Annotated in this window: 29 protein-coding genes and 1 pseudogene (2 of these 30 running past the window's edge); 18 read left to right on the top strand and 12 right to left on the bottom strand. The window is 40.9% G+C overall.

The features are described from left to right. The 4 genes from B9A18_RS09080 to B9A18_RS09095 form a co-directional block, all read left to right on the top strand. A protein-coding gene (locus B9A18_RS09080) for an Ig-like domain-containing protein (protein ID WP_084288961.1) crosses the window boundary here: on the top strand, positions 1–3,815 show its final stretch. 5,929 nt of this gene lie to the left of the window's left edge; the window shows 3,815 of its 9,744 coding nt (coding positions 5,930–9,744); its start codon lies off the left edge, out of view; its stop codon occupies positions 3,813–3,815. Between the two features lie 34 nt (positions 3,816–3,849). After that, positions 3,850–4,845 (top strand): PorP/SprF family type IX secretion system membrane protein, encoded by a 996-nt coding sequence (locus B9A18_RS09085; protein WP_235005272.1) that lies wholly within the window; start codon positions 3,850–3,852, stop codon positions 4,843–4,845. 36 nt (positions 4,846–4,881) lie between these two features. Further along, entirely contained in the window at positions 4,882–6,885 is a 2,004-nt protein-coding gene (locus B9A18_RS09090) for an OmpA family protein (protein ID WP_235005273.1), read from the top strand. A 155-nt stretch (positions 6,886–7,040) separates the two neighbouring features. Further along, positions 7,041–10,640, top strand: coding sequence for a T9SS type B sorting domain-containing protein (locus B9A18_RS09095; protein WP_084288962.1), 3,600 nt, complete (start codon positions 7,041–7,043; stop codon positions 10,638–10,640). An 18-nt stretch (positions 10,641–10,658) separates the two neighbouring features. Here the strand turns inward: B9A18_RS09095 and B9A18_RS09100 are convergent, their stop codons facing one another. Further along, positions 10,659–11,669: a PorP/SprF family type IX secretion system membrane protein gene (locus B9A18_RS09100; RefSeq protein WP_084288963.1), complete on the bottom strand. Its 1,011-nt coding sequence runs from the start codon at positions 11,667–11,669 to the stop codon at positions 10,659–10,661. 91 nt (positions 11,670–11,760) lie between these two features. On the opposite strand from B9A18_RS09100, the gene B9A18_RS09105 reads away from it, so the two are divergent. Further along, positions 11,761–11,949, top strand: coding sequence for a hypothetical protein (locus tag B9A18_RS09105; protein WP_084288964.1), 189 nt, complete (start codon positions 11,761–11,763; stop codon positions 11,947–11,949). A gap of 250 nt (positions 11,950–12,199) precedes the next feature. Then, positions 12,200–12,685 (top strand): GAF domain-containing protein, encoded by a 486-nt coding sequence (locus B9A18_RS09110; RefSeq protein WP_084288965.1) that lies wholly within the window; start codon positions 12,200–12,202, stop codon positions 12,683–12,685. A gap of 35 nt (positions 12,686–12,720) precedes the next feature. On the opposite strand, the gene B9A18_RS09115 is transcribed toward B9A18_RS09110, so the two are convergent. The 4 genes from B9A18_RS09115 to B9A18_RS09130 are packed head-to-tail and all read right to left on the bottom strand — an operon-like array spanning position 12,721 to position 19,110. Further along, positions 12,721–13,575: an N-acetylglucosamine kinase gene (locus B9A18_RS09115; protein ID WP_084288966.1), complete on the bottom strand. Its 855-nt coding sequence runs from the start codon at positions 13,573–13,575 to the stop codon at positions 12,721–12,723. Between the two features lie 18 nt (positions 13,576–13,593). Next, on the bottom strand, positions 13,594–14,916 hold the full coding sequence (locus B9A18_RS09120) for a TolC family protein (RefSeq protein ID WP_084289115.1): 1,323 nt from the start codon (positions 14,914–14,916) through the stop codon (positions 13,594–13,596). A gap of 4 nt (positions 14,917–14,920) precedes the next feature. After that, positions 14,921–18,025, bottom strand: coding sequence for an efflux RND transporter permease subunit (locus B9A18_RS09125; RefSeq protein WP_084288967.1), 3,105 nt, complete (start codon positions 18,023–18,025; stop codon positions 14,921–14,923). After that, on the bottom strand, positions 18,022–19,110 hold the full coding sequence (locus B9A18_RS09130) for an efflux RND transporter periplasmic adaptor subunit (protein WP_084289116.1): 1,089 nt from the start codon (positions 19,108–19,110) through the stop codon (positions 18,022–18,024). The genes B9A18_RS09125 and B9A18_RS09130 overlap by 4 nt, the downstream gene beginning before the upstream one ends. Positions 19,111–19,426: 316 nt before the next feature. Between B9A18_RS09130 and B9A18_RS09135 the strand changes: the two genes are divergently transcribed. After that, a complete protein-coding gene (locus B9A18_RS09135) occupies positions 19,427–21,208 on the top strand; it encodes a M61 family metallopeptidase (RefSeq protein WP_235005274.1) in 1,782 nt (593 codons plus the stop codon). Positions 21,209–21,693: 485 nt separating this feature from the next. Here the strand turns inward: B9A18_RS09135 and B9A18_RS09140 are convergent, their stop codons facing one another. The 6 genes from B9A18_RS09140 to B9A18_RS09165 form a co-directional block, all read right to left on the bottom strand. Beyond that, positions 21,694–22,170 carry a hypothetical protein gene (locus B9A18_RS09140; protein ID WP_235005275.1) on the bottom strand — a complete coding sequence of 159 codons (477 nt, stop codon included), beginning with the start codon at positions 22,168–22,170 and terminating at the stop codon, positions 21,694–21,696. Between the two features lie 89 nt (positions 22,171–22,259). Beyond that, positions 22,260–23,402 (bottom strand): TlpA disulfide reductase family protein, encoded by a 1,143-nt coding sequence (locus B9A18_RS09145; protein WP_084288969.1) that lies wholly within the window; start codon positions 23,400–23,402, stop codon positions 22,260–22,262. Positions 23,403–23,441: 39 nt separating this feature from the next. Continuing rightward, entirely contained in the window at positions 23,442–25,037 is a 1,596-nt protein-coding gene (locus B9A18_RS09150) for a RagB/SusD family nutrient uptake outer membrane protein (protein ID WP_084288970.1), read from the bottom strand. 10 nt (positions 25,038–25,047) lie between these two features. Next, positions 25,048–28,554: a SusC/RagA family TonB-linked outer membrane protein gene (locus B9A18_RS09155; RefSeq protein ID WP_084288971.1), complete on the bottom strand. Its 3,507-nt coding sequence runs from the start codon at positions 28,552–28,554 to the stop codon at positions 25,048–25,050. A 187-nt stretch (positions 28,555–28,741) separates the two neighbouring features. Beyond that, positions 28,742–29,779, bottom strand: coding sequence for a FecR family protein (locus B9A18_RS09160; RefSeq protein WP_084288972.1), 1,038 nt, complete (start codon positions 29,777–29,779; stop codon positions 28,742–28,744). Positions 29,780–29,873: 94 nt separating this feature from the next. After that, positions 29,874–30,470, bottom strand: a complete 597-nt coding sequence (locus B9A18_RS09165; RefSeq protein WP_084288973.1) for an RNA polymerase sigma factor — start codon at positions 30,468–30,470, stop codon at positions 29,874–29,876. 142 nt (positions 30,471–30,612) lie between these two features. Here B9A18_RS09165 and B9A18_RS09170 point away from each other — a divergent pair, with 142 nt between their 5' ends. From B9A18_RS09170 to B9A18_RS09180, 3 genes and pseudogenes are all read left to right on the top strand, one after another. Next, positions 30,613–31,368, top strand: coding sequence for a copper homeostasis protein CutC (locus tag B9A18_RS09170; protein ID WP_084288974.1), 756 nt, complete (start codon positions 30,613–30,615; stop codon positions 31,366–31,368). Between the two features lie 229 nt (positions 31,369–31,597). Beyond that, positions 31,598–31,735, top strand: a pseudogene (locus tag B9A18_RS25645) (DUF1398 family protein); the annotation flags it as partial. A 136-nt stretch (positions 31,736–31,871) separates the two neighbouring features. Then, the gene (locus B9A18_RS09180; protein WP_084288976.1) at positions 31,872–32,525 is read left to right on the top strand and encodes a response regulator; all 654 of its coding nucleotides are present in this window, start codon (positions 31,872–31,874) and stop codon (positions 32,523–32,525) included. On the opposite strand, the gene B9A18_RS09185 is transcribed toward B9A18_RS09180, so the two are convergent. After that, positions 32,522–35,479 (bottom strand): sensor histidine kinase, encoded by a 2,958-nt coding sequence (locus B9A18_RS09185; protein ID WP_084288977.1) that lies wholly within the window; start codon positions 35,477–35,479, stop codon positions 32,522–32,524. The genes B9A18_RS09180 and B9A18_RS09185 overlap by 4 nt on opposite strands. A 335-nt stretch (positions 35,480–35,814) precedes the next feature. Between B9A18_RS09185 and B9A18_RS09190 the strand changes: the two genes are divergently transcribed. The 8 genes from B9A18_RS09190 to B9A18_RS09225 all read left to right on the top strand — a co-directional run. Then, entirely contained in the window at positions 35,815–46,887 is an 11,073-nt protein-coding gene (locus B9A18_RS09190; protein ID WP_084288978.1) for an Ig-like domain-containing protein, read from the top strand. A 65-nt stretch (positions 46,888–46,952) separates the two neighbouring features. Then, positions 46,953–47,924: a PorP/SprF family type IX secretion system membrane protein gene (locus B9A18_RS09195; RefSeq protein WP_235005276.1), complete on the top strand. Its 972-nt coding sequence runs from the start codon at positions 46,953–46,955 to the stop codon at positions 47,922–47,924. A 4-nt stretch (positions 47,925–47,928) separates the two neighbouring features. Continuing rightward, positions 47,929–49,662, top strand: coding sequence for an OmpA family protein (locus B9A18_RS09200; RefSeq protein WP_084288979.1), 1,734 nt, complete (start codon positions 47,929–47,931; stop codon positions 49,660–49,662). Positions 49,663–49,857: 195 nt separating this feature from the next. Then, positions 49,858–51,633: an AMP-dependent synthetase/ligase gene (locus B9A18_RS09205; protein WP_084288980.1), complete on the top strand. Its 1,776-nt coding sequence runs from the start codon at positions 49,858–49,860 to the stop codon at positions 51,631–51,633. A 19-nt stretch (positions 51,634–51,652) separates the two neighbouring features. Next, a complete protein-coding gene (gene ggt, locus B9A18_RS09210; protein ID WP_084289119.1) occupies positions 51,653–53,323 on the top strand; it encodes a gamma-glutamyltransferase in 1,671 nt (556 codons plus the stop codon). Between the two features lie 121 nt (positions 53,324–53,444). Beyond that, the gene (locus tag B9A18_RS09215; protein ID WP_084288981.1) at positions 53,445–54,773 is read left to right on the top strand and encodes a DUF6089 family protein; all 1,329 of its coding nucleotides are present in this window, start codon (positions 53,445–53,447) and stop codon (positions 54,771–54,773) included. 133 nt (positions 54,774–54,906) lie between these two features. Continuing rightward, positions 54,907–55,365 carry a MarR family winged helix-turn-helix transcriptional regulator gene (locus B9A18_RS09220; RefSeq protein WP_084288982.1) on the top strand — a complete coding sequence of 153 codons (459 nt, stop codon included), beginning with the start codon at positions 54,907–54,909 and terminating at the stop codon, positions 55,363–55,365. After that, positions 55,346–57,671: the 5' portion of a 3-hydroxyacyl-CoA dehydrogenase/enoyl-CoA hydratase family protein gene (locus B9A18_RS09225; RefSeq protein WP_200816340.1), read on the top strand. It continues 35 nt past the right edge of the window; 2,326 of the gene's 2,361 nt are visible here — the first part of the coding sequence; the start codon lies at positions 55,346–55,348; the stop codon falls past the right edge of the window. The genes B9A18_RS09220 and B9A18_RS09225 overlap by 20 nt, the downstream gene beginning before the upstream one ends.

Genomic DNA, 57,671 nt, shown 5'->3' on the forward strand with positions numbered 1-57,671 from the left:
CATTGAGAATTCCTGTTGGCGTTGGTTCTTTTGTTTACCAGAGAGTTATTTTTACCGGCGTATCTACCATCGGTGATAAAGTCCGTTTGAAACTGGTTTCGCCAAGTAAATTACTTACACTGGCAGTCATTCCAGGTATTGAAGTTACTACATATAATGGTGCCATCAGTAATGTTGATGTCATGGCATTAGATAACCCATTAATTCAACTGGAAATTTTACCGGGCAACGAAGAAGCTATTATCGAATTTACACCAATCAACGTGTTTGATAGGGTAGAAGTTCGTTTAAATTCAGGCCTTGCTGGCGCCCTTACGGCCATCAACTTTAATTATGCGCAGCGTATTATTGCAGCACCAGAGGTTGTCGCTGCTCCAGCTACTATCTGTGCCGGAACGCCTACTGATTTAATGGTTCTAAATCCGGTAGGTTCCATGACTTATAACTGGTACATCGACAATGCTACAACGCCAGCAGCTAGTGGCCCTACATTCCCTATAGGTGGCCTGGCTCCTGGAACGCATGAGTTCTTTGTGGCGGCTTCTCGTAATGGTTGTGAAAGCCCTGTCAGAACTAAAGTTACTGTAACAATTTTAGCAGTGCCTGATGTTCCGGTAGCACTTCCGGGAAATCCGACAACAGCTTGTGCCAATAGTCCGGCGGTTTTAGGGGTAACTCAAGTTCAAGGGGTCTCTTATACCTGGTATGATGCTTTAACTGCAGGAAATGTTTTGGCTACTAATACCAGTGTTTACACAACGCCAAGCCTTAGTCCAGGTACTTATACTTATTATGTAGGGGCTATTAATGCAAATGGTTGTCCACCATTAATATTAACCAGGACAGCAATTACCATTGTAGTACACCCATCAGCACTCCCTTCGGATATCACGGTAACAGGTGCAGAAAAAGCATTCTGCGTCGGAACAGTGGCTAGCTTAACTGCAAACAGTGCAATAGGCAATGCAGTGTTTACCTGGTATAGTGATGCAGCGCTTACAGATGCCTTATTTACCGGACCAACCTATACACCAACTGTCAATCAGAACACCACTTACTATGTGACTGTTCGTGGCGACAATAAATGCGAAAATACCAGCGGAAGTGGTAAAGCGATCGTTCTTAAGGTTAATCCGCCTGCAACGGCTGCGGATATTGCTGTAGCCGGAAGTTCTGCACCATTCTGTGCCGGATCAACAGCTAACTTAACAGCTTCAAGCACCACCGTTGTGAATCCGATATTCAATTGGTACAGTGATGCTGCATTAACGAAATTGGAACATACAGGACTTACATTCAACCCTGTAGTTACTGCAGCGATTACCTACTATGTAACTGTTAGCGGCGACAACAGGTGTGAAAATGCAGCTGCCGACGCTAAAATGGTAACTATAAGTATTAATCCAACTGCTAAGGCTGCAGACATTATCGTAACGGGAGCGGAAAAGCCATTCTGCGCCGGAAGTACAGTACAGCTAAACGCAGGTAGCGTAACAGTAATCAACCCTGTATTTACCTGGTATCGTAATGCTGCATTGACAGATCTTTTGTTTACCGGACCAATTTATAGTCAGGTAGTAACTGCAACCACCACATTTTTCGTAACGGTTCGCGGTGCAAATAAATGCGAAAATGTGAGCGCTGATGCCAGGGCAGTAACAGTTACGATTAACCCTCCGGCAACAGCAGCTGATATTACAGTTAGCGGGGCCAACAAGCCATTCTGCGAAGGCAATATTGCTCAATTACTGGCCACTACAACAACTGTAGATAATCCTGTATTTACCTGGTATAGTGACGCTACATTAATGAATGTAGTGTTCAGAGGACAAAGCTTTACACCAACTATTACTGCAAGTACTAATTATTATGTAACCGTTCGTGGTGATAACAGATGTGAAAATCTATCCAATGGTGGTAAAATTGTAGCGATTACTGTTAATCTACCTGCCAGTGCTTCAGATATTACGGTAACAGGTTTCAATAAACCTTTCTGTGTAGGCGCGACTGCGAATTTAAAAGCAAGCAGCATTACAGTAATTAACCCGGTATTTACCTGGTATAGTAATGCTGCATTGACGAATGCAGTGTTTACAGGTGAGAATTATTCACCTGTAATAAACGGTCCAACTGCTTATTATGTAACGGTTCGTGGTGATAACAGATGTGAAAGTCCAGCCGCTGCAGCACAAGTGGTAGCTATAACCATTAACAACCCGGCAACTGATGCAGATATTAATGTTGCGGGTGCAGCTCTTCCAATTTGCGAAGGTGAAACAGTAACATTAACAGCTACTAGTGCGGTAGTAAACCCAATATTTACCTGGTACAGTAACCAGGCGCTAACTAGCCCGATCACTACCGGTGCAACTTTCTCGCCTTCAATTAGCGCTACTGCTACTTATTATGTAACAGTTCGTGGTGATAACAGGTGTGAAAATCTATCCGGAACAGGTAAAGGAGTTACCATAACCGTTAATCCGCGTCCAAATGTGCCTGTAATTGCTAGCACTGGTACCACAATTTGTTCGGGAGATGCAACTTTGCTGACTATTCAAAATCCGCAATCAGGTGTCCTTTATGAATGGTTTACCGCTGTGACTGGTGGAAGCCCGGTGAATACCGGAGCTACGTTTACTACAGGCTTCCTTAATGCTACAATTGATTATTTTGTACAGGCTACCAATGCATCAAATTGTAGTAGTGCGACAGGAAGAGTTAAAGTAACTGTAAATGTTGGTGTCAGACCACAGGCTCCATTAGTTGTGTCAGCTAATGTAAATACCTGTCTTGGAAGCGGTGCAACATTGTCGGTATCTAATGCAGTAGCAGGAGTTACCTATAACTGGTATTCAGCTACCAACGCTACGGTAGCGTTGGGTTCCGGTGCGACCTTTAGTGCTCCAGCAACTACAACTACAACAACAACTTATTATGTTGAGGCGGTGTTGGGTAATTGCGCAAACACTACACGTACTGCAGTTATTGTAACTGCTGGGGCTATTCCAACTGCTCCACCATCAATTTCAGGTGCGGCCAATCCATTGTGTTCGGGTAGTACTACGGTGTTAACAGTAAACAACCCGGATGCTACACTTAAATATGCCTGGTTTACCAATTCGGCAGGAGGAACTGCATTGGCCGAAGGAAATACATTTAATGTTCCGGTATTGAATGCTACCGCCACTTACTATGTAGGTAGTATCAATGCGCAGACGAATTGTCCAAGTAGTACACGTACAGCAGTTACCGTTAATGTATTAACCAAGCTTAATGCACCGGTTGTTGTCGTTCAGTCAACTACTGCAACAAGTGTCACTTTTGCATGGAGTGCAATAACAGGAGCAACCGCTTATGAAGTTTCATTAGATGGCGGCTTAACCTGGATCTTACCGAGCGGCGGTGCTGCCGGAACAACGCACCTGATAAGTGGCTTACAGCCAAATCAGAAGGTGAACATCAGGGTTAGAGCTAAAGGCCAATTGGATTGCCAGTTGAGTGATGCTACCACCTTTAATGGCGGAAGCGAAAATCCATTAGGTAATGCAGTCTTTGTTCCAAATACGTTTACACCAAATAATGATGGTAAAAATGATGTGTTGTACGTATACGGCAATAGCATTGCTAAAATGAAGTTCGGCATATATAACCAATGGGGGCAGTTCATTTACGAATCGGTAAATGTTCAAAACGGTTGGGATGGTACACATAAAGGACAAGCGCAGCCAAACGGAGTCTATGTGTATTTACTGGATCTTGAATTTAGTGATGGAACAAAAGAAATTAAAAAAGGAACAATAACGATTTTGAGGTAAAATGTATCCGATAATAATGAAAAAAGGAACTATCATGAAAACATTAATAAAAACAATAGCAATAGGAGCATTTTTAAGTTTTGGGGCTTTAAATGGCATCGCGCAAATAGACCCTCATTTCTCTCAGTACTATGCCCATCCACTATGGTTAAACCCTGCCTTAACCGGGGTTACCGATGGAGCATATAGGGTCTCCTTAAATGCTAAGCAACAGTGGGGAACGATCTCCAACTCATTCCTAACCGGGGGCGCATCATTCGATGTGGCCCCGGTTAAAAACCTCGCCTTTGGGGCAGTTGTCATCAATCAGAATGCCGGTGATGTCAACTACAATCACTTAACCGCACTCGTTTCCGGTGCTTACCGCATCCATTTTGGAAACATCGGTTTAAACATGCTTAACTTTGGTTTGCAGGCAGGTATTTTAAACAAGAGTTTTGATGCCTCATCAGTAACATTGGGCAGTCAGTACAATCCTGTTATGGGCTATGATCCCAATTTTGGGGGCAGCGAATCCTTCTCTTCATCCAATACTTTGGTTCCCGATGTAAACTTCGGTGTAATGTATATCGATGGTAATCCAGATCTGCGTGTAAACGTTTTTGGTGGTGCAATGGCTGCACATTTAACCAGACCAGTAGATAAATTTTTAGGTAATGATGTTCGTATACCCATCAGGTACGCAGCACATGGTGGGGCACGTGTAAAAGTAACGAACACATTTGATGTTACGCCAAATGGCTTATATATGAAGCAAGGTACTGCCGAGGAGATATCTGCGGGTGCTTATGGTCAGCTCATGCTCAATCTGGATACTGATTTACTTTTCGGTGTCAATTACCGGCTGGATGATGCAGCGATTGCTTTTTTCGGATTACACCTGAAGAACATGACTTTTGGCTTGAGCTATGATTTTAATACTTCAAGCTTGAACCGCGCTACCGGAAATAAAGGAGGCCTGGAGCTGTCGGTATCATTTACGGGTAGAAGAGGAATACTTGGACCCAATTTCTTTTGTCCACGATTATAGTTAAATAACATGAATTCATTCCCCATTAATCATATAATGATGAAAACAAAGCTACTTTTTATCCTGCTTTTATTCGCTTCTGCAGCGGAGGCACAATATGTAACCGACAATAAAAGGATGGCCGACGTATATTTCCAAAATAAGGAATACTATGCTGCTGCGGAATATTATAAAAAAGCAGTATTTAACCCTAAGGATAGCGCAGGTTTTGTAGTCCCTTTTGGTTTCGAAAATAGAATAAAGGAAGGTGGAGAAAAAAGGGAGAACTATGAATATTGCGCCTATCAGTTAGCAGAATCTTTAAGGTTATACAAGAATTTTGGAGCTGCAGAGGGCTGGTACGAAGTCACCAAAGATTTTGTTAACCCCAAATATATTTTGAGTAATTTCTGGTATGGAGAAACATTGCGCTCTAATCAGAAGTTTAAAGAAGCCATCGCTGCGTTTAATAAATTCCTGAAGGAATATAACCTTAATGATGCTTATACGGTGAAGGCCCGACAGGAAATCGCTTCTTGCCGATTTGCTCTTTATGAACTGAGTTATCCAAGATTGGTTAGAGTTACTAACCTGAAAAATAGTATCAACACCAATAGTTTTGGCTCAAATTATACCCCGACAATCAAAGGCAATAATTTATACTTTAGCTCTTCAAGACCGTTGGGTAGTGATGGTAAAAAAGAGATTTTAACAGGTACGAATGCAAAAGTAGTTAAGAAGCAAACACCCTATTTAAATGCCATCTACATGACATCCGGCGACCCGCTTGATTTAAAGACAACCGTTAGCAAAACCAGTATTGAAGGGAAAGGCAAGGAAACGGCGGCACCAGCCTTTCATCCTAATGGAAAAATCGCTTACCTGACCAGCTGGACCGCTCAGGGTAACAAAAAGATATACCAGTTAAATGCAATGCCGGGAGCTTCAACAGGTTGGTCGGAGCCTATTGAATTAGGTGGACAGGTAAATGTAAAAGGCTTTAATACCATGCAGCCCTTTGTTACAAAAGACGGAAAGTTCCTGATTTTTTCATCCGACAGACCGGGAGGTTTGGGTAAGTATGACCTTTGGTATTCTCCAATCTATTCGGATGGTACTTTGGGGACTGCCGTAAATTTAGGTAACACCATCAATACGATTGAAGATGAGCAGGCGCCATATTACAATACTGCAGCAAAAAAACTTTTGTACAGCAGTAATGGGAAAATAGGTATGGGGGGCTTTGACTTTTATGAAAGTGATGGCGGGTTTGGGGATTGGTCGGAACCGAAGAATATGGGACATCCCTTCAATTCTTCAAAAGACGATCTTTATTTTACGCCAACTAAGAATGATGATTCTGAAGGTTTCATCAGTTCTGATCGAGAGTCTGCTTGCTGTCTGGAGGTCTTTCACCTTAAAAAAATGCCCTTGATTATTACGGGAATCCTGTTGGATTGTAATACTTTAAAACCTTTAAAAAATGCTGTGGTTACCCTGGCTGATTCTGTGCAGCACTTTAAAGTGAATACAGACGAAATGGGGAAATATACATTTAACGTAAATTCCAACCACTATTTTAAACTGACTGCTGATAAGGATAAATACTTTAGTAAGACGCTGTCATTTAGCTATGGTCAGATGGCACAAAGGGATACCTTGTTTAGTGCTGATCTGTGCTTATTGCCTTACGAAATAGATAAAGCAATTGTCCTTAAAGATATCTTGTATGAGTTTAATAGTGCTGATTTAACACCCGATTCAAAAGGAAAACTCGACCATTTGTACACCATTATGGTTGATAATCCAACGATTGAAATTGAGTTAATTTCGCATACAGATAGCAAAGGAGTGGATGCTTATAACCTTGATTTATCGAACAGAAGAGCTCAATCTTGTGTTGACTATCTGGTTGAAAAGGGAATTCCTGTAAAAAGGATGACTAATAAGGGGTATGGCGAAACCAAACCAATTGCTCCGAATGAGCTGGCTAAAGGGAAGGATAATCCTGAAGGAAGAGCATTAAATAGAAGAACAGAATTTAAGGTTACCAAAAAATAAATATTAATTATCTATTGAAAGCCTGCATATATTTTTGAGAATTTTTTCTTAAAAGTTATGCAGGCTTTCTGCTATCTGGCTCATTTTCCGTTAATTGTTAAAAATGTTTATGCTGTAATTACATTAAATTGTAAATTGGCTTTTCATTTTTAACTATGCGCTACTCTAAATACGCAATTTTTGTGTGCTTGCTCTTCAGTTTTTTAACTGGATTTTCTCAAACGGTTGTTGTAACCAATCTTGCTGATGCAGGTAGTGGTACATTAAGAGAAGCTTTAAACAATATACCTGCGGTAAGAACTACACCCTATATTATTAATTTTGATCTTCCTGGTACACCAACTAATGATGGGGATCGTACCATCAGGCTAAAAACAAAGCTTCCTTCGATTCCTTCAAATGTGATTATTGACGGAAGTTCTCAAAATTGGCCTAAACTAGGGATTTCGGGTGCGAAAGTGATCATTGAACCTGAAGATCCAAATGTCAACTTTAACTGTTTAACCATCGGTGATTTTAATGTTTCCAATTCACAGGTAAGTGATGTAGAAATTTATGGACTATATATTAAGGATTTCGCCCGGATTACTAACCTGCAATCTGTAAATACCAACCAGGGCTCCGGGATAGTTATTGATTCAAGAGCTAATAATATAAAAATTGGTGCGCCGGGAAAAGGAAATGTAATTGGTGGAAATATCAATGGGGTCTTAATTCAAAATAATTACTATTACAGTACGGCCACCCCATTAACTGAAATCAATATCCGCGCTAACTTTATTGGAGTTGCCTATGATGGAAGTACTGCCAAAACGAATGTTAATGGTATTTCAGCTAATTTATACGACTGCTCTTTAAGTGTTGGAGGGGATAATGCTGACGAAGGAAACGTAATTGCTGCCAATCAGATTAATGTTAATATTACCAGAAATAATTATTCTACTTCCAATCGATTTAACATCAATGTGATTGGAAATAAAATCGGAGTAAATCATAATGGTACTGCAGATTTTAGTGGCTTGCAATTATTTAATAGCGCTTCATCGATAGAAATTTCTGGACTAAAGGTAAATGCGACAAACACGAATCTATATGTTCGAAACAATATCATCTCCGGGAATCGAAATTTTGGGGTTTCTATAACCAATTCAGACTTTGTGCTGGCAGGAAATACCATTGGTACAGGGCTCTTGGGAACTGAATTGTTTGGTAATGGTAATGGAATAAAGATTGAACAGGGGGCGATCGGTAAAATTGGTGGTGATACTCCCGCTGATGCGAATAGGATAGCTTACAACAATAATGGAATTGAATCCGTTTCTTCAAGAGCGATTACCATTACCCGAAACAGTATGTATTGTAATAGGAATATCAGCATCAATAAGACGCAGAATATTTCACAGCCGTACGTTCAGATTCTTGTCATCAGACCTGATTTTCTTTCTGGGAAAGCTACAGCGAACTCTGCTGTAGAGCTTTTTTATACGAATAATTGTGAGGGAAAGTGTGAAGGTCGGACCTATTTCGCAACTGCGACTGCAGGAGCGGATGGTAGGTGGAGCTATCCGGGCCCAATAACTGGCAAGGTGACTGCCACTGCATCACTGCTGAATCTTACCACATCGCCATTTTCGATACCTGAAGTTCTTGATAATGAGGTGGTCCTTAAGAACGTGACCTGTATTGGGAATGGCTCTATTTCAGTTCCTGAGCCTAGAGAAGGCATAACTTTTAAGTGGAATAAGGTGATTTTAAGCACCGGAGGTCGCGAATTTATAAGTAACGCCCAAAAGATTGAAAATCTGGGAGTAGGTACCTATGAGTTGATTACTGATGATGGATGTAGAGAAGTTCAAAGGTTACCTTTGTTCGAAATAAAGGACCAAAAGTTAAGTAACCTTATTGTGAATTGGCCTACACCAAGCTGCGGGCAGCTAACTTTTCCCTTCTCTGCTACGGTAGATAGAGGAGAAGGTGTCATTACCTACGAATGGATTAATATGATTACCGGTCAGACTGTTTCTACCAGTAAAACTCCAACCCTACCTGAAGGAACGTACAAACTTAAATTAACTGACCAGGCCGGCTGCTCAATAGAATCAGTTGTTAAGGAAATTAAAAGACTTCCATCTCCGATTATCAATATTGCTCAACGCCAGGTAAGTCCTGCAGCTTGCGGGGAAACGAATGGAGCGATTAAAAATATTATTGTGACTGATTTTATTGGTACAGTTACCTACAAATGGTATGTTATGGAAATTAATCCTGCAACAGGAGGATTGGTTCAGGGAGCTTTGGTTGGACAGGATAAGGATCTGACAAATATGCCAGGAGGGACCTATATGTTGGAAGTGAAGGATCAGGGCAGTTGTCCTGCTGTCAGAATCAATTTTCCAGGTATAACTATTCCCATTACCAATTCTGTTATCATTAACGGCGGTACCCCAAAGGGTACAACCTGTAATAGTAATAATGGCGTTATAAATAACATCTCCATTACCCAGGGAGATACTTACAGGCTAACAACTTCCACTGGTGTACTTGTAAAAAGCGGACCATGTAGTCCAGGTGTAGCATTTAATATTACTACCGGTGTTAACGGCGGTCTGGCTCCTGGTACCTATATTTTAAATGCAAGCAATTCCATCACGGGATGTACAGCTGTTGCCGTTACTTATATCATTGGTGTAACGCCAATCACCCAGTATACTGCTCAGATTGTAAATAAAATTGATGCCTCATGTGATCGGAATAATGGATCAATTACTTTAAATTATCCTGATAATAAAAAGCCCTTAGCCGGTAGGTATTACTGGGAAAATGCTGCGGGTGATATCCTTTCCGGGACTTCAGAAAAGATCGAAAATTTAACAGATGGAACTTATACCTTGAGGATAACAGATCCTAATGGATGTATATCTGATCCTTTAGGACCTTATGAAATTAAACGCATCCCATTACTTGTAGTTGATAAAACCAGTGGATCTGTAATGGATGATGTTTGTAGCTTAGGTAGAGGTTCAATTACAGGGGTAAGAATTTCGGGTGGTTTACCATTAAGTGGCACAGGTGCCGATGCTGTGTATAAATATGCATGGAAGGACAAAGCCGGGAATATTGTAAGAACAACCCTTGATTTGATTGATATCGGGGCAGGGGAGTACTACCTGGAGGTAATGGATCAAACTTCTTGTGGTGTTGATGTTAGCCAGACCTTTACCATCTCGGCACCAGTGGTTATCCTGGGAACACCAACAGTGAATAATCTGCGCGTTTGCTATGCTACCGAAATTATGCTTCCTGTGATGGCCTATGAAGAAGGTGTTTACCAGATGTATACATCCGAAAATGATGCATTGCCATTTATGGAGACAAAGAATGGACGCTTTATTTTCAAAGTAAGCAAAACAGGGGATTACCTCGTGCGCCGAAAACTAGGTAGCTGTTACAGTGAGTTTACGCCTGTTCACGTTGAAGTAACCAACGACAACCTTGAAATTAAAAATACGATGACGCCCAATGGCGATGGGTTAAACGATTACTGGATGGTTACCGGTTTACCGGATCATGCTGATATCAATATTAAAGTTTATACCAGAAGTGGACAATTGGTTTATGAATCTGTTGGCGCATACAACAAGCCATTCGATGGACGATTCAGAGGTAAAGACCTTCCAGCTGGGGCATACTATTACAGAATAGACTTAAGAGCAGATTGTAATCCGATAGCAGGCAGTATCACCTTGTTGAGATAGAAACAGTAATTAAGATTTTTAAAACTGACGCGTAGAGCACTTCACATCATAGCGGTTATTCAATAGAATGCCGAGGACGATCTCGTGCGTTCCATTATTAACCGATCTTAAGGCAGATGTTGTTACGTCGTAAGAATAGCTAATATTGATTAATGAAGCTATATTAAAACCGGCAAGTGCAGAAAAGGAATCATTATTTCTTAAACTGCCACCAATCCAGAATTTGTCCTGATAAGCTACCTTAAGATTTGCATCAATCGTAGTCGGTGCATTTAACCAGTAAGTCAGCAAAGTAGAAGGAATAAAGGCGATGTCCTCATCTACAAAAAACTTATATCCGGCAGTTCCGTAGAATACGGTATGTTGGTACGCAGGTAAATTACTTTGCCTGTTTTCCGTTTTTGAACGATAGCCCAATACCTGTTTAGCCGAAGCACCCATAAAAAATCGTGGACTGTAAAGCCATATTCCACCACCAACATCAGGTCTGATCTTATTGTTGTAGTCGGCGGATAATAGCGGATCCGCGCTGTTATCAACAAGTACATTGGCCACATCAACACTGGTAGAAGATATCCCGGCAGAAATACCTACTGATAAATTTACATCATAACTCAAACCAAGATGGTAAGCATAGGTTGCATTTACATTGGTTTGTCTTATTCTTGCAGATTTGTCTGTCAACGCGAAAAACCCAATTCCATGATGTGGCTCAGCAGAAGTATAGGAATTAACATAACTGCGGCTTAATGGGTTGTATCCGGCACCTGAAAAAGAATTTACAGAACTTCTTACAAAATCCTCACCAATTGGAGCATGCACAGAAATGTATTGGGTAACCGGTGCCCCTTCAAGACCTTTCCATTGGTTTCGGTGGCCTAATTTCAAGTCTGTATAATTGTCTATTCCTGATATCGCGGGGTTAATTAAGTAGTTGTTGAAAATGTATTGTGTGGAGCGAGGTTGCTCCTGACTAAAGCCAAATAGGCTCGCGAATAACAACACCGAGAGGTTAAAAAATGATTTCATTTTTATCAAATAGAAATTAAGTATTCAATAATAAGATAAATTTTGTGTATAATGAACATTTTAAATTGATCTTTAACTAATAATTGTAATTATGCATCCCGAAGCTCAGATAAAACTTATTGCAGATACCCTACTGCCCGGCTTTATTCCGAAATCAACGGAAGAGAAAGAACTGACTTTTCATTTTACCATTCCCCCAAATAAAAGTTACAAAGTGTGGTACCTGAAGAATACTAAAAATGAATGGGAATTTTCGGGGTTTGAACCAGCTGAAGCGTAGTTTTATTCATCATTTTGAGTAAATTTTTACCCTCCAAATGGGGGGTGAGGATAGTAGGCCCCAATGTGGCCTGGTCTTTTTTTTGAGGGAACAATAATATGAGCGTCCTGAAATTGGCCGCCATATACCATAAACAAACATTTTGGGTCTTTCTACTAATCTTTGTCTGAAACAATAAACTTTGATCCGGGCCGTTTCATAACCGGGGTATGGTAATTGACTTACCCTTACGCATCTATAAAGGGAAAGCGTGGAGAATAAAATAAGAAGAAGCATTGCGTTGGATGGGAAATCCAACTTGTATATTATAAAAGGGTATCGGATTTTAAATACTAAGCCGGTAAGAGCTTTTGATGAACTTGCAGTACTTACGGCAACAGTTTTTAATACCTCAATAGCCTTAATCAATTTTGTTGATCAGGATCATGATCTGACCAGGAACGTTTGTTCTGTGGCTATTATAAAAGAAAATCAGCGTTTGCTGGAAGCGCTTTCAACGACGCCGATTTTAATTTCAAATGCCATGATTGCCGGTGAAATGGGAATGAAATTCTTTGCGTCAATACCCATCACTAATGAAGAAGGTTTTGATATCGGAATGATTTGTATCGCTGATGAAAAGTCTAGAGTATTTACACCACAAGACAAAGTGAAACTGGAAAGGATCGGCACATTGGTGCGAAAGGAAATGGATAAAAGGAATTGCCAAACGGATATATGTCTGGCGAAAGATTAAGCTGCTGCCTGTAAAGGGGCAACAGCTTTCCCTTCTTAAACCTTAATACCTTCTTTTCTTAATATGTAATTGTAAATTCCCTGAATAGGTTTCTGGAGTATTTGTCCCACTTTTACTTGGTTATTCAGGCATACTTCTCTCAAAATATCCTGATAATAAAAGGCAACAGAACCCACAAAATGGCAATCTAGACTTTTATAATCGCTATAATCTTTAATGTTGCTGGTAACGAATTCCTGGAAGCCTTCGCGTAGCATATTTATGATAAAAGGATGTTCCTTATGTTTTACCATGAAACGGCTGATAGAAGCTAGGTATGTATTCGGACCAGGCTTCTGATAGACATTTGTAATTACGGTTTCTTTATCTATCTGATACTCCTCTCCAAATTCAAAACTCAGGTCGCCTGGCATTTGATTGTACAGGAATGCGGTAATCAGTTTACGGCCAAACCAGGTGCCCGAACCTTCATCACCTAAAACATAACCCAAACCATGCGTACCATGATGCAGCACTTTGCCGTCATAATAGGATATGTTCGAGCCTGTACCTAAAATACAGGTAAGTCCAGGTTTATCGCCACAAGTAGCATAAGCAGAACCCATTAAGTCATGGTCTACCGCAACATAGGCATTGGTGAAAAAAGAAGAAATACCGTTAGATACAACTTCTATCTTATCCGGAGATGAGCAGCCCGCACCAAAAAAATAAACCTCTTTAACCTGACTTGCATATTGAACAATTTCCTTCTTCTTGGAAAATAGCTTAAATATGTCGTGCGCATTAAGGAAATAAGGATTTATACCCTGCGTGCTAAAGCTGATTTGTTCATTTGGGCTGTAACCCATCCAATCGGTTTTTGTCGAACCACTATCTGCTACTAAAATCATTTGCTAAAAATAGTAATCTTATTGAATATTTAAAGTACCACTGATTTCTTTTAGGCTGATTTCTGTAAGTTTTGCCTGGTATTGTGCATCAAGATAGCGGGTTATGGCGTCGATCGAGTTTTTTTGAGCCTCTCTAAGCTCTAATGGAGAGATACTGCCCAACCTGTATTTTTCTAAAGTAATGTCCAGATTCTGTCTTGCAATATCCACATTGCTCTTCTCTATTTTCAGCAGATCAAGATTGGTGCGGTAGTTTTGATAGGTCGAAATTAACTGCGCATTGATGTCCTGTTTGGTCTTTTCAAAGGAAAGTTCCGATGAGTTGATTCCTATTTTAGCATTTCGCTCATTCTGGCGCTGTAAAAATCCGTTAAAGATATTTAAGCTGGCAGTAAGGCCATAGGTAAAACCATTCGAGCGGGTCTGCGTGTTAAAGCCAGTGGGACTGGCACTCTTCTGAAACTCATAGCCGCTGTTTACAGCAACAACAGGGTAGCGTTGCCCCTTAACCTGTTTTAAATTAAGTTCTGCTATTTTTTTATTGATGAAAGCATTTTGCAGATCAGGATTCAGTTGGGTCATCTGTCCGGCTAAAGTGGTATAATCCAATGTCGCATCGATGTTAATCCGCTCATCAACTTTAAAGTCGATATTTAAATCTCTGGCCATTACCTGATTTAAAGCAGTCTTGGCCGTTTTAAGCAGGTTGATCTCCTGTAAATAAGCAGAAGTATCGGTGTTGTAATCTACTTTAGCCGCAAGTACATCCAGTTTAGAGCCCCTGCCGATGGTCAGTTTATTGTTGGCAATTCTTAACCGCATTTGCGAGATGTCCAATGCACTGTCCCTGGCCGTTACCAGTTGCTGTTCTTTCAGAACGGTATAATAGGCATTAATCACATTGCTTACTGTAGTTAATATGGTGGCCTTGGCATTTACTTCACCAAGTTTTTGAAGCTCTTTAAGCCGCTCATAATTGGTGAACATCTGTAAACCGTCGAATATGGTCCAGCCCAGTGCTGCACCATAATTCATACTGGTATTTCTTACCCCATCCAGGGTTTGCTGATTTCCATTACTCTGTGTACGGGTAATGTTCTGTCTGCTGCCACCATCACTAAAGCTGCCATCCAATCGGGGTAGCATTCCGGCATTGCCGGGGTTTACGTTGTTTTTGGCAATCTGTATATCGTTGTTTACGAGTTTAATGTCGTAGTTGTTTTTTAACGCAACACTAATGGCTGCTTCCAACCCAAGGTTCTGTTGTGCAATGGCCGGTTGAGTAGACATTGCTAAAACTGCCATAAAGCTAAATACAACAGTACCGCGTTTGTTTAGCATATAATTAAGCATTTTCATGTTCCAAAGCAGCTTTTAATGATTCTTCTAATTCTGTATTCGCTTTATGCTCTTTCGACCAGTAAGAGTAAATTGCAGGGATAACAAATAAGGTTAATATCAACGCAAATGTTGTTCCGCCCACAATTACAATACCCATACCCATGCGACTTTTTGCTGCTGCCCCCAAGGCTAAAGCAATAGGCAAGGCACCAATGGCAATGGCCAGACTCGTCATCAGGATAGGCCTTAACCTCGAAACCGAAGCTTCCCTGATGGCGTCATGCACACTTTTCCCTTTTTCTTTTAGCTGGTTGGCAAACTCTACAATCAAAATACCATTCTTCGTTACCAGACCGATCAGCATGATCGTACCAATCTGACTAAAGATATTCCAGCTTTGTCCAAATAACCATAGGGATAAAAATGCCCCTGCAACGGCCATTGGTACTGTTAAAATAATGATAATCGGATCGATGAAACTCTCAAACTGAGCAGAGAGGATTAAATAAACCAGCAATAAGGCCAGGCCAAAAGCAAAAAGGGTGTTCGATGAACTCTCTTTAAAATCTCTGGATTCCCCTCCAAGGTCGGTAGAGAACGACTCGTCTAATATTTTTTCTGAGATCCTGTCCATCGCTTCTATGCCTTCCCCGATACTTTTACCAGGAGCCAATCCAGCCGAAACTGTAGCGGCGGTAAAACGGTTGTTTCTGTATAATTGTGGCGGACTGCTTTCTTCCTTTGCCGTTACCAGATTGTCCAGCTGTATGAGCTCATTTTTGTCATTCCGAACGTATACGGAACTCAGATCTAAAGGATCCTTTCTGTCGCCCACCTCAAATTGTCCGATTACCTGGTACTGTTTTCCATTCATAAAGAAATAAGAAAAACGCTGACCGCTTAATCCCAATTGTAACGCTGTACCGATATCCGAAACAGACACGCCAAGGTTCTTAGCTTTATCCCTGTCAATGGTTAAGTCGATTTCAGGCTTGTTGAACTTCAGGTTCACATCCGATGTGGTGAATGTTGGATCTTTCGAAACCTCGTCCATGAACAATGGAATCTTCTCTCTTAGCTTTTCGAAGTTCTGTGCCTGGATGATATAGTTTACCGGTAATCCTCCGCGTCGACCCACAGAAATGGTAGGCTGTTGGGTAACGGTAACTTTTCCTTCCGAATATTTTCGGGTAATCCTGGTCAGATTTGCTGCAATTTCCGCTTGTGTTTTATCTCTGTCGCCCGGATCAGTTAATCCCATCCTTACAAACCCACTGTTGGTAGATCCGGAACCACCAAAGCCTGGTGCTGTAATCGTAATGTTTACCTTTTTTTCAGGTACAGAATCATTAATCATCTGTTGTACCTTCATCATAAAACCGTCGGTATAGGTAAACGATGATCCCTCAGGAGTGGTCAGGTTCATATTGATGGCACTACGGTCATCATATGGAGCGGTCTCTTTAGGCAATATATTCCAGAACAATACAATTAATCCAACGCAAACCGCAATGATCGGAATGGCCAACCACTTTCTGTTCAGAAACTTATTCAAATTTTCTGCATAGCCTTCATTCAGTTTCACAAAAAACGGTTCTGTCATTTCGTAGAATTTTGTTTTTTTGTGCCCTGTTTTTTTCATCAGGTAGGCATTCAACATTGGCGTTAAAGTAAGGGATACAAAGGCCGATATCAATACCGCGGCCCCGATTACCACCCCAAACTCCCTAAACAGCCGGCCCACAAAGCCCTGTAAAAATATAACAGGTAAAAACACCGCAGCGAGCGTAACAGAAATGGAAATTACCGCAAAGAAGATCTCGTTTGAGCCTTTTATGGCAGCCTCGAAAGGCGAATAACCCTCCTCAACTTTCTTAAAGATGTTTTCCGTTACCACAATTCCATCATCCACTACCAGGCCGGTTGCTAATACGATGGCTAGTAGAGATAGCACATTAATGGAGAAACCAAAAATATACATGATGAAAAATGTAAATACCAGCGATACGGGAATATCTATCAATGGTCTGATGGCAATGGCCCAATCTCTGAAAAACAAGTAAATAATCAGGATTACCAGGATCAGGGATAGGATAATGGTCTCAGCAACCTCGGTTACGGAGGCCTTGATGAACTTGGTGGTATCTAACGATATATTGAGTTTAATGTCTTGCGGAACGTCCTTTTGCAATTGTACAAAGCGTTTGTCAAACTCCTTCGATATGTCGAGATAGTTGGCTCCCGGCTGCGGAATAAGGCCCACGGCAACCATCGGTTTACCAGATTCTCTCAAGACGGTTTCCTCATTTTCAGAACCCAGTTCAACAAAACCCACATCCTTTAACCGCACTACATTGTCGGTATCATTTTTCAGGATCAGGTTATTAAACTGTTCTACGTCGGTTAGCTTTCCAAGTGTTTTAACAATCAACTCTGTGTTTGCTCCTGTAATTTTTCCGGAAGGCAGCTCCACATTTTCCTTATCCAGCGCAGTAACAATATCCTGTGAGGTTAAGCCATATGCAGCCAGTTTATCCGGAGATATTCTGATACGCATGGCATATTTTCTTTGCCCCATGATCTGGATACTACTAATTCCGGTAATGGTTTGTAGCCTATCAGCAATCACATTCTCGGCATAATCACTTAGTTCCATTACATTGCGTTTGTCGCTCTGTATGGTCATGGTAATTACTGCGTCTGAGTTCGCATCAGCCTTACTTACCACGGGGTTACCATCAATGTCTTTAGGTAATCTCCTTGCGGCTTCCGAAACCTTGTCGCGCACGTCATTAGCTGCGTCGTCAATATCTTTATTCAGGTTAAATTCTATAGTAATGTTACTGCTTCCCTGATTACTTGAAGAGGAAATGTTCCTGATCCCATCAATCCCATTAATGGATTTCTCGAGCGGTTCAGTAATTTGAGATTCAATAATGTCGGAGTTTGCTCCTGGATAAGATGTCCGAACGTTAATTACCGTCGGATCGATGTTGGGGTATTCCCTTATACCCAGGAAATTGTAACCGATCACCCCAAACAATAGGATCATCAGATTCATTACGATGGCCAGTACCGGCCGCTTTATACTGGTGGTTGAAATACTCATATCTTCGATTTGTGATTAACCACTGTAACTTTAACCGGTGCATCAGGCTTTAAAGCCATAGCTCCTGTAGTCAGTACCGTGTCGCCGACACTTAAACCTGAAGTAATTACAATGTGTTCAGCAGTACGGGTGCCTGCTTCAACTTTTACCTGCTGTGCTTTGCCATCCTTACTGATGTAAACGGTTTTCCCATTTAATACCGGGATGATGGCTTGATTAGGAATAATTAGTGCATCTTTTACCGTACTTAAAGCCAGCTTTATTTTAGCGAAAGAACCTGGTAGTAATTCATTATTGGTATTGGGTACTAAAGCTTTGATTTGTAAAGTTCTGGTTTGTGTATTGATACCCGGCTCTATTGCGAAAACTCTGCCTGTGAACTTTTTATTAAAACCATCTGTGGTAAAAGTGATTTCAGAATCATGTTTAATCTGTCCAATATATTTTTCCGGAACTGAGAAGCTGATCTTTAAAGGGTTGATGCTTGATAGGTTTGCAATAAGCGTAGTGGGGGTGATGTAACCGCCTACTGATATGGAACGCAAGCCTATTTTTCCTGAAAAGGGAGCGTATATGGCAGTTTTTGCCAATTGTGCCCGGATCAGTTGAGTTTGTGCTTTTAGCGATTGCAGGTCGGCTAGCGAAGTGTCGTATTCTTCCTGACTGATCGCCCCTTTTTCTAACAACTGTTTCGAACGATTTTCGTTGGTAGCTGAGAGGCGTTGTTTAGTTAGCGCCTCTTGTAGTTGGGCCTGTATGTCGCGGTCGTTGATTTTTACCAGCAAACTACCTTTACTAACACTAGCACCTTCTTTAAAATTAATACTGGTTACCAGTCCTGATACCTCACTCCGTAGTTCAACAGATTCATTTGCTTCTAATGTTCCTGTTACTTCCAGGTCGTTGGTGAAATCACTTGCAGTTACTACAACGCCTTCTACCTGTAATCCTTTTCCAGAGCCAGCTTTGCCCTTGCTCATGCCCGCTCCATCTTGTGCAATTTTTTTATTAGCAGCGATTCTGTAATAAATTAAATAAGCTATTCCTAAAACTATAAGGACGTAAATAATGTACTTTATTTTCATTTGTGGTTCTTGTTTTACCTGCAATGCGGGTTTGCCCGATTGCATATTCATGCTTGGTGTGTTGCTGCGCTATAGGAGCGTCTTTGAGAGGCTAACATACAAAAATATTTAAATTGACGATAGTAGGTTGTATTAAGTATGTTACAGCTAGGTTGTTTTTAAATAAAATCATGATGACGATCGCCTTTTTGCGCAGTTTTCTCTAAGTTTGGCACAATTTAGCAGACAATTGATACTGTTTGGTAAATAGCTGTTATGGTGAAGACTATAAAATCATGATAGCTTCATCACCATTTAAAGACACAAATATATCCCAATGAAAAAATCATTATTAGCATTAGTAATATTACTATCAGTAGGTATGACGGCCAAATCACAAGTGAAAATAGGGTTCGAAGTAAGTTTTATAGAACCACAAGCACACTATGCCGAAGTAGAGATGACTATTTCCGGTTTAGTGAAAGATTATATAGATGTAAAGATGCCGGTATGGGCACCAGGTTCTTACCTGGTACGTGAGTTTTCAAAAAGTGTTGAAGGATTTGGAGCTACGGCCAATGGCAAAACGCTTAAGCACGAAAAAGTAAGAAAAAATGCCTGGAGAGTTCATTCTGGAAAAGCCAATAGCGTTAAAATCAAATATAGAGTATATGCTTTTGAAGTATCTGTGCGTACTTCATTTATCGATGATACTCACGCGTTTCTGTCTAGCACAGGCATTTTCATGTATCCTGATGGAATGTTAAAGCAAGCCAGTACAGTGAAAATTAATCCTTATAAAGGCTGGACTAAAGTATCAACCGGATTGGAGCCTGTTGCAGGTAAGCAGTTCACTTATACTGCCGCTGATTTTGATATGCTGTTCGATAGCCCTATTGAAGTAGGTAACCAGGATGTATTTGAATTTACAGCCTCAGGTGTGAAACACGAAGTGGCCATGTATGGTGGTGGTAATTATGATAAAGAGAAATTAAAGGTTGATATGGCTAAAATTGTAGAGCAAGGCACTGCGATTTATGGCGAAAACCCAAATAAGCATTATACATTTATTGTACACAACTTCTCTAAGGGGAGTGGTGGCTTAGAGCATTTAAACTCTACTGTATTAGGTGCTAGTCGCAATGACTATAATACTAAAGAAGGTTATAAGGGTTTCTTAGATCTTGTTGCTCATGAGTATTATCACCTGTGGAACGTAAAAAGAATGCGCCCGATAGCTTTAGGCCCATTTGATTACGAAAACGAAAACTATACGCCTAGTCTTTGGATTGCCGAAGGCTTTACTGCTTATTACGAGAATAAACTGATGCTACGTGCAGGTTTTCTAACTGAAAAAGAATTTGTTGATCAGTTGGTTACCGCAGTGAGCAACGTATCTAACATCCCGGGTGCACAGGTACAATCTGTGACAGAAGCAAGTTATGATGCATGGATTAAGTTGTACAGACCAAATGAGAACTCTAACAATACTACCGTTTCTTATTACGCTAAAGGTGAGGTTGTAGGTATCTTAATGGATATTGCAATTGCACAGGCAACAAAGGGTGCTAAGAGTTTGGATGATGTAATGAAGGCGATGTACCTGCAAAATAAAGCGCAAAAAAGAGGTTTCACTGAAGCTGAATTTAAAGCTATGGTTGAAAAGATCAGCGGACAGGACTTCACGGATTTCTATGCAAAATATGTAAATGGTACACACTTGCCTGAATTCGCTAAATATTTTGGTTATGCAGGTATAAAAGTAACCAATGAACAAGAAGGCAAAAGCACGCCTTATTTAGGTGTAACATCTAAAAAAACAGAAGGTAGAATGTTTATCACAGCAATTATGCGCAACACCTCTGCTTGGGTTGATGGCTTAAGTGTGAATGATGAGTTGATCAGTATCGATGGTACGCCTATCGAGGCTGCTGTTGAGCGTATGCCAGCTATTACCGGTAAAAAGGTTGGTGATGTTGTGGTGATTAAAGTTGCAAGAGATGGTGTGTTGAGAGACTTTAAAGTTACGCTTAACAATTACCCGGGAATAAAGCTGGTAGGAGAGATTGACGAGAACGCGACGGAGTTGCAGAAAAAGGTGCGTCAGGCCTGGATGTAAGGTAAAAATAACCGTTCTCTTCAAGAGCTGCATTATTCGCTGAAGAAGCGAAGAACGCTGAGGCTCTTTCAGAGAAGGTAATTTTTACGGGTAAGCAAGAAGCAGAACACTTAGTTCATCGTGCAGACTGAAATAGTAAAATGCTTTATTCGAAGAACGCTGAGGCTCTTTCAGAGAAGGTAATTTTTACGGGTAAGCAAGAAGCAGAACACTTAGTTCATCGTGCAGACTGAAATAGTAAAATGCTTTATTCGAAGAACGCTGAGGCTCTTTCAGAGAAGGTAATTTTTACGGGTAAACAAGAAGCAGAACACTTAGTTCATTGCGCAGACCGAAGTAGTAAAATACTGCATGAAGAAGCAAAGAATGTTATAAACCAATAAAGGGCGGTAAGTTTTAAACTTGCCGCCCTTTATTGGTTTAATAAAAAAAACCGTTCATAAATTAATATGAGACGGTTTTCTATTTCTTTTAATGTTGTTTTTTTAGAATGCGAAACGCACACCTAAACCTATATCACCACCCCAGAAACCAGTGTCAGGAGTTAATTGTAATGCAGGAACCCAGTCAATAGATAAGTTGATAGGTGCATCTTTAAATTTGTAATCCAAACCTAAAACACCATTAGCTGATAAATAAACATCACCATCATATCCTTTTACTTTGTAAGAACCGATAGTAGCACCAGCACCGTAGTACCAGTTTAATCCTTGTGCGCCGCTGATTGGTTTGTAAACTTCATATAAACCAGTTAAGTTAGCGTAAGTAGCACCGTGATGGCTTCTGAAGTTACCGATTAATTCAAGCATAGCTCCTTTATTTAGAGCAGTTTTGAAACTCACACCATTGGCAGAACCAAAGCGACCACCGATTGCATTATTGTAATCCTGAGCATTCGCATCAGATAGATTCATGGTGAAAAGTCCGGCAACGGCAATAAGAGTAAAAATTAATTTTTTCATAATCATTAAATTGTTAATTTATGTTTTTTGTACTGGGCGATGCATCGCAATGATTGTGCCGAATTGTACTTTTTAACATAAAAAACTTCTTATTTTTCAGTGAACAGGCTTGCTAGTTTCGCATGGAGCGCTTCTCCTCTCAAATCTTTGCCGATAACTTTTCCATCAGGTCCGATAAGAAAACTTGCGGGTACTGATTTTACACCATATGTGGCGGCAGCAGTATTTTTCCAACCTTTCAAATCTGATACATGGTTCCATGTTAACCCATCTGCTGCAATAGCTTTTAACCATGGCTCTTTAGTACTGTCAAGTGAAACCCCAAGTATTTCAAAACCTTTATCATGATATTTTTTATAAGCGGCAACTACATTTGGATTCTCTTTACGACATGGGCCACACCAGCTTGCCCAGAAATCAATAAGTACATACTTCCCTTTAAAGTTGGCCAGACTTACCATTTTGCCCAACGTATCAGCCATTGAAAATACAGGTGCGGCTTTACCGATAGCCGTTTTTTCGTCAAGAGACAGTGCCGCATAGATTTGTTTTCCATAAGCAGATTGCTGGACTTCTTTACTCAATAATGGCATTAATGCTCTGGCATTATCATAATATGGGTAGTTGATAAACCTATCCAGAATTACCATTGCCGAGGCAATGGAATTGGAATTTCTCTTTACATAAGCATTGATGATGCTGTCGTTCATTAAACCAAGTGCTTTAAACTCCTCATCAAATCCTTTTCTGATTGAAGGGTTTTGCTTCATAGTCCCATCTTTTTCAGCTACGTCCATCCTTTTATAAATCTCTCCGGCCTTAGCAGTAACAGGTTTCCAGTCTACATTGTAAAAACTGAGATAAGTAGCGTATATAGGCCCCCCAGTAATTTTAGCTTTAAATAATGAATCCTTTTGGCCGGTGAAAGTCAGCTCTTTATTCTCCAATAAGAACTGGGTGCCTTTTTTCTTATCGCTAAGGTAAAGGCTGTAGAAGGCCAGGTCATCAGCTTTGCCCTTAAACTCAAATTTATAGTTTACAATTTTTGATGAATCCCTCCGAACGTTCTCTCCATCGGCTTTTTCAAGATAAACCATTCCGTTCTGAAGGTCGGTAATGGTTCCTTTAATGGTATAGCCGTTGTACTTCTGGGCCAGTGTTAAGTTTGAAGAAGTAAGTAAAAGTGTAGTAGCAAGAAGTGAGTTGCTGATATATTTTATGATTTTTTTCATTTCAGTTTTTTATGAATAATAAGTTAATCCGGGTTTTAATTACCAACCCGGGTTATTAGGTAACAATGCTGGATTCTTTTCTACTTCGGCCTGATAAATAGGAAAAAGGTATAGCCTGTCCGTAAAGGTTCTTTGGAGTACTGTTTTCTCCGTATACTGGCGCGGGTTGGTGCCGCTTTGTGTAATTGTTATTCCTTTTATAGGTGTTCCAAGTAATTGTGGTCCCATTTTCCAGCGACGAATGTCCCACAAGCGGGTGCCCTCAAATGCAAGCTCAATATTACGCTCATGCATGATTTTTTCCAGCGTAATTTCTCCCGGTAGGATATCCGGCATATTTACACTAGGCCTCTTCCGCACTTTATTAACGTAAATCCTGGCATCTTCTGTCTGACCGATTCTATAAGCCGCCTCGGCGAAATTTAACAGGATTTCAGCATAGCGGATTAGGATATAGTTCTGACCACCACCATAACTTTTCGTAGTTACCATTGGATCGAATGCTGGGTCCTGCATTTTTTTTAATGCGTAACCCGTGGCCAAAGGAGCAGAAGAAGGATTGTAGTTAGATCCTGGCAGGAAATTCAGCGTTTTGCCAAGCCAGGTAGATCCGTCGTAAAGTATACTTGCGTAAAATCTTGGATCCCGATTCTCATAAGGTTTGTTCAGATCGTAACCGGATCCCGATTCTCCAATCATTTTACCATTACTCATTTCGTACTCATTAACAATGTTTTGAGTTGGCTGGTTCAGCGCACTTGGTCCCGGAGGAACAATCCCCCATGGCAAATTGTAATGATGTACGTGGTAAGCCTGGAAATTTGATTTATACTGGTGATCTAAAATCACCTCCACATTATTATCGTTAGCTTCATAAAACATGGCTTCGTAGTTTGGATACAAACCATAGCCGGCTTTCGCAGTGATGTCGATCACATCTTTTGCCGCATTGTAAGCGGCCTGCCAGTTGTTGTTATAGCTGGCAGCATATAGTAAGACACGACTTTTTAGCGCAAGAGCCGCACCAATAGTTATCCTGCCAATGTTGGCTCCAGCATATTTATAAGCAAGGAATTGTCCCTTGTTGATATCGTCCATCTCTGCAACGATAAAATTTGCAATTTCTTCATACGAATTACGGGGAACGTTTAAATTCTCGTCAAGATCCTGTGCTTTGGTAATTAATGGTACGGCTCCAAAATAGTTGATCAGGTAGGAGTAGTTTAATGCACGTAAAAATCGGGCTTCATCTCTTGTCTGGTTTTTAAATTTAGCACTTGCGGGTACGCGGTCTATATTAGCAATCAGAATATTGCAACGTCTGATGTTGATGTATGCTGTATTATAGGCGCCTGTAATACCAAAAGGTGCGGTTGAAGCAGCAAAAGTATTCTGATATATACTCACGTTCCCGCTGGAGTATAGCTGGTCACTAAAGGCATCCCGCATACTTCCGGCGAATTCGGTCGGAATACCAGCATAAAGGTTATTGAGAAATAATCCGGTTAAAGTAGAATCTTTATATACATCTTCGTCACTGAATCTGTCCAGGGGCTGACTGTTTAAAAAGTCTTTTTTACATCCTGAAGCGAAGATAATGGCGAACAGGAATATGATTAATGAATATCTTTTCATTTTAAATAGATTAAAATTTAACAGTTAAACCAAGGTTAAATACTTTCTGTATCAGATAACTTTCTGCTCCAAAAGAAGAGGCAAATGCCTCCGGATCAACGTCTTTTAAACTTGTTATTGTAAAGAGATTTGTTCCGCTAACAAAAAAACGGGCACTCGAGATATTTAAGCGTGAAAGGGCACTTGTCGGAATGTTATATCCCAGTTCCAGGTTTTTCAACCTCAGGTAAGAACCGTCTCGCAGCCAGTAGCTTGAGATTTCCTGGTTGTTGCTATAACTTGAGAATAAACGGGGATAGGAGGCACCTGTGTTCCCAGGCGTCCATCTGTCCAGGTGTTTTTTTGATGGTACCGCATTGCCTGCAAATGCCCATTCTCCTAAGCCAGTCATGTATTTTTGTACTTTTGCAGCACCCTGCAACAAAATACTGATGTCAAATCCTTTGTAGTTAGCTCCCATAGATAAACCGTAGATAATTTGTGGATAGTCTCCTTTACCAATTATAGTTTTATCTGCCGCTGTGATTTTACCATCGCCGTTGACGTCTTTATATTTGATATCTCCGGGGGCTACTGTAGCGTATAAAGGTGTTGGCCCTGCGGCAATCTCTGCAGTGGACTGATATAATCCTTCTGCTATGTAACCTGCCGGAGAAACCAAGTTGCCTGCAGGAAGGTAAAACGGATGGCCAATTAAGCTTTGATAAGGAAGAACCCCGGCGGCTTCAGGTATATAGACTACTTTATTCTTGTTAAAAGTGACATTGGGCTTAACAAAGTAGTCTACAGCACCAAGACGGTTCTTGTAGTCTATTGCCAGTTCAAAACCGCTGTTGTCAATTATGTTAAGGTTCTCACTTGGTAAGGTTCCACCAATGGTTGCGGGAATACTAAAGGATCTTGTACCTAAGATGTTTTTAGTCCTTTTGTAAAAATAATCTGCTTCGATACCCAGTTTATTGTCAAATAAACGAGCCTCTAAACCGATATTTGAAATGTTGGCCTTTTCCCAGGTAAATGAAGCATTGGGAATCACACCAGGAACAAGTGCCTGAACCTCTGAACTACCAAAAATGTAATAACCATCTAGGCCACTTCCAAGGGTGTAGGTGTTTAGGTAATCAAATTGACCGGTTCTGTCATTACCCAACTGACCATATGAACCCCTTAGTTTTAAGAAGCTAATCACTGGAACATCTTTTAAGAAAGCTTCTTCGGAGAGTACCCATCCGGCAGAAACAGCAGGGAAGAACCCAAACCTGTCTCCTTTGGGGAATACATCCGATCCATCGTAGCGGAAGCTGAATTCAAACAGATACTTACCACTATAATTGTAAGCTGCGCGACCAACCACACTCTGGCGTGCATTTCTAAACCCAACTCCATAGTTGTCATCATTGTTGACATCACCGGCAAATAACTGATCAACCTGTGGAGACGCAAAATTGCCACGTGAGGCCAATAACCTGTTTCCCTGGTTTTCTGTTTGTGTGTATAAAGCAAGGATGTCGATATTATGTTTGTCGAAGGTTTTCTTATAGTTCAGGGAAGCCTCTGCAAGAACCGTTTGCCGCTGTATAAATTGTTCGGTTAATGAAGCTCTTGTATTGCCTGTAGCCCTCGTGGTATACGTTCCGTTGTCATTTCTTACTGAGGTAACATAAGGCTTGGTAAAGTTTTTAATATAAGTTTGATACTTGTTATATGAAAATGTTCCTTTTGCAGTTAAACCATTAATAAATGGAACGTTATAGATTAATGAACCCACACCTTCCAGGACATTCAAATCTGTATTTACATAGCCTGCATCACCTTGTCCTATTAAATATGGACTACCATTAATTAAAGAAGAAAAGCCGCTTACAATCGAAATGTAATTGTATGTGCCATTGCTAAATCTACTTGGAAGCAGAGGAGAGATCATACGATACTGGCTGACAATTGCCCCGCCTGCAACCGGATCCTTTGTTTTTTCAATACGTCCATTTAAATTCAGACTTACCTTTAAATTTTTAGATATTTCAGCATCCAGATTTGTACGTAAAGAGTACTGTTTGTAACCAGATGACTCAAAAAGCCCTTTCTGATCCAGGTAACCCGTAGAAATAAAGTATTTAGATTTCTCACCTCCTCCATTTACAGAAATATTCTGTCTTTGCTGGAAGCTGCTTGGTTTCATTAAAGCACTGTACCAGTCGGTATTTGCGTACCTGTCTGGATCGGAGCCTGTCCTGATCACTTCAAGTTGCTCATCGGTATATCCTCTATTCGCAGATGGAAGAAAGTTATTCTCGTTTTTATACATCTCGTTCAACAGCGTTGCATATTCATAACTGTTCACAAGTTCTGCCAACTGCGTAGGTTTCTGCCAGGCTCCATTAAATGTATAGTTCAGACTTGGTTTTCCTTTATCTCCTCGTCTGGTTGTAATCAGAATAACCCCGTTTGCAGCCCTTGCGCCATATACCGCAGCTGTACCGGCATCCTTTAAAATTGAAATGCTTTCAATATCTGAGGGATCCATATGTGGTAAATTCGCGTTAACAGATCTGCCATTTCCATTCGCATCTACGGCTTCTTGTGGAACGCCGTCTATTACAATCAGTGGTGATGAATTTCCTGAAGTACTTAAGCCCCGTATCAAAAGTCTGGAATCATCTCTCCCAGGTTGTCCCGATCCTTGAAATGCAATTAGTCCCGGTAAACGGCCGGCAAGTGAGTTACTAATATTTGCAGCAGGACTTTGTCTTAATTCCACTCCGCTCACTGTCGCGACGGAACCTGTAATGTTAGCTTTCTTTTGTTCAGAATAACCCAGTACAACGACTTCCTGCAAACTGCCTGGTGCAGCAACCATTGTCACTTTTAGCGATACCGAATTTCCTACGGCTATTTCCTGGGTTTTAAAACCGATATAACTAAACACCAGTACCTGGTTGCCATCTGATGGAATGGTGATGTTAAAGTGTCCGTTAACATCTGTTGCAGAACTCGAGTTCCGGTCACCTTTAACCATAATGGTTACACCCGGTAAAGGCTTCCCTTCATCATCAAGCACAACTCCTGTAATCTTAACATCTGCCTGTTCGGCCGGGATGCCATACCTTTCTATTTTAGAGATCAGGATTTTGTTATTTACTTCGCTAAACGTTAATCCAAGTGGTTCTAAAATCAGGTTTAATGTAGCTTTAACAGATCTTGTATCTAAAGGGATATTTAAGTTCTTTATGTCTTTAATATCGCTGTTCCTGTAGATGAACCTGAAACCGGTCTGTGCTTCTATCTTTTTGATGGCCGATAATACCGACTCATTTTTTAGCTCCATTGTTACTTCAACCTGGGCCGAACCCTGAGCTTTAATGTTTGAAGCAAACAGAATTTGAAAAGTTACGGTAGTTAAAATAGCTGTAATTAGGCTTAAACGCATAATCTGACGAATTATATATCGTGAGTTACTGGAGGTAGAAAAGCACAAATAGCTTTTACTACCCTCTGCTGATTTTGCAGAAAATTTCATAATTTTAAATGTTTAAATGATCCTCGAAAAATTGTTTATAACAATTTGCCTTAGTTAGCGCTAAAGCAAAAACAATCAACAGCTCCCTGTTTAGCGACAGGGAGTTTTTTTTATCAAATTCGCAGGTGGTAAATTTCTCTCATAAATTGGTTTAATTAGGGTTTAGGTATATTAAATTGATTAATTGTTATTTGCATCCCTTGCCGGAAATGATGATCTCCTGAGCCTTTTTTTGATAGGTTATATGATTAAATGAAGTAATAATCTGTAAGATTTCATCCAGACTTTCCTCCTTTAAAAACGTAGCGGTAAAGCGACAGTCTTTACTTTGCTCATTGGCAAACTTTATATTTACGTTGAAACGTTTAGCCAGTTGTACGGTTGCTTCATCCATCGTTACATCATCGAAAAAGAGATCCTTTTCCTGCCATTCTACTGTTTTACTAGCTAATACAGGCTTTAGTAATGATTTCATCTCGGTTTTATTAAAAATAATCTGCTGATCAGGAGTAATTATCCCCAATGTTTTGTGTTCATTTTTAACCATTACCTTACCTCTGGTTACAGTTACAACCACATCATTTTCTTTATCATAAGCCTTAATGTTAAAGGCTGTGCCAAGTACTGTTGTACTTATTTTTCCGGTATGTACAATAAATGGCTTTTCAGGATTATGTTTGATGTCAAAATACCCTTCTCCTTTTAGTACGACCTCTCGGGTGCTTCCTAAGAAATCTTCAGGAAATTCTAATGTACTTTTGTTATTTAGGATAACTATACTTCCATCCGGTAGTTTTATTTTTCTGTGTTCATCAACTGCAACCAGGTTTATCAAAGATTCGGTTTTGTTGTTTACGATTTCAGCTTGATTAGGGGTAATGGAATCGCTGCGGTTTGAGCCGTAATACAAAAACACTAAAACGCCAAGTAAAACTGTGGCTGCCGCCCATATGATCCATGATCTTACCGGATTTAATTTTACTGGTTGATCTGTTGCTTCGTCATAGTCGACAGCCGATAAAACCCTGCCGAATAACTGGTTTACATTGTTTTTATCAAGTTCGGGCCCGTTGACGTGGTTTTCCCACTCATCGTTCATCAGCATATCTATTTCGGTAGCTTTATTTTCGTCAGTAATTAAAGCCATTAATTCTGCATACTCTGCCTGCGTACAAGTTCTGTCTGCGTATTTCTGAAACAAATGTGTCAATCTTCCCTTACTCATTGGAGTCTATTTTTAGATTAAATTCAGGGTTTATCCTGCTTATACATTTATAATGACAATTGGGAATGAAAAAGGTAGTAGTGAGGATATAAAATTATTTCATCATATAGAAAAACATAAAGAGCAAAGCAGATAATTCGGTTCTGTCGCCCAATAAGCTGCGGATGGTTTTGGTCGCATCACGCAAATGTGCTTTTACGGTTAAGGGAGAAATGTTGAGCCGTTCTGCCACCTCTTTTTGCTTTATTCCATCAATATGGCACATCTGATAAATCAGACGTTGTTGTTTAGGCAATTTTTGGATGGCTTCATTAAGCAGTGCACGGGTTTCTTTGGCTTGGAGATTATGCTCTGTATTGTTGTCAACCTCCGTCCAGTTCTCGATCTGCGCATTATTCAATTTGAAGTCAAGTGCTATTTTTTTTAATGCGTTTAAGGTTAGATTTTTGGTAATTACTCGAAGGTAGCCTCCGAAATTGCTTATTTGAGAGATTTTCTCTCTGCCAAGCCAGAGATTAATAAAAACCTCTTGTACAATTTCTTCCGCATGGGTTTCAGATCTCAAAAATCGTATCGAATAACTGTATACTTTATGATGATACAGGTCAAATAGCGTTCGAAAAGCATGGTGATCTCCCTTGGCTACTTTAGCCAGCAGAATTTCCTCAGCACGGGCCGTTTTGCTTTCCATTATGCTAAGTTATGACTATAGTTTAGGAAATCAGCTATCGGATATCCTAAAGATGACTTAAATATTGCGGCTTTGTTGTTCTTTTGCAATGGGGATTTAAGAAATTTGAATATCCGCTTTTGTTGTATATTGCTTTTATTTTATGATTAACATGGAAGTATGTGCCAATTCATTGCGTTCTGCTCAGGCAGCTCAGGACGGTGGCGCGATTAGAGTTGAGCTTTGTGATAACTTGTTAGAAGGTGGTACCACACCTAGTTATGCACAGATTGTTTTGGCAAAGAGAATGTTGAATATTCAGGTTTATCCGATTATCAGACCCAGGGGAGGAGATTTTTTATATTCTGAACTTGAGTTTGAACTGATGAAGGAAGATATTAAGCTATGCAGAGAACTAAAATGTGATGGCGTTGTGATTGGTATCTTAAAGTCGGATGGTAGTGTTGATAAGGAACGTTGCAGGGAACTGATCGAACTTGTCGGTGACATGAAGGTTACTTTTCATCGGGCATTCGATATGAGTAATGACTTGTTTCAGGCCCTTGAAGATATTATCGAATTGGGATGTACGCGCATCCTGACTTCCGGAGGTGAATCATCTGCACTAAAAGGAGCTGCGGTGTTAAAAAGTCTAATTGAACAGGCGAATGGTAGAATCAGTATCATGCCAGGCGCTGGCGTAAATGTTCATAACATTGAAGAGCTAATTCAACTTACTGGAGCTAAAGAATTTCACGCTTCGGCAAAAAATGCAGTGTCAAGTGAAATGCAATTTCGAAATCCAAAGCTAAATATGGGAGCAGAGGCTGATGAGTTTAGTTATGACCTTACAAGTAGTGATACGGTAAAAAGACTTATTGAATTAGCAAACCCAGGTAACTTAAACCCGAAGAAGTAACCCATGGTGGACTATTGAATAGTTTTTATTTGGCTTATTATACATACTAATACGGGCAAAATACCAGGATGACGAATATGGTATTAGGCTGCTATTGGTCTGCTATTCGACTGCTATTGGACTGCTTTTAGCAGTCTGATGCCAGCTATAAAGCATTGTATGCTCAGCCTTATTTGATAATCGTCCACAGAGGTTTGTTGCATAGGGATACTAAGGTAATAAGGAACGATTTGCTGAGTATTTGAAAATGCATCAGGAAGGTAAGACCGATTACTTTACATTTTGCAGGCAAGCCGTTGAAACAGGCGTAAATAGATTGGTGGTGGATTTTATTTTGACGGAATGGATTCCTGCTATAACCAGATAAATAAATGATTTTATTTTAACTATATTTTAATTTATATATTTGAATAGTTATTTGTTCTAATTTATTATATTGTATAAGTGGGAAATATGCATTTATTATGATGATATTTCTTGTTGTCAGATAGATCCGAATTTCAATGAGCAATTTATTTACTGCTGAGCTTAAAATTTTAATAACAGATGATCATCGTGTCATTCAACAAGGCTTGACTTTTGTTATTAAGGAGTTTTTAAATAAGGCTATTGTATCGTATGCCAATTCTGTAAGCACTACAATCCTTGCACTTAAAAAAGGCAAAGTAGATTTATTAATTCTGGACATTAATATCCCCGGCGGCAGTAATTTTAAAATGATTGAGCAGATCCGGGAAATACAGCCTGATCTTAAAATAATAATTTTTTCTGCTCATGAAGAAAGTACCTATGCCTTAAGATACCTTAAAGCAGGGGTTAATGGCTATCTTGAAAAAAGCGCTTCAGAACAAGAAATAAAAGAGGCCATCAGAAGGGTTTTAATAAAAGGGAAATATTTTAGTTCTAATATTCAGGATCAATTGCTGGATACCTATTATGAGGGTGCTAATTCCAAAAGGAAACTGCATCAATTAACTAATAGGGAGATTGAAATTGCACGATTTATCATCGATGGGGAAGGGACAAGTAGCATAGGGGAGAAATTGGACTTGCAAGCCTCTACGGTAAGTACTCATAAAAAGAATATATTCGAAAAATTGCAAATCTCTAATGTCTCAGAGTTGATTGATCTATTCAGAATGAATCAACAAGCCTAATTGTTATGCTTTAAGGTAAATTTAACATTTGTTCCCTCATCCACATTACTATTAACCTCAATCTGCATATTCATTTTTGCAGCAAACTCCTTTACCATTTTTAAGCCCAGTCCATCGGTAATGTCCCGGTCTTCTTCTGCATTCAGCCAATTTGTAATATCATCAGGCATTCCACAGCCGGTATCATGCACCCAAAAGCTCACCTTTTCTCTAGTGCTTTTAGCGCCAAATGTGATATGGCCATTCGGACAGAATTTAATCGCATTGTCTAACAGGTTGTGTATAATCAGCGTCAACATTACCCGGTTCGTATACAAAATAACCTCTTCCGGAATGTTGTTGTGAATAACCGTGACATTATACTTGGCAATTTCAGAGAAGATTTGAATTTTCTCCGCAACCACAAAGTTTAAATTGATGTAATCATTTTTTGATGTTTTTTCAGTAAGGAAAAGCTTACTGTAGTTTAACAGATTTTCAGTTAAATGGTACATGGAATTGGCCGAGATATAAATGGCCCTCATGCTGTCTTTAATACCATCATTAGCAGCTTCATGTTGGTATAGTTGTTTACCCATGATCGTCATATATTTTAATGGACTTTTCAGGTCATGCGTAATTGCCCCCAGCAATTTTTTTTGGAATGTAGCTTGCTGGTTCAGTAAATACTGCGATTCTTCTAAATTAACAATGTTCTTCTCCAGCTCTTCAGTTCGTTTCTTCACCAGGTTTTCTAACCGTTCATTTTTAAGTATAATATGTTGGGTTCTTTTTTTTAAGAAATAGAAAATTGATCCCAATACAAATAATACAACAAGGGCACTGAACCACCAGGTTTGGTAAAAGTAAGGTTCAACAATTATGGTTAGCTTTTTGTATGTAAAGTGGCTGCCAAAACCGGCAGGTTTCCTAATTAGCAACTCATGTTTTCCAGGAGTGAGTTTGCTAAAAGTAATGATGGGATCACCATTTAATTTGCCCCAATTTTCTTCAGTTGTGAGCTTGTATTCCAGGTTCAGGTTGTCCGGATTTCCGAAATACGGAGAGGAAACCCAGATGTTTAGTCGATCAAAGTCTTGGCCTATACTAACCGTATCGCTGGTTTTCATGCTCACCTGATCATGAAATATTTTATCTATATAAATGGGTTTGTCAGGTAAGCAAGTAGTAAAAAGGAGCGGGTTAAACATTACCGAACCCACTAACGAAGGAAACGTAAAATGGCCATCCTTTAATATGGCACCACATGGTTGGCAACCACCATTAAATTCGTTGGTGTTAAAACCATAGTCTGTATTATAGTATTGATAGTATACCTGTGAAACCTGTCCTTTGTTATAGGCCAAAAGATCCTTAACTGCTACCTGAAAGAGCCCTTTGTTGGTACTGATCCAGAAAAAGCCTCTGGCATCTTCAAGTATACAATGGGCCGCATTCAGATAGCCGAACTGGTCCAGTGGCATCTTTTTTAAAAGACCGTTATTATAAAGATAAAAGCCATCACCATAAGTACAAATCCAAACCTCTTCTCCGCGTATAACTAAGTCTCTGATATGCATTTTGGCCATTTCAGGTATGGCAGTTAGCTTTTTTCTGATCAAATCATATTTGAAAAGTCCGTTGTATGTTCCAATCCATAAGCGCTCTTTCGTCTTTCTCAGGACACTTACTCTGTCTATCTTTAATACCAGATTTGGTGTAGCATCAGGTTTAGCTAAATCCTTGGTATAGACGCCACCAAATGTTCCAATCCAAAGTCGTTGCTGGTCGAGGGAAAGAGAATTTACCTGCTCAGGAAGATTGAAGCTTTGCAGTAACTGATCCCCTTTAGGCGAGAGTTTATGGATTGAACTACCTTTTGTCGTCCATATATTTTTCTCCTCATCAATTACTATGGCAAAATTACCACTGTAAGCCATAACCAGGGGTAGCTGAACTCCTCTTCCATCAGTTTGAACCAGATCTCCATTGGCGAATAATACCGAATGATTTGTAAACGGATAGAGCGCATATTTTACGCTACTGTTCAGCTCTTTTTTTTGCTTTTCGGCTTGAAAAAGGTGTTGCTGTAATACAAAAAGCCCATGTGTTGGGCTTCCCAGGAAAAGCTTTCTAGCAGTTACATCATAATACATGGCCCAAATCGGCTTCTCTTCGAGGTCAAAACCGTTGATGATGAGTTTCGAGTTTAGAACATTTTTGTGATAGGTAACCTGATAAATGGCTTTATTCAAATAAAAAAAGGTTTGACCTGTAACGGTATTCCAGTAGATTTTCAGGCCTGTTGGCTGAGCACCTTTTGCTTTTGTCAGATCTCCCTGGAGAGGGATTTGTTGTGTTTTCCCGTTTTCAATTAAAGTAAAATTTCCATTGCTTGCATAATGGAAAAGTTGCTCGCCGGAGACGAAAAAATTAAATTGTTCGTCGTGTTTGAACGGAGTGGCTACGATTTGTTTATTGTTATGGAAAAACAGTGTATCCTTTGTGATGTTATAATAGGAAGAGGCAGTTGTTTGGATGCTGGAATTTAAGCCTTTGGCCTGTATTAACGGGAATTCCTGAACCTGTTTTTGGGGAGTTACATTCGGGAAAATTTGCTTAAATATCACAGGCTTAGGTATCACATTGCCTTTAGTTATAGGAATAAGTTCATGATATTCCGTTTGCGCATATAGCGCCCCGGTATTTAAATCCCGCTTCATCACATACATTCGGTTTGACCGTGTATGGGTATGCTGTTTGTTGAAGAGTATGAAGTGCTCCCCGTCAAATCTAATCAAACCACCCTCAGTTGTGAGCCATAGATAGCCGGCATCATCCTTCGCTATAGATTTTATGCTGTTCTGAGGCAGACCATTTATATCTGAGTAATGTTTTGTACTATAAGATCCTGGGCTTTGGGCATACCCGTAAAAGGAAAAAGCAACTAAAAAAAGAAAAAGGAGACGGCTCATAATAGCGTTAAAGCAAATGAAATTGAAGCGGCTAATTTATCACTTTTTTTTGCTTTAAAACCTTATGGTGCTATATATCAAACCTGTTACAATAGACCTTATTATTTGATATAGAAATAATTCTAGTTCGGAGAAGAAAGACTTCTACCTCGGCTTTGATATCGAGATTCTAAATTTGCTAAACCCTAATTGTTAACCTTCAAGGATGATGAATTACGTCTCCAAATGCTACTCATTCGACTCCTTTAATGGCTGTCGATATTGCCAAATCGCAGACCAATCGCAATGGTCTTATCAATTAATGTTTATTGAATCCCTCGTTAAATAAAATTCTAATGAAAAAACAATTACTTACTTTTTTGTTGATACTTTTTACGTTTCAGCTTTATGCTGCAGATTATTACTGGGTTGGTGCAGGAGGAAACTGGAGTACGCTTACTAACTGGCGTTTAGGTAGCAAAGATGGGAGCATCCCAAGCATCGTGCCTTCAGCTAGTGATAATGTTTTTTTTGGTTCTTACAGCACATTTACGTCGGCCAATAAAACAGTAACGATTGATGCAAACGCCTTTTGTAACAACATGACCTGGGAAACTGACGTGCCAAACAGCCCAACTTTTACCAGAGGGCCTTCTACTGCGATACTCCTTTCCATTTCCGGAAATTTTAAGTTTTCCCCAACTGTTAGTTTTAATGGTGTTTACGCTAATTTTGTGGGGGCTGCACCTGCTACCCTTACTACAAACGGTCCAATATCAGGAACTTTAAGTCTCACAATTAATAAGCCCGGAACTGGACTTACACTTGCCGATAACCTGATATACAATACACCAACTAACACCTATAATGTAATTACACTCACGGCAGGTAGCTTCAATGCAGCGGGAAAGACTATGAAGTTATATGGTTTTACCAGTAACAATGCAAATACAAGAAGTGTAGATATCAGCAACAGTGAGATTAATCCTTCACGGATATGGGATTACAGGGGGACAAATAAAACCCTGATTGCAACCGGGGCCTTTATTAGTTCCGCAGTAGAATTTCATGTGGATGGAGGGTTTTACCCTGCAGTTGAGGCAGGTGGAAATGCAAGTACTTACTTTGATATTAGCAGTACAACCATTAATAAATTGACTTTTACTTACACAACTAATGGTTCCCAGGCTAGAATAGCCAGCAATAACATTATAGACTCACTTTTTTTTAAAGGTTCAGGTGCAATACGCCTTGGTAACAATAAGATTAAATATGTCACTTTTGAAGGTGATGGAACAATTGGCGGCAACGCCAATGTGATTCAATCTGCACGGGTTGGGGGAAAACTAGATCTGATTGATCAGGGAAACCATCAATTTGATACCCTGATCACGGCCGCCAATAAAAATATAGGTATATCAGGCTCAAATACTATAAATAAATACTTTAGGGCTGGAGGACTTCCATGTGACGGATTTACTGAAATTACCGGAGTGAATTCCGGAAAGTTAATCTTTGCTGCAGGTGCTGTTGTAGATATGAATAATGTGCTGCTGGCTAATCTTACCGCTCAAGGACCAAATACCCCGATTGCTGTCAATGGTATCGATAATGATGGCAATTCCGGTTTTACCATTACTGAGCCCGTGGCAACAGGAACTACCCTTTACTGGGTAAATGGTGGCGGCGATTGGAATGATAAAATGCACTGGAGTACCAGTTCTGGAGGTCCTGGAGGTGCTTGTATACCTTTCGTTTACGATAATGTGGTATTTGATGCAAATAGCGGATTGTCCAATGGAAATATAATAGCAACAACTGCAAATACATATTGTAAAGACATGACCTGGGCAGCTGGGATTCCTAAAATTACCTTCAATGAAAGTGGTACTTACGCACTTTTTGTATATGGCTCGATTGTACTCAATCCAAATGTAACCATGAATGCTTACATGGAGCTTAGAGGTGATGCTGCTGTTACTTTGCGGACTAATGGCAGTGGTTTGGGAGTCAACCAATATAATATTCGAAAATCTGGTCCGAGCGCTACCATTGGCCTTACCTTGTTGGACGACTGGAGCAATCCCAGTTCAGCTTTTGCATTGATCAGTGGTATGCTGGATATACGCAACCGTGTGGTGAATTTATTTGCCATCGTTAACAGTGGATCTTCGAGCAAATTCCTTAATATGAACAAGGCAAATGTAACGGTAACCAATTGGTCTTACGGGAGCCCTGGCAGTGTTTTGGATGCAACTGATTCTTATCTGCTTGTTAAAAATTCGATCATTACCCGTGCTCACACCTATAATATAGTGGACTGTTCAGCCACCATCGGCGATAATATGGATGTAGCCGGCACTAGGATCGGGCAGCTTACCTTTACAAACACTGGATTAAAGAGCGGCGCCAGGATCCATGGAGGTAACACCATCCGGAGGCTGGATTTTAAGGGGCAGGGAATGGTCCGTTATGGGGGCAATGATATCGACTCTTTGATCACTGCCGAGAACCGTAACTTCTATTTTTACGAAACAGCTGCCGGCCATACAAAGATCAATAAATACTTTAAAGCTACACATCCATCCTGCAGCGGGCTGGGAGAGATCCGAAGTGGTACTTCGGCTATTAGTACCTTGATATTTGCTGCCAATACAAAAGTTGAGGTTTCAAATATATATATGGAAAATATTGCTGCCACCGGCGGTGGTGGCACGTTAACATTGCCTATTCCGTTTACCGGAGCAGATGCAGGGGGCAATAGTGGTTGGACAATTTCTTCCGGTACCGGTAATGCCCGCTATTGGGTAGGCGGTGCCGGAGATTGGAATGATGCCAGTCACTGGAGCCTTAGTAGTGGGGGAGCAGGAGGCGCTTGTATTCCAACTGTGGGAGATGATGTTTACTTTGATGCTCAAAGCGGTTTTACCAATGCATCAAGATCTGTTACTGTCAATAACGGAAATGCGTACTTTCACAACATGAGCTGGGCTGGAGCGCTCAACGACCCTGTTTTTTCAAAATCTACAGCCTGGGTAATGGAATGTTGGGGGAATAGTATCATATTAAATCCGATATCCACATTAAATATAGCTCCACTTTTATTGAAAGGAGCGGAAGCTACGGTATTGTCCGGACAATGTAAAGGCGACTTTGACCTGCAGATCAATAAGCCAGGGGGAAGTTTGACGTTTGCAAACGACTATAATAATATATTAACGGATTTTTACCTTGTTGAAGGAGATTTTATAGCTTCGGGACGTTTACTTAATATTAGGGGCATTGATAACGCAGGGTTAGATAATGATATTTTGCTCGACATTAGTGGCAGTACGATCAATGCAACTACTGCAGGAATACGTTACAGCGGTGGAATTACAAAACGAAGCCTGAATGCTGCTAATTCTATTATTAATGGTAATTTGATCGCAGATGGCTTTAATTATAACGTTGTTAATGCACCGGGCGCGACTAGCCTAAATGTGACCATCTCTAATACCAATATCAAAGAACTTAATTTTACAAATCCAAGTACTACATCAGCTATTGGGATCAATGGCGTAAACAATACAATAGGCAGAGTGGAGTATAAGGGCAGCGGTGGAATATATGGTACCGGAAATAGGATCGATACCCTGATATTCTTTCCTGGAAATATATATACTATTACAGGTGGCACTAATACAACCATTACCGGCGATTGGTTTGGCAGTGGTAGCCCATGTAAGCCTACAGAAATAAAAAGTAGCAGTGCTACTCCGGCTACCATTACTAAAACTTCGGGAACTGTTGATTTTGATTATGTTCGTTTGCAGCGTATAGCGGCTACAGGCGGTGCCGATTTTAAGGCCAGGGAACACAGTACCGATATGGGTGGCAATACCGGTTGGGCCATCGCTCCATACAATGGCGCTTCCCCGATATTGGGTCTTGGACCTGATCTGAGTCTGAAGAATAGTGATTTACCTTATACCATTAAAACCGATGGCTTTTTTGGTTCTCCACTTTCTCAATATGAATGGAAAAAGAATGGTACTGTAATCAGTACAGCAAATGAACTTGTGGTAACAGAGCCGGGAATTTACGCTGTTAATGTAAAGTTCCCTGATGGTTGTTCTGTCCCTGATGACATTACTATATCACTGGCAAGTACAGATCTTGCGGTAGTGAAATCTGTAGATAACCCGGCGCCTACCGTAGGTAGCAATGTTGTTTTTACAGTTAAAGCCATTAACAACGGCCCAGGTGCGGGTGCGGGAATTGCAGTGACCGATCAACTGCCAACAGGGTATACTTATGTAAGTCATACCGCTCCTGCAGGTACAACTTATGATGCCGTAACAGGTTTATGGACTATAGGTAATTTGGCTTCAGCTGCTGATGCAACAATTACGATCACAGCCAAAGTGAATGCAGCTGGTATTTATATCAATACAGCAACAATTTCTTCGGCTGGAGATGATCCTGAGCCTGCAAATAACAGTTCTACAGTAACATTGGTGCCAAGCCCCGCAGTAATTGTTGTGCAGCCAAGCTGTGCGGTAGAAACGGGAAGTATTGAAATACCGATTACTACCGGTGGCACCTATTCAATAGATGGGGGAGTTACTTTTCAGGCAGGCAACATCTTTGCAAATTTAGCCCCTGCTGACTATTCTATTGTCGTAAAAATCGGTGCCAATACAAGCACGCCTGTAACGGTAACTATAAATGAAGCCCCGACTCCACCGGATGCTCCGCTAAGTGGTGGTAACCAGTTTGTATGTGCAACTAGTCCTATTCAGACTTTAACTGCAACAGCAACGGTGCCTGCAGGCTCAACCGTAGTTTGGTATGATGCACCACATGGAGGTAATGTGGTTACCAGTCCTGTTTTGAATACCATAGGAACTGTAGTTTACTATGCAGAAACGAATAATGGTACCTGTATTAGTAAATCAAGAACAGCAGTACTGCTCAATATAAATGTCAGTCCGGTTATTACTGCTCTGGCGGATCAGGCTGCTTGCACAACATACACACTCCCTGCCATAATTGGAACCAACTTAACGGGTAACCAGGCTTATTATACTTTGCCAAATGGTGGAGGAACAAAATACCTTGCCGGGGCTGTATTGAATACTGTAGGAACACAAACTTTATACCTATTTGATAAAGCTGTATCCAATTCAACTTGTGCAGGTAATATCAATGTTAGTACTAATACCAGCTTCAGCGATAATGTATTTATACACCAGTATATTAGTGGTAGTCATAATTTTTACCCAAGACCTGTAAATGCAGATTTTTGGAAAGGTACCGCGAACCAAGCCATTGAGTACAGGAGTAATGAAGGCGCTATTCAATATCTAACTGTGATTGGTGACTTAAATGTAAGCAGTGATCCTGGCTGTACCGGAAGCAGTGTGGAAGTTACGGTTGGTGCGACTTTTAAAAATGACGGACCTACTCCAGGTGCTGGTTATTCTGGTCTTGTTGCCATCTACAATAAAGTGACCGGGGAAAATATCTATACAAAAAATATACAACCTGGTTTTAGTGTTGGTGTAGCGACGGCTTATACTGCTTCAGCAATAGTGCCTGCTGCTGATCTGTTGGCGGGCAATCTGATTGTTGTTTTAGCTGTGGAGACCGCACAGAACGGTTATAAAAATTGGACACTATCCAAATTCAATGCGACCTATAAATATTTATCTGGAACACCATGTCCGGATGAAAAACCATTTAAGCTAACCATAAATCCAATACCCCTTGCTCCAATTAGTGGTAGTGATCAGGAGGTTTGTGTAACAAGCCCTGTTCAAACGTTAACCGCAACAGCAACGGTACCTGCTGGTACTACGATTATCTGGTATGATGCGCTAATAGGAGGAAATATTGTAGCTGCACCTATATTAAGTAGTGTCGGTACGATTACTTATTACGCAGAAGCAGTTAGCAATAGTTGTGTAAGCGATAGTAGAACGGCCGTTAAACTAACAATCAACCAAAGTCCGGTTATTAATCCTATTGCAGATATAAGCTCTTGCGGGCCATTAACGTTACCTGCAATTACAGGGACTAATTTATCGGGTACACAAGCTTATTATACCGGTGTTGATAAGACAGGCAAGAGATACAATGTCGGTGATGTGTTTAGTACTATAGGGGAAACAACCTTGTATGCTTATGATGAAATCCTTCCAGGAGTTGATCAAAATCCACAAGGGGCCCTGATACTGGCTCCGGATGCGAGTTATACCACGGCTAAACTTACAGCCCTGTATCCGGACAATAAGCATGGACTTGGAAAGGTTGGTGGAGTGAATAACATTGCAAACCCCGCTTTGAATACAAATTTGACGAACTATGTAGCCGGTACGCCGGCCGGTGCACAGTATAGTGCAATTGTTGGTAAGTTGACTTTGCCGGTTGGATATCAGAATGCCGGAGATCAGGTACTGGTTACTCTTGGAGATATTTTTATGAGGAATCCTTCAGTCACTCCTCCCGCAATAGCTGGATATGCAGGTCAGTTGGCTATCATCAATACAGCAACCAATCAGTTACTTTATCAGACGCCTTTTAGTGACCTTCCAGGAGGGATCGGCGATGGCGTCAGACCAACCGTATCAGGGCTTGTTTCCGCGGCCGACCTGATTGCCGGTCATATTGGTATATATGCTGAATTCAAAGCCTCCTTGTGGCGGTTTTCAGGACTTACCGGCAAATATCAGTTTGTTTCTTCAGGCGTAGGTTGTCCGGCCCAGCAAAGTTTTAAAGTAAATATTAATTCGATACCAGCGGCACCAGTGGCCGTTAATCAATCTGCTTGTGCCGAATCACCGGTACAAACTATAACAGCAACAGCCTCTGTTCCATCGGGATCAACTGTTGTTTGGTTCGATGCAGCTACTGGTGGAAATGTGGTCGCTAATCCAACTTTAAACACTGTTGGCACAAAGACTTATTATGCAGAGACGCATACCGGTGTTTGTACAAGTGGAACAAGGACTCAAGTAGTTTTAACGATTAATGAACCGCCGGTATTGAGTGTTCATAATCCTGCAGTTGTTTGTCATCCTGCAACGATAAATTTAACTTTAGCTGCAGTAACAGCAGGAAGTACAGCTGGCCTTCAGTTTACTTATTTCAAAGATGCCGCAACACTGTTTGCATTGGCAAACCCAACCGCGGTAGACCTCTCAGGTACCTATTATATTAAGGGGACAAACCCAGTTACCGGATGTAGCGTTGTTGCTCCGGTGGTGGTTCAGTTTGTTGATAAACCGGAGGTGGTTGCAGTGCATCCAAGTTGTGTAAGTACTACTACAGGTAGCATTAAAATTACAGCTCCATTAGGTGCCGGTTTCGAATATTCTATTGATGATGGAGTAGGCTATCAGGTACAGACCGAGTTTACAAATCTTCCTGCCGGAACCTATAAAGTAAGGGCAAGGAATACATTAGCGGCCAACTGTGAAAGTGACGTGAATGAAATTGTAATTAATAGCGCTATTACAACAGCTACACCATTGGTGTTTCATCCGGGATGCGGAGCGACAGAAGGAAGGATGGAATTCCCGGTAGATGCAGATTATGAATATGCCATTGATGCCGGCGCTTTTAGTGCCTTGTACGTGTTTGACCGTGCTCCGGGAACATATAGCATCAAGTCAAGAAAAATATCTACAGGCTGCGTAGCAGATGCAATATCAGTTGTAATTAATGCAGCTCCAATACGTCCAACGGCCCCTTTAAGCGCAAGTATGGAGGCTTGTGAAGGACAAACTTTAACAGCAACGGCAACTGCTGCCCCAGGCGTAGCGATAGTATGGTATGATGCAGCGTCTGGTGGAAACATAGTGGCCTCACCTACTTTAAGTACAGTAGGAAGTGTTGTTTACTATGCAGAATCAACCGACGGTACTTGTACGAGTGTAAATCGTACTCCGGTAAAGCTAACTATTACTCCGAAACCTGTTATCAATTTCATAGCGAATTTAAATATTTGCGGGCCAATAACTTTACCTGCAATTACAGGTACAAACTTGTCCGGCAACCAGGCTTATTATACAGCTCCAGGTGGAACAGGAACGAAATACAATGTAGGCGCAGTTATAAGTGCACCTGAAGAAACCAAAATTACCTTGTATGCTTATGACAGCAACATAGGCCCGGATCTGGGAACAGCATGTCCGACTGAGGTAAGTTTTGAGGTGATGATCAGAAAAACAATTGCCGGCGCAATAGATGCCGACCAAACGATCTGTAAAAATACAACTCCTGCTGCATTGAGTTCAACTACAGCAGGAACAGGATCGGGAAGTATAAAATACAGATGGGAGCGTTCAACAACAAGTGCCGCCGCAGGTTTTACTGTGATCGCAGGTGCAACATTAGCTGACTATGCCCCTTCTGCGTTAAGCACGACCACCTGGTTTAGAAGAATTACCGTCTCGTCATATGATGGCGTGTTATGTGAATCTGCCCCTACAGGAGCAATAAAAATTACTGTACAGGATGCGATTACTGAAGGGACAATTTCTGCGAGTCAAACCATTTGTAACAATACTATTCCTGTTTTAAGTTCGCTTACAGCAGCAACAGGCTCAGGTTCGATCAGTTATCGTTGGGAAAGCTCGACAACAGATGCCCTGGCAGGTTTTGCAGCTATTGTTGGAGCAACTTCGGAGGACTATAGTCCTACAGCCTTAACCGGTACAACCTGGTTCAGAAGAATTGCCATCTCAACGGATGGCGGAAGTATCTGCGAGTCGGCACCAACAGCTGCAGTTAAAATTACGGTACTCGATGCAGTTACCGCAGGTGCGATCAGTGCTGATCAAACCATCTGTAACAGTACTGGTACGGCATTAACTTCGCTTACTGCCGGAACCGGATCTGGTAGCATCAGCTACCGTTGGGAAAGTTCAACCACAAGTGCCTCTGCAGGTTTTGCTGTTATTTCAGGTGCAACCGCGGCTGATTATGCGCCGGCTGCTTTAACAAAAACAACCTGGTTCAGAAGAGTTACCATATCAACATGGAATGGTGCGGTCTGTGAGTCGGTTCCTACAGCAGCTACAGTAATTGTAGTTCAGGATGAAGTTACAGCAGGAGTGATTGCAGCGGATCAAACCATTTGCAATAATACTACTCCTGTGGCGCTTGCCTCTGTTACAGACGGAACAGGTTCGGGAGCTATCAGCTACCGTTGGGAGCAATCATCAGCATCTGCTCCGGCGTTTACTCCAATTTCAGGTGTAACCTCGGCAAGTTATACACCTGGCGTATTAACCGAAACTACCTGGTTCCGCAGGATTACCATTTCAACATTGAATGGGGTGTTGTGCGAATCGGGAGCCACTGCCTTGCTAAAGATCACCATCCAAGGTGCGGTTACTCCCGGTTCAATTGGAACAGATCAAACTATTTGTAATGGTAGCGTAGCTGCTACTTTAACGTCAGGTACTTCCGGAGCGGGTTCTGGAACGATTACCTATCGCTGGGAAAGTTCAACAACAGATGCGCTGACGGGTTTTGCCATTATACCAGGAGCAATATCAGCCAGCTATACACCCGGGGCTTTAAACAGCACTACTTATTTTAGAAGAATAACCATTTCAACCCTAAATGGTAAGACATGTGAATCGGAACCAACAACAGTGGTTACCATTCATGTACAGGGGGGTGTTACAGCTGGGGTAATTGGTACAGATCAGATGGTTTGTAACAATACCGTTCCGGCAGCATTAACTTCTATAACAATGGGAGCAGGCTCAGGTGTGATCAGCTATCGTTGGGAGCGCTCCTCATTTGCGGCTAGCAGCTTTACAGTCGTTCCGGGAGCAACAGCAGCCAGCTACAGTCCGGCTGCCTTAACCACAACGCTTTACTTCCGCAGAGTAACCATTTCAACGCAAAATGGTATACAATGTGAATCTGCACCGACTCCGGTAGTTAAAATCACGGTTCAAGGTGCAACATCCGCGGGAGCTATCAAATCAGGTCAACGCATCTGTTTCAATACTGTCCCAGCTGCACTAACTTCGGCTATAGCCGGATCGGGCTCCGGTACCATTGGCTACCGTTGGGAAAGTTCAACAACAGGGGCTGCTACAGGTTTTGTTACGATACAAGGTGCAACAGGCGACAGTTATGCTCCGGGTGCATTAACCCTTACTACTTATTATAGAAGGATTACCTTATCAACTCAGGATGGTATGGTTTGCGAATCAGTACCTACGGCAGCGGTTGCAATTGAAATAAATGCAGCGCCGGCAGGAACTAACCAGGATAAGCAAATATTTGAAGATACTATATTGGCCGGTCAGATAACTGGTACCGATGCAGAGGGAGATGCGTTGACCCACAGTAAGAAAACGGATCCAACACGTGGTACAGCTGTGGTAAATGCTGATGGAACCTATACCTACACACCAAACGCAGATTACAATGGACAGGATAGCTTTACCATAGCCATAAGTGACGGATGCAGAGAAATTATCGTCACCGTAAACATTACGGTAATGCCGGTAGATGAACCTTTGCCGTCGATCTTGCTGGTGAAAACAGGAGTTTTTGCACAAAACTACATCACTTATACATTTAGATTTAAAAATACAGGTATAGTGCCGATAATTAGCTTATCCCTAACGGATGAGAAACTAGGTATTTTTAATAAAGATATTGATGTGTTTGGTGGCTTGTTGCCTGGTGCTTCAATTATGGTAACGGAAGAATATATCCTAACCCAGACTGATAAGGAAGCAGGTAATGTACATAATATTGCTAGTGTAAATGCAAAAGATGGCAATGGCACCTCGGTAATGGCCGTATCCGGAACAGCAGAAAATAACAACAGTCCTACTGTTACCGTAGTTAGTAAACCTTTTGTAGCGGTTGATGATAATTATGAAGCTGATGCCAACAAAGTTATTAAAGAGGACCTGCTGATTAACGATGATATTGCCGGTGGAGATGTAAGGAAGTTAATCGTAGAGGCGATTACCCAACCACAAAATGGTAGGATGACTATGAATCCTGATGGTACATTTACCTATACACCAAATCCGGGTTATGTAGGCGCAGATAGCTTTACTTATTGTATAAAAGACGAGTATGGTTATTACAGTAATGTTGCCAAAGTATCCTTTAAGGCTAATTTCTTCGATATTAATATGCCTACTTTATTTACACCAAACGGGGATGGGATAAATGATGTTTTTGAAATCCGCGGATTGGATCAGTTTACAGAAAATGAGTTAACCATAGTTAACCGTTGGGGTAGCGAGGTTTACCGAATGAAGAATTACCAAAACAACTGGAGTGCTGAAAAGTTGAATGAAGGAACCTATTATTACCTGTTGAAAGTAAAGCAGGCTGGTAGCAGCGAATGGAAAATCTTTAAAGGGTATACCACTATTGTAAGGGCATTTAAAAAATAAGATTGAATTATAAATTGAGCACCAGGGGGAAGCTAAACGCTTCCCCTGATGTAAAAATGAAATCAATGATGAGAAGAATATTACAGATAATAACGTGTTTGGTCTTACTATCCAATCTGGTAAAAGGACAGCAAGATGGCCAGTTTAGCCAGTACATGTTTAACGGGATTTATATTAACCCGGCTTATGCGGGGTACAAGGAACAGTTAAATTTGCATGCCTTTTACCGCAACCAGTGGACAGGCATCGAAGGTTCCCCAAAAACGATGTCTTTGGCAGTAGATGCAATAGCAAATGATGGTAATGTGGGTTTGGCTTTGCAGATAACGAGCGACAGGCTTGGTGCACAGCGCAATGAGTCGGTTTATGCCAATTACGCCTATCGTATCAGGATGAATGCCGAAGGAACTTCAAGGCTGGCCTTTGGACTTGGTTTGGGGGCAGTTCAATTGGGTGTTGATGGTGGATTGTTAAATCCCAATGATCCTGAACCTCATCAACCCATAGGCGTGCAAAGTACCATTCTCCCGGATGCAAGAGTGGGCGTTTATTATGCCGACGAGCGGTTTTATGCAGGGCTATCAGCCGATAACCTGATCTTACAATATATGGATGTTGATAAGTATGCATTTATCGCACAGCCTAAACCTCACTTTTATTTAACTGCAGGAATGTTGCTTCCTTTAAGTCAGGATGTATTGTTGAAGCCTTCTTTTCTTTTAAAAGATGACAGGGGCGGGCCTACAAGTATGGACTTGAGTGCATTTGTTATTCTTGGTGAAAAATTTTGGCTGGGCGGCTCTTACCGTACAGGGCTGAAACTTTACAATAAAAGTTATTTGCAGAATGATTTAAGTACCCTGAATTCAGCCGTAGCTGCTATGCAGATCTTCCCTTCTTCGAATTTAAGGGTAGGTTATGCCTACGATTTTTCTATTAGTCAGTTGCAGGGATACAGCAGTGGTACTCATGAAATCTCGATAGGCTATTTCTTTAACAGGAAAAACACCAGAATGTTAACTCCAAGATATTTCTAATCCTATGATCAATAAAAATTTTCCCTCATTCATATTTTGCCTCGTACTGCTGTTAACCTTACAAAACAAGGTAAAAGGCCAGTATATTTTAAAAGAAGCAGATCAACAGTATGCACTTTACAACTATAGCAGGGCTATAGATTTATACGAAAGAGCATATCAGAAAAAAGTTACCCTTCATGCTGCAGAAAGACTTGCCGAGTGTTATAAATATCAGCAAAACTATATACAGGCAGAAAACTGGTCAGCGCTGGCCGTGGCTATGGCTGACAGTAAGCCTATAAATATCCTTCACTATGCTCGAGCCCTCCAGAGCAATGCCAAATATGCAGAGGCTAAACTACAATATAATAAATACAGTGAGCAGGATAAGGGGGTGACGGAAAAGCAGAAAAATATATGGCTGCAGTCTTGCGATTCGGCCATACGTTGGATGAAGGAGCCAACAACAATCACCCTAAAAAACGAAGAAGCCTTAAATTCTTCGAAATCAGACTGGGGTGCAACAAAATTAGCGGGTAATATGGTTTTTGCATCAGATAGGGATATCATCAATAAGCGTAGGGGAGTGGGAAATCGCTCCTTCTTAAAGTTTGATGGTTCAAAAATGCCTGATAAGAATACTTATAGCTGGACAGGGAATCCTTATTTAAGTCTGTACATGCAAGAAGGAACTGAGGGTATTAAGCTTTTCCCGCTGAATGCCGGGACAGCTTACCACGTGGGACCTGCAAGCTTTACTGCTGATGGTAAGCTCGTGTATTTTACGCTAACAAAAATTGATAAGGATGTAATATATGAAAAGGTAGAAGGCATAAAGAATAAGGTTGCTACAGCAAATATAGAGATCTATTCAAGTACAAAGAACGATGGAGGAGAATGGTCTGTTCCAATTTCCTTTAAATACAATAATGCAAAAAAATATTCTGTAGGTGATCCTTACATTTCTCCAGATGGGAAGCACTTGTACTTTGTTTCTAATATGCCGGGCGGTAAGGGCGGAACGGATTTGTACGTAAGTGAGAAAAATGGTAGTGAATGGGGGCAGCCGGTAAACTTAAAGGAAATCAATACTGAAGGGGATGAACGGAGCCCCGCCTTTGATGAAGCATCCAATTTTTACTTTAGCACTGACGGCAGGATAGGCATGGGCGGACTGGATGTCTATACAGCTAAATTTGCAGATGGGAAAATAGGTGAACCTAAGAACCTTGGGTACCCAACTAATTCTCCGCAAGATGATTTTGCCTTTAACCTGCTGACAAAGGAAACGGGCTACCTTTCTTCAAACAGAACCGGTGGTTTGGGCCTTGATGATATTTATAGTTTTACCCTGCCGGAACCAAAGAAGGTTTCTTATACTGATCCGGTGGTTTTGAACAAGGAAATCAGGATAGAGAATATCTATTATGATTTTGATAAATGGAACATTAGACCGGATGCAGCTATTGAACTGAATAAACTGGTGGAGGTACTTAAGGAGAATCCAACGATATGGATTGTGCTGGGGTCACATACTGATAGTAGAGGAAATGATGCCTACAATCAAGCGCTATCACAAAACAGAGCAAACTCAGCTGTCGAGTACATCATCAAGAGAGGTATAGATAAAAGTAGAATAACAGCAAAAGGTTATGGAGAGACCAGACTCCTGAATAGATGTGGTAATGGCGTTAAATGTACGATAGAAGAACACCAGTTAAACAGAAGAACTGAATTTACAATTGTGAAGCAGTAAAAGGAACAATAGAAAAACTATTGAAACCCCTGGATGGAAATCCTGAACGGAGATGTCTATTATTTCAATATACTGACCTGAAAGTTGAATGAAAATATTAATTATTTTTAGTTAAGTTTGGGAAGCGAGGCCTATGCAAAAGAATCTACTGATGCATGGTCAATTAACCAAATCTTTTAATTAAGCTGATGAAATATGGCTGTAACCGTAACCAGGGTATTTGATTTACTCCAATACAATTTAGAGAAGTTCCCAAAAGAAGAATTTATAAGCGGTAAAATTAATGGTGAATGGCAGAAATACAGTACTACGCAATTTTGTGAAACTGTAGATGCTTTAAGTCATGGTTTAATTGGCTTGGGCATTGGAAAAGGGTCCAGAGTTGCAGTAATGTCGCCCAACAGACCGGAATGGAATATTACTGATTTTGCGATCATGCAGATTGGTGCTTACCAGATTCCTCTTTACCCTACGCTTGCAGAACACGACATCAAATTTATTATAGAAAATGCTGAAGTAACGGTAATCTTTGCCGCTGATGAAGCTTTGTACAAAAAGCTGAAGACAGTTTGTGATGAATTAGGCTCAGCCATAAAAATATATACATTTAATGAAGTTCCGGGTGCGGAGCATTGGAAGTCGCTGCTGGATTCAGATGCAGCAAACGGTACTATCCATTTGAGTACTTATCGCGCAGCGATTACTCCAGATGATATCTTAACCTTGATTTATACTTCCGGAACTACAGGGACGCCCAAAGGAGTAATGCTTACGCATGATAACCTGGTTCAAAACTTTGTAAACTCTGCTGTGGTTTTGCCCGAAGGAATTAAAAAAGGATTGAGCTTTTTGCCACTGTCGCACATATTTGAACGGATGATTGTATACCTGTATATATTTACAGATATCTCTGTTTACTATGCCGAAAGTATGGAAACCATCGTTGCCGATATACAATATGTTAAACCCAATGCCTTTTCTACGGTTCCTCGTTTGCTTGAAAAAGTGTATGACAAGATCATGGAGAAAGGGAAAGCGCTTACCGGTATCAAAAAAGGCATCTTTTTTTGGTCGGTCGCTCTGGCTGAGAAGTTTGATTTCAGCAATGGATGGTTTTATCATTTTAAGCTTGGCATAGCCCGTAAACTGGTGTTTAAAAAATGGAGAGCGGCCCTTGGAGGTGAAATCATCGTCATCGTTTCGGGCGGAGCAGCATTAAATCCACGGCTGGCCCGTATTTTCTGGGCTGCGGGAATGCCGGTTTTTGAAGGTTATGGTCTTACCGAAACCTCTCCCGTAATTACCGTAAATCATTTTGGTTCTACCATGTTTGGTACTGTAGGGGCAGCAATTGATGGCGTAGAGATTAAAATTGCAGAAGATGGTGAAGTGCTTACGCGTGGACACCATGTGATGAAGGGATACTATAATCGTCCGGATCTTACTGCCGAATCTATTGATAGTGAAGGTTGGTTCCATACCGGTGATATTGGTGAAATTAAAGAAGGTAAATTCTTAAAGATCACGGATAGGAAAAAGGAAATATTTAAAACTGCGGGTGGTAAATATGTGGCGCCTCAACCCTTGGAGAACAAGTTTAAAGAGTCGGTTCTGATTGAACAGATCATGGTGTTTGGCGAAAACAGGAAGTTCCCTGCTGCCCTGATTGTTCCTAATTTCGAAGCTTTAAAAGCATGGTGCGCTAAGAAAGGCATCAGTTATACTACCAAAGAGGAAATCATTAAAAATTCGCAGGTACTGGAGAAATATAACCAGATACTGGAATACAGTTCAAAGGAATTTGGTCAGTGGGAAAAGGTTAAACGTTTCGCCTTGTTGCCTAAAGAATGGAGTATAGATGGTGGGGAACTAACGCCAAAACTGAGCTTTAAAAGAAAAGTTATTCTCGAAAAGAATGCCGGCCTTATTGATCAGATATATGTGGAAGCCGAAAATTATCATAAAGGATAAAAGAGCTGTTCAATCAGCTATGCTGCTTGCTGTACTTGTTTTTGCAGGTTGTGTAGGCGGACAACTTGGCCAGCAGAACAGCGCCGAGTACAGGAATGGTATGGTGGTTTCTGCCAGTGAAAAAGCTTCACAGGTTGGCCTTAATATCCTTAAAAAAGGTGGCAACGCAGTTGATGCGGCTGTTGCTGTACAGTTTGCCCTGGCTGTGGTATATCCAAATGCAGGTAATATTGGAGGTGGCGGATTTATGGTCTACCGTTCTGCATCCGCAGAAACCAATACCCTGGATTTTCGTGAAAAGGCAGGTTCAAAAGCTTCCAGGGATATGTATCTTGATGCTGCAGGCAATCCTGTAGTGGATAAAAGTTTGGATGGACATTTGGCTTCAGGAGTACCCGGATCGGTAGAAGGAATGGTTGAAGCGCATCAGAAATACGGTAAATTGAAATGGGCCGACTTGATCGCGCCTGCTATTGAGCTTGCTAAAAATGGGTTTAAAATTAGTCCGCAACAAGCTGGAGAATTCAACAGACAGAAACATAGATTTGTTAAGTACAATCCTGTGGGAACGGCACTTGTAAAAGATAGCGACTGGAAGGAAGGTGACTTGTTAGTGCAATCTGAGCTGGCCGCAACCTTAACATTGATCAGAGATAAAGGACGGGCAGGCTTTTATGAGGGGCCTGTTGCTGATAGCTTACTCGCCGAAATGAAACGTGGAGGTGGTATTATTACTGCTGAAGATTTAAAAAATTATAAGGCCATATGGCGTAAACCCGTTGTAGGTAATTACAAGGAATATAAAATTATTACCATGCCCCCACCTTCAAGTGGTGGTGTTGCTTTAATTCAGTTGTTGAAATCGGTAGAACCTTATCCTTTGAAAAGATGGGGATTTAATGCTGACTCAACTGTGCAGGTCATGGTTGAGGCTGAGCGAAGGGTTTATGCCGATAGAGCCGCTTATCTTGGAGATCCTGATTTTTTTAAAGTGCCGCAGACTGAACTATTAAATGATAGTTATATCAAAAGTAGAATGGCCGGATTGAATTGGGAGCGCGCTACCTCAAGTAAAGAAATTAATGCCGGGGTTTTAAAAACTGCGGAACATGAGGAGACTACTCATTTTTCTATTGTCGACAGGGATGGTAATGCCGTGTCGGTAACCACTACACTGAATGGTTCCTATGGATCTGCAGTGGTGGTAAAGGGTGCCGGTTTTTTATTGAATAATGAAATGGACGATTTTTCGGTAAAGCCGGGAGCGCCCAATATGTATGGTTTAGTAGGCGGCGAAGCAAATGCTATTGCGCCGGGTAAGCGTATGTTGAGTTCAATGACACCTACAATCGTTGAAAAGAATGGAGAACTGTTTATGATTGTGGGCACTCCGGGAGGTTCTACGATCATTACTTCAGTTTTTCAAACCTTAGTTAATGTCATTGAATTTAATAAAACTATGCAGGCTGCGGTTGATGCGAAGAAGTTTCATCACCAGTGGTTGCCTGATACTATTTATGTAGAAAAAGGCGCTTTGGATAGTCTGACGGCCTTAAAATTGGTAAATAAAGGTTATCCGGTTTTAGAACGTGGAAATATAGGAAGGGTCGACGCGATATTAAAAACAAAATGGGGGTATTACCAGGGAGGAGCGGATCATCGTGGTGATGATAAAGCGCTGGGATGGTGAGTTGTATAGAATTATAAACAGCTACTGCTTCTAATTCGGTTTCAAGGGGTATTTAAAAATTGGCCTGACAATTGAATTGTATTTAAAGAATTAAATATACTAATTATTTAACCCTCATATTATGAAACAAAATTTATTTAAATGTTTACCCTTAGCTTTTTCGGCTTTGTTTTTAGGTGGTGCTGTTCAGGCACAGGATAAATCGGCTGAGGCAAACCAGCTTTCTACCTGGTCAATTGGTATAAATGCAGGTGCGCTATCACCAATTTCTCCACTTGGAGGTAAAAATGATTTTTCCAACTGGAAAACTGATTTGGGATACGGTTTGTATATTAAAAAGCAACTTACCCCATATTTCTCTCTTCGTTTGGATGGGGTTAGAGGTAAATTAAAAGGTGATAATGCAGAGCCATTTGATGGTGGAACTGTTAATATGAGTAGTGTTAGTGCTTTTGAAACTGACCTTTCTTATTCCGGAAGTTTAAATGCGGTGGTAAACTTGTTTAACATTAGCATGTTTAATAAAAACAGCGCATTGCAATTGTATGCATCTGCTGGTGCTGGTTTAGCTGGTTATAAAGTTAAAACTGCCACAGGCAGTGGGACTTTAACAGATTATGCAGCTGGTAAAACCATTAGTGAATTGATTATTCCGGTTGGATTGGGTGCTAAGTTCAAAGTAGCCGAAAGGATAAACCTGGATTTGGGTTGGACTGTAAACTACGTTGATGGTGATAACCTGGATGGAGTTTATCGTACTGGTAATGATAAATATTCTTATGCTTACGGTGGTTTAGAGTTTGCGCTTGGTAAAGGAGGAAAACAATTGGCATGGCATAATCCTGTAGCTTTAACTTATGATGAAGCTTTACAGGCTAAACAAACAGCTGATGCATTGAAAAGCGATATGGATGCGCAAAAAGCTGAAAATGCTAAGTTAAGAGCTGAAATGAGCGACCTGATGAAAGATACTGATGGTGATGGCGTTTCTGATAAATTTGATAAATGTCCAGGTACACCTTCAGGAGTAGTTGTGGATGGGGCTGGTTGTCCTTTAAAAGTTCCGGTTCCAGTTGTTCAGGAAAAAGTAATTATTACTGAAGCAGATCGCAAAGTGGTTGCCGATGCAATTAAGAACCTTGAGTTTGATTTGAATAAAGCTACCATTCGTGCAAAATCGTATCCGACATTAAACAGGGTTGCAGAGCTTCTGATCCAGAAGAATTTTAGTTTGAAATTAGCCGGACACACTGACAATACAGGATCTAATGCATTGAATATGCGTTTATCTAAAGCCAGAGCAGAGTCGGTAAGGACTTACCTGGTGGCGCAGGGTGCTAATGCATCCCGCATTGAGGCAACAGGTTATGGAGAGGAGCAACCTATCGCTTCTAATAAAACTGCCGCAGGTCGTCAGAAGAATAGAAGGGTAGAGTTCACTTTATACTAGACAGAATTAGTACTGAGCGTAAAAGGCCTTCCTGTTAATTCAGGAGGGCTTTTTTGTGTCTAATATTATTAATTAATTGTATTTGCATTATAGTTTTTAATTCTATAGCTTTGTTATGCAAGCATAGTAATTAATGAAACAGCAGGAAACAATAGATTATTTTTTGAAGGTAGTTTGGCAGAATGTATCAAATACATACAATCAAATCGCCTCGGGGTTTGGAATCACACAGGCCATAGGCTATGTGCTCATTAATATTGGCAAAGAAGGCACAGCTGTTACGCAGCTGGCGGGCTTGCTGGGTGTGAAGGCAACCAGCCTGTCCAGGATGCTAAACAATATGGAAGAACTAGGGTTAATATACAGGGAAACTTCGACAGGGGATAAACGTTCTGTGAAAGTTTACCTGACTGAACTTGGTTATGAAAAAAGGCATATGGCTAAAGGTGTAGTGATTGATTTTAACGAATACCTGGCTAAAAACCTGAGTACAATCGAAAAGAATAACCTGTTGATAACCCTGCAGAAATTGAACAAACTTACATTGGCATATAAAATTCCCGTTGAAGATGATGAACAAAAAGATCAATAAAGTAGTGGTGCTGGGCTCAGGTATTATGGGCTCGCGTATTGCCTGTCACTTTGCGAACATTGGAGTAGAAGTGCTTTTGCTGGATATCCCGGCTAAAGAAGGTGATAAAAACACCATTGTAAACACAGCCTTGCAGAATGCGGTGAAAACCAATCCTTCGCCGGTTTATTCGAAAAAGGTGCTTAACAAAATTACAACGGGGAACTTCGAAGATGATATGGCCAAGATTGCCGGCTATGATTGGATTATAGAAGTTGTAGTAGAGAACCTTGATATCAAGAAAAAGGTTTTTGAACAGGTAGAGCAATTCCGCAAGCCTGGTACTTTAGTTACTTCAAATACTTCGGGTATTCCGATTCATTTGATGGCGGAAGGTCGTTCGGAAGATTTTAAAGCGAATTTCTGTGGAACGCACTTTTTTAATCCGCCACGCTATTTAAGATTACTTGAAATTATACCTACGCTGCATACCAACCCACAACTGGTTGATTTTTTAATGCATTACGGCGATAAATTCTTAGGAAAGACTACTGTTTTATGTAAAGATACCCCCGCATTTATTGCCAATAGGGTTGGGGTATATTCCATCATGGCTTTATTGCACCTGGTGGAAAAAATGGAGCTGACTGTTGAGGAGGTGGATAAATTTACCGGACCAGCATTGGGCCGACCAAAATCTGCTACTTTCCGTACTACGGATGTGGTTGGTCTGGATACCATGATTAAAGTATCGAAAGGGCTGTATGACAATTGTCCGGATGATAAGGCGCACGATTTGTTTAAACTTCCTGCTTATGTAGAGAAGATGGAAACTAATAAATGGCTGGGTGATAAAACCGGTCAGGGCTTCTATAAGAAAACAAAATCTGCCGATGGCAAAACAGAAATACTAGCGCTGGACTTAAAAACGCTGGAATACCGTCCTCAGGAGAAGGTTAAATCAGCTACGCTGGATATGACTAAGCCTATTGAGAATGTGAAAGACAGGATGAAGGTGTTCGCAGCAGGGAAAGATAAAGCAGGAGAGTTGTTCAGGGCTTCTTTCTTTGGTTTGTTTGAATATGTGTCCGACAGAATCCCTGAGATTTCTGATGAATTATACAGAATTGATGATGCCATGCGTGCTGGTTTCGGATGGGACTTAGGTCCGTTCGAAGTTTGGGATGCTGTAGGTGTTACGGAAGCAATTGAAGGCATGAAGAAATATGGACATGAGGCTGCGGCTTGGGTTCATGAAATGCTTGCTGCCGGACATACCTCATTTTACAAAGTAGAAGATGGCGTTAAAAAATATTACGATATCCCTTCTAAAAGCTTTAAAGCAGTGCCTGGCACTGAAGCATTTATCATCCTTGATAATTTAAGGGCCAATAAAGTGATCTGGAAAAACTCCGGAGCTTCAATTATTGATCTGGGTGATGGAATTTTAAATGTAGAGTTCCATTCTAAAATGAATACCATTGGCGGGGACACTTTACAAGCCATTAATAAAGCCATTGATATGGCTGAAAAAGATTATAGAGGCGTAGTGATTGGTAACGACGGGGCAAACTTCTCCGCAGGAGCTAATGTAGGAATGATCTTTATGATGGCGGTTGAGCAGGAGTGGGAAGAGTTGAATCTGGCGATCAGGATGTTCCAGAATACTTCTATGCGGATCAGGTATTCATCTATTCCGGTAGTTGTGGCCCCTCATAATTTAACCTTGGGTGGTGGTTGTGAATTTAGTTTGCATGCCGACCACGTACAGCTGAATGCTGAAACCTATATGGGATTGGTTGAGTTTGGTGTGGGTGTGATTCCCGGTGGCGGTGGTACAAAGGAATTCGCTTTGCGCGCTTCTGATGAGTATAAAGAGGATCAGATTGTACAGAATGCATTGAAAGATCGCTTCTTAACCATCGGTATGGCTAAAGTTTCTACTTCAGCTGTAGAAGCATTTGAACTGGGTTATTTGCAGAAAGATAAATATTCGATCAGTATGAACCGGAGCAGGTTAATTGCCGATGCAAAGGCTAAGGCGATTGAACTGGCTGATGCCGGGTATACGCAACCGGTAAGACGTAAAGACATTAGGGTTTTAGGTAAACAGGGCTTAGGTATTGTTTACGCTGGTGCCAATACCATGTATTCGGGTCGTTATATTTCTGAGCATGATAAAAAGATTTCTGAGAAGCTGGGTTGGGTAATGTGTGGTGGAGATCTATCGTCGCCAACCGAAGTAACAGAGCAATATTTGCTGGATCTGGAGAGGGAAGTTTTCTTATCGCTTTGTGGAGAGCGTAAGACTTTAGAGCGGATACAGA

Origin of the sequence: Pedobacter nyackensis, assembly GCF_900176505.1 — a bacterium.
In the GTDB taxonomy this organism is placed as follows: domain Bacteria; phylum Bacteroidota; class Bacteroidia; order Sphingobacteriales; family Sphingobacteriaceae; genus Pedobacter; species Pedobacter nyackensis.

Excerpts from the sequence above, each read along its gene's own strand:
- B9A18_RS09195 (WP_235005276.1), top strand. The coding sequence starts at position 46,953 with ATGATGAGAAGAATATTACAGATAATAACGTGTTTGGTCTTACTATCC.
- B9A18_RS09125 (WP_084288967.1), bottom strand. The coding sequence starts at position 18,025 with ATGAGTATTTCAACCACCAGTATAAAGCGGCCGGTACTGGCCATCGTA.
- B9A18_RS09140 (WP_235005275.1), bottom strand. The coding sequence starts at position 22,170 with ATGAAAAAATTAATTTTTACTCTTATTGCCGTTGCCGGACTTTTCACC.
- B9A18_RS09165 (WP_084288973.1), bottom strand. The coding sequence starts at position 30,470 with ATGGAAAGCAAAACGGCCCGTGCTGAGGAAATTCTGCTGGCTAAAGTA.
- B9A18_RS09185 (WP_084288977.1), bottom strand. The coding sequence starts at position 35,479 with ATGAGCCGTCTCCTTTTTCTTTTTTTAGTTGCTTTTTCCTTTTACGGG.
- ggt (WP_084289119.1), top strand. The coding sequence starts at position 51,653 with ATGCTGCTTGCTGTACTTGTTTTTGCAGGTTGTGTAGGCGGACAACTT.
- B9A18_RS09100 (WP_084288963.1), bottom strand. The coding sequence starts at position 11,669 with ATGAAATCATTTTTTAACCTCTCGGTGTTGTTATTCGCGAGCCTATTT.
- B9A18_RS09170 (WP_084288974.1), top strand. The coding sequence starts at position 30,613 with ATGATTAACATGGAAGTATGTGCCAATTCATTGCGTTCTGCTCAGGCA.
- B9A18_RS09115 (WP_084288966.1), bottom strand. The coding sequence starts at position 13,575 with ATGATTTTAGTAGCAGATAGTGGTTCGACAAAAACCGATTGGATGGGT.
- B9A18_RS09105 (WP_084288964.1), top strand. The coding sequence starts at position 11,761 with ATGCATCCCGAAGCTCAGATAAAACTTATTGCAGATACCCTACTGCCC.
- B9A18_RS09205 (WP_084288980.1), top strand. The coding sequence starts at position 49,858 with ATGGCTGTAACCGTAACCAGGGTATTTGATTTACTCCAATACAATTTA.
- B9A18_RS09215 (WP_084288981.1), top strand. The coding sequence starts at position 53,445 with ATGAAACAAAATTTATTTAAATGTTTACCCTTAGCTTTTTCGGCTTTG.
- B9A18_RS09120 (WP_084289115.1), bottom strand. The coding sequence starts at position 14,916 with ATGCTAAACAAACGCGGTACTGTTGTATTTAGCTTTATGGCAGTTTTA.
- B9A18_RS09155 (WP_084288971.1), bottom strand. The coding sequence starts at position 28,554 with ATGAAATTTTCTGCAAAATCAGCAGAGGGTAGTAAAAGCTATTTGTGC.
- B9A18_RS09135 (WP_235005274.1), top strand. The coding sequence starts at position 19,427 with ATGAAAAAATCATTATTAGCATTAGTAATATTACTATCAGTAGGTATG.
- B9A18_RS09150 (WP_084288970.1), bottom strand. The coding sequence starts at position 25,037 with ATGAAAAGATATTCATTAATCATATTCCTGTTCGCCATTATCTTCGCT.
- B9A18_RS09160 (WP_084288972.1), bottom strand. The coding sequence starts at position 29,779 with ATGAGTAAGGGAAGATTGACACATTTGTTTCAGAAATACGCAGACAGA.
- B9A18_RS09090 (WP_235005273.1), top strand. The coding sequence starts at position 4,882 with ATGATGAAAACAAAGCTACTTTTTATCCTGCTTTTATTCGCTTCTGCA.
- B9A18_RS09130 (WP_084289116.1), bottom strand. The coding sequence starts at position 19,110 with ATGAAAATAAAGTACATTATTTACGTCCTTATAGTTTTAGGAATAGCT.
- B9A18_RS09220 (WP_084288982.1), top strand. The coding sequence starts at position 54,907 with ATGAAACAGCAGGAAACAATAGATTATTTTTTGAAGGTAGTTTGGCAG.
- B9A18_RS09180 (WP_084288976.1), top strand. The coding sequence starts at position 31,872 with ATGAGCAATTTATTTACTGCTGAGCTTAAAATTTTAATAACAGATGAT.
- B9A18_RS09190 (WP_084288978.1), top strand. The coding sequence starts at position 35,815 with ATGAAAAAACAATTACTTACTTTTTTGTTGATACTTTTTACGTTTCAG.
- B9A18_RS09200 (WP_084288979.1), top strand. The coding sequence starts at position 47,929 with ATGATCAATAAAAATTTTCCCTCATTCATATTTTGCCTCGTACTGCTG.
- B9A18_RS09145 (WP_084288969.1), bottom strand. The coding sequence starts at position 23,402 with ATGAAAAAAATCATAAAATATATCAGCAACTCACTTCTTGCTACTACA.
- B9A18_RS09095 (WP_084288962.1), top strand. The coding sequence starts at position 7,041 with ATGCGCTACTCTAAATACGCAATTTTTGTGTGCTTGCTCTTCAGTTTT.
- B9A18_RS09085 (WP_235005272.1), top strand. The coding sequence starts at position 3,850 with ATGAAAACATTAATAAAAACAATAGCAATAGGAGCATTTTTAAGTTTT.